The organism is Paracoccus marinaquae (assembly GCF_018860165.1).
Taxonomy (GTDB): domain Bacteria; phylum Pseudomonadota; class Alphaproteobacteria; order Rhodobacterales; family Rhodobacteraceae; genus Paracoccus; species Paracoccus marinaquae.
In genome coordinates, this window is record NZ_JAHKNG010000007.1 from 1 (window position 1) to 57414 (window position 57414).

Annotated in this window: 52 protein-coding genes and 3 pseudogenes (1 of these 55 only partly in view); 28 read left to right on the forward strand and 27 right to left on the reverse strand. The window is 62.7% G+C overall.

From position 1 onward, the window contains the following. The 5 genes from KNW02_RS05880 to KNW02_RS05900 form a co-directional block, all read right to left on the reverse strand. On the reverse strand, window positions 1-745 hold a 745-nt coding region (locus tag KNW02_RS05880), incomplete at its 3' end, for a DEAD/DEAH box helicase family protein (protein WP_489146120.1). A gap of 4 nt (window positions 746-749) precedes the next feature. Further along, window positions 750-5906, reverse strand: coding sequence for a DEAD/DEAH box helicase (locus KNW02_RS05885; RefSeq protein WP_216032348.1), 5157 nt, complete (start codon window positions 5904-5906; stop codon window positions 750-752). Between the two features lie 8 nt (window positions 5907-5914). Next, window positions 5915-6793 (reverse strand): BrxR family helix-turn-helix transcriptional regulator, encoded by an 879-nt coding sequence (locus KNW02_RS05890; RefSeq protein WP_348524685.1) that lies wholly within the window; start codon window positions 6791-6793, stop codon window positions 5915-5917. A 66-nt stretch (window positions 6794-6859) separates the two neighbouring features. Further along, window positions 6860-8263: an exonuclease domain-containing protein gene (locus KNW02_RS05895; protein WP_216032349.1), complete on the reverse strand. Its 1404-nt coding sequence runs from the start codon at window positions 8261-8263 to the stop codon at window positions 6860-6862. Between the two features lie 75 nt (window positions 8264-8338). Then, window positions 8339-9061, reverse strand: coding sequence for a hypothetical protein (locus KNW02_RS05900; protein ID WP_216032350.1), 723 nt, complete (start codon window positions 9059-9061; stop codon window positions 8339-8341). On the opposite strand from KNW02_RS05900, the gene KNW02_RS05905 reads away from it, so the two are divergent. Then, complete coding sequence (locus KNW02_RS05905; protein WP_216032462.1) at window positions 9014-9301, forward strand: hypothetical protein; 288 nt, start codon at window positions 9014-9016, stop codon at window positions 9299-9301. The genes KNW02_RS05900 and KNW02_RS05905 overlap by 48 nt on opposite strands. Window positions 9302-9730: 429 nt before the next feature. On the opposite strand, the gene KNW02_RS05910 is transcribed toward KNW02_RS05905, so the two are convergent. From KNW02_RS05910 to KNW02_RS05925, 4 genes are all read right to left on the reverse strand, one after another. Then, the gene (locus tag KNW02_RS05910; protein WP_216032351.1) at window positions 9731-10717 is read right to left on the reverse strand and encodes a hypothetical protein; all 987 of its coding nucleotides are present in this window, start codon (window positions 10715-10717) and stop codon (window positions 9731-9733) included. Continuing rightward, entirely contained in the window at window positions 10714-11421 is a 708-nt protein-coding gene (locus tag KNW02_RS05915) for a hypothetical protein (protein WP_216032352.1), read from the reverse strand. The genes KNW02_RS05910 and KNW02_RS05915 overlap by 4 nt, the downstream gene beginning before the upstream one ends. A gap of 80 nt (window positions 11422-11501) precedes the next feature. Next, window positions 11502-13103: a 3'-5' exonuclease gene (locus tag KNW02_RS05920; protein WP_252733480.1), complete on the reverse strand. Its 1602-nt coding sequence runs from the start codon at window positions 13101-13103 to the stop codon at window positions 11502-11504. Between the two features lie 11 nt (window positions 13104-13114). Next, the gene (locus KNW02_RS05925; RefSeq protein ID WP_252733482.1) at window positions 13115-14089 is read right to left on the reverse strand and encodes a hypothetical protein; all 975 of its coding nucleotides are present in this window, start codon (window positions 14087-14089) and stop codon (window positions 13115-13117) included. A 672-nt stretch (window positions 14090-14761) separates the two neighbouring features. On the opposite strand from KNW02_RS05925, the gene KNW02_RS05930 reads away from it, so the two are divergent. After that, a complete protein-coding gene (locus KNW02_RS05930; RefSeq protein ID WP_216032355.1) occupies window positions 14762-15361 on the forward strand; it encodes a hypothetical protein in 600 nt (199 codons plus the stop codon). 25 nt (window positions 15362-15386) lie between these two features. Here KNW02_RS05930 and KNW02_RS05935 read toward each other — a convergent pair whose 3' ends face one another. After that, a complete protein-coding gene (locus KNW02_RS05935) occupies window positions 15387-16652 on the reverse strand; it encodes a tyrosine-type recombinase/integrase (protein WP_216032356.1) in 1266 nt (421 codons plus the stop codon). 574 nt (window positions 16653-17226) lie between these two features. On the opposite strand from KNW02_RS05935, the gene KNW02_RS05940 reads away from it, so the two are divergent. From KNW02_RS05940 to KNW02_RS05960, 5 genes are read left to right on the forward strand one after another with little or no spacing between them, the layout of a single operon-like run. Beyond that, window positions 17227-17484, forward strand: coding sequence for a helix-turn-helix transcriptional regulator (locus KNW02_RS05940; RefSeq protein WP_216032357.1), 258 nt, complete (start codon window positions 17227-17229; stop codon window positions 17482-17484). Next, window positions 17484-17723, forward strand: a complete 240-nt coding sequence (locus KNW02_RS05945) for a hypothetical protein (RefSeq protein WP_216032358.1) — start codon at window positions 17484-17486, stop codon at window positions 17721-17723. Before KNW02_RS05940 ends, KNW02_RS05945 begins: the two co-directional genes overlap by 1 nt. Further along, complete coding sequence (locus KNW02_RS05950) at window positions 17720-18115, forward strand: VRR-NUC domain-containing protein (protein WP_216032359.1); 396 nt, start codon at window positions 17720-17722, stop codon at window positions 18113-18115. Before KNW02_RS05945 ends, KNW02_RS05950 begins: the two co-directional genes overlap by 4 nt. Continuing rightward, window positions 18112-19119: a helix-turn-helix domain-containing protein gene (locus KNW02_RS05955; RefSeq protein ID WP_216032360.1), complete on the forward strand. Its 1008-nt coding sequence runs from the start codon at window positions 18112-18114 to the stop codon at window positions 19117-19119. Before KNW02_RS05950 ends, KNW02_RS05955 begins: the two co-directional genes overlap by 4 nt. Then, complete coding sequence (locus tag KNW02_RS05960) at window positions 19116-19787, forward strand: hypothetical protein (protein WP_216032361.1); 672 nt, start codon at window positions 19116-19118, stop codon at window positions 19785-19787. Before KNW02_RS05955 ends, KNW02_RS05960 begins: the two co-directional genes overlap by 4 nt. Window positions 19788-19845: 58 nt before the next feature. Here KNW02_RS05960 and KNW02_RS05965 read toward each other — a convergent pair whose 3' ends face one another. After that, window positions 19846-20349: a very short patch repair endonuclease gene (locus KNW02_RS05965; RefSeq protein WP_216032362.1), complete on the reverse strand. Its 504-nt coding sequence runs from the start codon at window positions 20347-20349 to the stop codon at window positions 19846-19848. Between the two features lie 67 nt (window positions 20350-20416). On the opposite strand from KNW02_RS05965, the gene KNW02_RS05970 reads away from it, so the two are divergent. The 6 genes and pseudogenes from KNW02_RS05970 to KNW02_RS05995 all read left to right on the forward strand — a co-directional run. Continuing rightward, on the forward strand, window positions 20417-21970 hold the full coding sequence (locus KNW02_RS05970; protein WP_216032363.1) for a DNA cytosine methyltransferase: 1554 nt from the start codon (window positions 20417-20419) through the stop codon (window positions 21968-21970). A gap of 73 nt (window positions 21971-22043) precedes the next feature. Further along, window positions 22044-23537 (forward strand): ATP-binding protein, encoded by a 1494-nt coding sequence (locus tag KNW02_RS05975; RefSeq protein ID WP_216032364.1) that lies wholly within the window; start codon window positions 22044-22046, stop codon window positions 23535-23537. Beyond that, window positions 23534-26269 (forward strand): Z1 domain-containing protein, encoded by a 2736-nt coding sequence (locus KNW02_RS21200; protein ID WP_216032365.1) that lies wholly within the window; start codon window positions 23534-23536, stop codon window positions 26267-26269. The genes KNW02_RS05975 and KNW02_RS21200 overlap by 4 nt, the downstream gene beginning before the upstream one ends. After that, the gene (locus KNW02_RS05985) at window positions 26256-27230 is read left to right on the forward strand and encodes a PD-(D/E)XK motif protein (RefSeq protein ID WP_216032366.1); all 975 of its coding nucleotides are present in this window, start codon (window positions 26256-26258) and stop codon (window positions 27228-27230) included. The genes KNW02_RS21200 and KNW02_RS05985 overlap by 14 nt, the downstream gene beginning before the upstream one ends. After that, entirely contained in the window at window positions 27227-29296 is a 2070-nt protein-coding gene (locus tag KNW02_RS05990) for an AIPR family protein (RefSeq protein WP_216032367.1), read from the forward strand. Before KNW02_RS05985 ends, KNW02_RS05990 begins: the two co-directional genes overlap by 4 nt. A gap of 297 nt (window positions 29297-29593) precedes the next feature. Beyond that, window positions 29594-29917: pseudogene (locus KNW02_RS05995) on the forward strand (ParB/Srx family N-terminal domain-containing protein); the annotation flags it as partial. Window positions 29918-29965: 48 nt separating this feature from the next. On the opposite strand, the gene KNW02_RS06000 reads toward KNW02_RS05995, so the two are convergent. The 5 genes from KNW02_RS06000 to KNW02_RS06020 all read right to left on the reverse strand — a co-directional run bounded on the left by KNW02_RS06000 (window position 29966) and on the right by KNW02_RS06020 (window position 34043). Further along, window positions 29966-30496, reverse strand: coding sequence for a DUF3489 domain-containing protein (locus KNW02_RS06000; protein ID WP_216032368.1), 531 nt, complete (start codon window positions 30494-30496; stop codon window positions 29966-29968). Between the two features lie 95 nt (window positions 30497-30591). After that, window positions 30592-30819, reverse strand: a complete 228-nt coding sequence (locus KNW02_RS06005) for a hypothetical protein (RefSeq protein ID WP_216032369.1) — start codon at window positions 30817-30819, stop codon at window positions 30592-30594. A 35-nt stretch (window positions 30820-30854) separates the two neighbouring features. Further along, complete coding sequence (locus KNW02_RS06010) at window positions 30855-31004, reverse strand: DUF6900 domain-containing protein (RefSeq protein WP_216032370.1); 150 nt, start codon at window positions 31002-31004, stop codon at window positions 30855-30857. A gap of 196 nt (window positions 31005-31200) precedes the next feature. Then, entirely contained in the window at window positions 31201-32433 is a 1233-nt protein-coding gene (locus tag KNW02_RS06015; RefSeq protein WP_216032371.1) for a DUF2254 domain-containing protein, read from the reverse strand. Window positions 32434-32522: 89 nt separating this feature from the next. Next, window positions 32523-34043, reverse strand: a complete 1521-nt coding sequence (locus KNW02_RS06020) for a phospholipase D-like domain-containing protein (RefSeq protein WP_216032372.1) — start codon at window positions 34041-34043, stop codon at window positions 32523-32525. A 187-nt stretch (window positions 34044-34230) separates the two neighbouring features. On the opposite strand from KNW02_RS06020, the gene KNW02_RS06025 reads away from it, so the two are divergent. Then, window positions 34231-34629, forward strand: coding sequence for a DUF2177 family protein (locus tag KNW02_RS06025; RefSeq protein WP_216032373.1), 399 nt, complete (start codon window positions 34231-34233; stop codon window positions 34627-34629). Next, the gene (locus KNW02_RS06030; protein WP_216032374.1) at window positions 34626-35288 is read left to right on the forward strand and encodes an SDR family NAD(P)-dependent oxidoreductase; all 663 of its coding nucleotides are present in this window, start codon (window positions 34626-34628) and stop codon (window positions 35286-35288) included. Before KNW02_RS06025 ends, KNW02_RS06030 begins: the two co-directional genes overlap by 4 nt. 18 nt (window positions 35289-35306) lie before the next feature. Here the strand turns inward: KNW02_RS06030 and KNW02_RS06035 are convergent, their stop codons facing one another. The 7 genes from KNW02_RS06035 to KNW02_RS06065 all read right to left on the reverse strand — a co-directional run bounded on the left by KNW02_RS06035 (window position 35307) and on the right by KNW02_RS06065 (window position 41793). Next, entirely contained in the window at window positions 35307-36026 is a 720-nt protein-coding gene (locus KNW02_RS06035; RefSeq protein WP_216032375.1) for a tryptophan-rich sensory protein, read from the reverse strand. Beyond that, window positions 36023-36751, reverse strand: coding sequence for an SDR family NAD(P)-dependent oxidoreductase (locus tag KNW02_RS06040; protein ID WP_216032376.1), 729 nt, complete (start codon window positions 36749-36751; stop codon window positions 36023-36025). The genes KNW02_RS06035 and KNW02_RS06040 overlap by 4 nt, the downstream gene beginning before the upstream one ends. Beyond that, window positions 36748-37992: an MFS transporter gene (locus tag KNW02_RS06045; protein ID WP_216032377.1), complete on the reverse strand. Its 1245-nt coding sequence runs from the start codon at window positions 37990-37992 to the stop codon at window positions 36748-36750. The genes KNW02_RS06040 and KNW02_RS06045 overlap by 4 nt, the downstream gene beginning before the upstream one ends. Further along, window positions 37985-39142, reverse strand: a complete 1158-nt coding sequence (locus tag KNW02_RS06050) for an SAM-dependent methyltransferase (RefSeq protein WP_216032378.1) — start codon at window positions 39140-39142, stop codon at window positions 37985-37987. The genes KNW02_RS06045 and KNW02_RS06050 overlap by 8 nt, the downstream gene beginning before the upstream one ends. Beyond that, window positions 39135-39920 (reverse strand): DUF1365 domain-containing protein, encoded by a 786-nt coding sequence (locus tag KNW02_RS06055; RefSeq protein ID WP_216032379.1) that lies wholly within the window; start codon window positions 39918-39920, stop codon window positions 39135-39137. Before KNW02_RS06055 ends, KNW02_RS06050 begins: the two co-directional genes overlap by 8 nt. Next, window positions 39920-41212 (reverse strand): NAD(P)/FAD-dependent oxidoreductase, encoded by a 1293-nt coding sequence (locus KNW02_RS06060; RefSeq protein WP_216032380.1) that lies wholly within the window; start codon window positions 41210-41212, stop codon window positions 39920-39922. Before KNW02_RS06060 ends, KNW02_RS06055 begins: the two co-directional genes overlap by 1 nt. A 71-nt stretch (window positions 41213-41283) precedes the next feature. Then, on the reverse strand, window positions 41284-41793 hold the full coding sequence (locus KNW02_RS06065) for a fasciclin domain-containing protein (protein WP_216032381.1): 510 nt from the start codon (window positions 41791-41793) through the stop codon (window positions 41284-41286). Window positions 41794-41862: 69 nt separating this feature from the next. On the opposite strand from KNW02_RS06065, the gene KNW02_RS06070 reads away from it, so the two are divergent. From KNW02_RS06070 to KNW02_RS06090, 5 genes are all read left to right on the forward strand, one after another. Further along, window positions 41863-42480: a sigma-70 family RNA polymerase sigma factor gene (locus KNW02_RS06070; protein WP_348524686.1), complete on the forward strand. Its 618-nt coding sequence runs from the start codon at window positions 41863-41865 to the stop codon at window positions 42478-42480. Beyond that, window positions 42477-43169 carry an anti-sigma factor gene (locus KNW02_RS06075; RefSeq protein WP_216032382.1) on the forward strand — a complete coding sequence of 231 codons (693 nt, stop codon included), beginning with the start codon at window positions 42477-42479 and terminating at the stop codon, window positions 43167-43169. Before KNW02_RS06070 ends, KNW02_RS06075 begins: the two co-directional genes overlap by 4 nt. A gap of 75 nt (window positions 43170-43244) precedes the next feature. Continuing rightward, the gene (locus tag KNW02_RS06080; RefSeq protein WP_216032383.1) at window positions 43245-44474 is read left to right on the forward strand and encodes a putative DNA modification/repair radical SAM protein; all 1230 of its coding nucleotides are present in this window, start codon (window positions 43245-43247) and stop codon (window positions 44472-44474) included. Next, on the forward strand, window positions 44474-45907 hold the full coding sequence (locus KNW02_RS06085; protein WP_216032384.1) for a UdgX family uracil-DNA binding protein: 1434 nt from the start codon (window positions 44474-44476) through the stop codon (window positions 45905-45907). Before KNW02_RS06080 ends, KNW02_RS06085 begins: the two co-directional genes overlap by 1 nt. 346 nt (window positions 45908-46253) lie before the next feature. Next, window positions 46254-46589 (forward strand): hypothetical protein, encoded by a 336-nt coding sequence (locus tag KNW02_RS06090; protein ID WP_216032385.1) that lies wholly within the window; start codon window positions 46254-46256, stop codon window positions 46587-46589. A 54-nt stretch (window positions 46590-46643) separates the two neighbouring features. Here the strand turns inward: KNW02_RS06090 and istB are convergent, their stop codons facing one another. Together istB and istA are read right to left on the reverse strand one after the other, a co-directional pair. After that, complete coding sequence (gene istB / locus KNW02_RS06095; protein WP_114669629.1) at window positions 46644-47408, reverse strand: IS21-like element ISPve1 family helper ATPase IstB; 765 nt, start codon at window positions 47406-47408, stop codon at window positions 46644-46646. After that, window positions 47405-48796: pseudogene (gene istA, locus KNW02_RS06100) on the reverse strand (IS21 family transposase); the annotation flags it as partial. The gene istB and the pseudogene istA, both read right to left, overlap by 4 nt. Before the next feature lie 181 nt (window positions 48797-48977). On the opposite strand from istA, the gene KNW02_RS06105 reads away from it, so the two are divergent. Beyond that, complete coding sequence (locus KNW02_RS06105) at window positions 48978-49691, forward strand: hypothetical protein (protein WP_216032387.1); 714 nt, start codon at window positions 48978-48980, stop codon at window positions 49689-49691. A gap of 200 nt (window positions 49692-49891) precedes the next feature. Here KNW02_RS06105 and KNW02_RS06110 read toward each other — a convergent pair whose 3' ends face one another. Together KNW02_RS06110 and KNW02_RS06115 are read right to left on the reverse strand one after the other, a co-directional pair. Beyond that, the gene (locus tag KNW02_RS06110; protein ID WP_216032388.1) at window positions 49892-50143 is read right to left on the reverse strand and encodes a hypothetical protein; all 252 of its coding nucleotides are present in this window, start codon (window positions 50141-50143) and stop codon (window positions 49892-49894) included. Between the two features lie 148 nt (window positions 50144-50291). Continuing rightward, a pseudogene (locus KNW02_RS06115) lies at window positions 50292-51020 on the reverse strand (transposase); the annotation flags it as partial. An 81-nt stretch (window positions 51021-51101) separates the two neighbouring features. Between KNW02_RS06115 and tnpA the strand changes: the two are divergent. The 7 genes in view from tnpA to KNW02_RS06150 are tightly spaced (at most 11 nt apart) and all read left to right on the forward strand, a layout consistent with a single transcriptional unit that may run on beyond the window. Further along, a complete protein-coding gene (gene tnpA, locus KNW02_RS06120; RefSeq protein WP_216032389.1) occupies window positions 51102-51518 on the forward strand; it encodes an IS66-like element accessory protein TnpA in 417 nt (138 codons plus the stop codon). Then, window positions 51515-52093 (forward strand): IS66 family insertion sequence element accessory protein TnpB, encoded by a 579-nt coding sequence (gene tnpB, locus KNW02_RS06125; protein WP_216032390.1) that lies wholly within the window; start codon window positions 51515-51517, stop codon window positions 52091-52093. Before tnpA ends, tnpB begins: the two co-directional genes overlap by 4 nt. Beyond that, window positions 52080-52268 (forward strand): hypothetical protein, encoded by a 189-nt coding sequence (locus KNW02_RS06130; protein WP_170848961.1) that lies wholly within the window; start codon window positions 52080-52082, stop codon window positions 52266-52268. The genes tnpB and KNW02_RS06130 overlap by 14 nt, the downstream gene beginning before the upstream one ends. Next, the gene (locus tag KNW02_RS06135) at window positions 52255-54240 is read left to right on the forward strand and encodes a phage terminase large subunit family protein (protein WP_348524687.1); all 1986 of its coding nucleotides are present in this window, start codon (window positions 52255-52257) and stop codon (window positions 54238-54240) included. The genes KNW02_RS06130 and KNW02_RS06135 overlap by 14 nt, the downstream gene beginning before the upstream one ends. After that, window positions 54240-54443: a phage head-tail joining protein gene (locus KNW02_RS06140; protein ID WP_036707016.1), complete on the forward strand. Its 204-nt coding sequence runs from the start codon at window positions 54240-54242 to the stop codon at window positions 54441-54443. The genes KNW02_RS06135 and KNW02_RS06140 overlap by 1 nt, the downstream gene beginning before the upstream one ends. Before the next feature lie 2 nt (window positions 54444-54445). Then, on the forward strand, window positions 54446-55975 hold the full coding sequence (locus KNW02_RS06145; RefSeq protein WP_216032391.1) for a phage portal protein: 1530 nt from the start codon (window positions 54446-54448) through the stop codon (window positions 55973-55975). An 11-nt stretch (window positions 55976-55986) separates the two neighbouring features. Continuing rightward, a protein-coding gene (locus KNW02_RS06150) for a prohead protease/major capsid protein fusion protein (RefSeq protein WP_216032392.1) crosses the window boundary here: on the forward strand, window positions 55987-57414 show its 5' portion. 603 nt of this gene lie beyond the right edge of the window; the window shows 1428 of its 2031 coding nt (coding positions 1-1428); the start codon lies at window positions 55987-55989; its stop codon lies off the right edge, out of view.

The window sequence follows — 57414 nt, forward strand, 5'->3', positions numbered from 1 at the left end:
TGATCTCCTCTCCCGGATTTGAAGCCATACCGCCTCTGGCGGCTTCAAATCCGGGAGAGGAGATCATCGACAAAAACGCTGAAGCGGACCGGCTGAAAGCCGGTGGTTTGTATCCGATACATGGAAAATCAAGACTGACCACCGTATGCGCGAATGAATCGAACAGAGTTTGCGCGATAGGCAGCCCGCGCTCCAGACGCGCAGCACTTCCCGAGGTCACGGCCACGGCATCGATCCCGAACCGGGATTTCAGTTCAATTACCCATTGCTCCACCAGATGCGGCGGGCAGAGAACAGAAAATCGCTCGACCTCCCCTCGATCCATGAGTTCGCGCAGGATTAGTCCGGCCTCGATGGTCTTGCCGATACCGACATCGTCGGCAATGAGCAGGCGCGGAACCTGCAGGCGCAGTGCCATCAGCAGAGGAACAAGCTGATACGTCCTGGGCTCGAACGCCAGCTGCGCTGCGGACCGGAACGGTCCGGCGCCCCGCCGCAGGGTGAGCCGCAAGGCATCGGCCAGGAGTTCGGCCTTGGCCTGCACCGTGGGTGCAGCGTCAGGCGGCAAATCGAACCGAGCCGATTCCACCGGTGAAAGCTCGAAACGCGGATCGAGAACCACTGTGTCAGCTTCACCACCTGACAGCGGGCGAAGCGCGAGGAGATCATCCCTCGGCGCGGGCATCGCAACCCATTCACGGCCGCGGGCCCGCACAAGATCGCCTGGAGCAAAAGAGAGGGTCATGAAGTCACTCCTTGAGGCGTTCAATGAGATCAGAAGGCAATCCGTCTGCGGGATCGAGACTGAGTTCGAAGATGTCCCACCCTCGGTCGTCGGCCTCCTCGCGCGCAGCGGCAGAGACGGAGCCGATAAGCGCAGCTGTCCGTGCGTCGGACCAGACGAAGGAGACAGCCTGGCCACCAAGCGTCAGCGACTTCCCATCCGGCATGGGTATGCCAGCGGCCTTGAATACCGCATCCCAGACCGTTGGGCGCCCAGCCGCCTTCAGCACCGGAGCACCACGCGCCAAGTCGATCAGCATTTTTTTGGCTGCGGTATCTCCGCGATCGATCAACTCATGGTCGGGCTGGTTGAAATACGAGAGCAGGCAGCGATAGCAGGCCCGCGCGCACTCGGCCTTGGGATCATCGGTCAACAGCTCTGGATCACCCTCCGCAATCGCCTCGGAGACCCGCTCGAAATGCATCAGTGACAGCGCGGCCCGCGCAACAGCAGGAAGCGCCAAAGGATCCTCGACCAACCGACCAAGCACCCCAGCACCGCCCTCGGTTGCTTCATAGATGAGGATCGTGCGCCGGTTGTCCCGCGCGGGCAGCGGCTCACCCAGAACTTCCCCCTCTTCCAACTGGAACACGATCTCGATCCCGCGCAGGATCGCATGCTGAACAGTTGCGAGGGCCTCGGGCGACTGGTCTTCCGGCGAAGAAAACCGGATCAGGAGTGCGTTCTTGTGGTCTCGAACGATCGGAACGATCCGGACCGGCTTGATGACATCCGGGGGTGCGTCGCTCTCTTCACCCTCATCGTCAGCCTTCGACCAGAAGCCGCTGCGCGGATCGATCCAGAACCCGTTGATCGACTTCGCCTTGCGCCGTTTCAGGCCGAGGTTCAATCGGCTGATCTCTGCGCCGTTGGCATACTGAAGGGTGAGGATCGAGGTTTCGCCAACCCGGAAATCCGCCTCGGTGATCTGGACACGTCCGTCTCGTCGTGGCCATGAAAACACCGTCTGGACTTCGAACCCCTGACGGACACGCTCTTCATCATTGGCCGTAATGCGTTCAGCCGGTGCGGCCTCCACATTATCGATCCTAAGTGTCCGCTCGATCGGGATATGACCGGCCATCGGCTGGTTGCAGGCATGGCAGCGCTCGGTTTCCTCCTCGTGGCTGGCACCACAATTCGAACAGATGAAGACATCGCGAGTGGCCAGATCGGCACCATCACCTTCGCGCAATTCAGGCGGTAGCTTTGCTTTGGTGACCCGATAGGCGCGACCTTCGTGGTAGATCAGACTCCGAGGTCCAAATTCGGAAATCGCCAGGAAGCGGGCTCGCTGCAGATACGCCCCCGATTTGCCGTCCCCAGGAACAAAGGCGTACAGAGGAAGCCTCGGGAAGTTGTAGCCGGGCAAGAAGCCCTCAGTGGCGAGATATCGGTACGAATAGAAATCCGATCCGCTCGTCGCCTTTCCTTGTTCGAGAATGCCAATCTGATCGAGCGCCTGAGCCTGCGCTGCCTTGACTTTTCGACGCTCAACAGCTGGAAGCCCAGTGATCTCCGAACGCTTGTTGGCATCCATGAGCTGTGCGCGCGCAGACTGATACAGCTCGCGCCACCGCTTGAACGCCTTGTCGAACTCGACCGGCGCCTCGGTCGCAACAGTCAAAACGAAGTCGTCTGCTTCACCCATCCAACTCGGCGGGCCGCCGCCTACCGAAGCGAGTATCTGCTGAAGAAGCCACCCCATCGGCGCCCGAGCACGGGCGACGAGACCAGGCTTCCGCAGGACGTCCTGAACCTCCCGCTTCAAGGGGAAGCCGGCGACATCAAGATCCAACACATCAGGAATATCGGGCTTGAGCGCGAGCCCGGTCTCCGCAAGCCAGACCGCATGTAAGTGCGACCTGATCAGATCCTCATTCGTGATATCGAGAGCAGGTGGACGTACGACGCCCGCGACCATTTCGTTGCGTCGGTTGAAGAAGTACTGATCGTGCGGCGACTGGGCGGCACAGTAGGTCGTGATGACCGCGGGTTGGCCCGATCTCCCTGCGCGCCCTGCACGTTGTGCGTAATTCGCCGGTGTAGGGGGCACGTTCCGCAGATACACGGCGTTGAGCGCAGAAATGTCGACGCCCAGCTCCATGGTGGGCGAGCAGAAGAGAGCTGGCAGGAATTGCGTAGGCTCCCGTTCCTCGCGGAACTCTACCTTGTGGGCCTCGATCTGCTTTTGGTCTTCTTCCTCAAACCGGAACCGCCACTCTCGAAACTCTCGCTGCTTCTGCGTGACCTGCGCCGTATGCTCGCGGCTCTCGAGGCCCCACCACGCGCTCCCGCCAGATTTCAGGTCATCCGCGATACCCATGTAAAGATCGCGGAAGTACTGGTTGGCAGAGTCGTCATTTGCTTCAAGACCATGACCTGCCACGAGTCGGACAGCACCCGGAGCGAGCCTCCAACCATGCAGGTCGGCCTCGATCTCGACAGGCGCAAGTAGACCCTCATTACCGAGCAGCGACATCAATCCGTCCAGAAATGTCAGGTACTCGTCGCGCTTCAGCTTGACGCCCATGAGATCACGCGTGTTTACCAGACGCGCAATACGCGAGTTATGGCCGGCACGGATGATGGTGCGCTCTTCCTTTAAGGATACCTTGTCCTTGCCAGGTGCCTGCAAGAGCAACGTCGTTCGTCCGCGCAAGCCCTCCTTCTGATCAAAGGACCATGGCGACCGAAGGTGGTTTCGCGATAACAGGCTCACGCCGTCAAGAACGGAAAGATCGAGCGACTCGGTGTCGACAGCCTGACCCTCGACAAAGGCCTTAAGCAGTTCGTTCAAAAGCGTCCTGATCTTCACGCGTTCCAGGTAGATGCCGTCTGGGAGCAACGCGTTTATGGCGGCCTCATCTTCGACCAGATCATCAAGGCCGACGAACCTGATCGTTATCAGGTTGAGCGCGATCAGGTTGGGACTGGTGTATCGCCAGCCGCGCCGCAGGTCGGTCCAGACACGGTGTGCGATGACCCTCGCCAGGGCGCGCTGAGCTTCTTCCCTGGCAACTGCGCCTGCCTCGGGGTCCTGCATCCAGTGCACTCTGGCGGCCTTGTTGCCAGCTACAAATCCGAGCGCCCGCACCACCCTCAGACCGAATTCGTCTTCGGACAGCCCGAGATCCCCGGCATCGATCACGGCACGAAGCATCGCGCCCCGCAGAAGACCAACGAACAGGAAGTCATTGAAATGGCCGGCCTGGAGAGCAGCGTCCTGCCGGTTGTCGGTGAAGCCGAGGAGCTTCCGCTTCTCGAGCGGCACGCCGCTGTTATCGCCCTTCATCCACTGAAGGGCTGAGGAAACGAGCAGCGTCGTGGCTGAGCTCCTGCCTTCTCCGGACAACCCCGGCAGCTTGCTTCGCTCGCGTGCGTTCGGGGTTGGCTCATTCAGACAACGAGGACAGAAACCGAACTTGCCCCCCATGAACCAGAAGTCCCGACCCTGACCAATTCGTCCGTCAGCCTGTACGGATAGCCTTTGTGGAATGCGGCTCTTGCGGTTGGCCCTGACGCGCTCAACCCCGCCTTTCTCTTCTCGCCACTCTGCTGGCAGAGTTCCCGTCTCGCCATTGAATGCATAGTCGGGATCATCATCGCCCGTAGGCGTCAGATATCCGGCAGTGTCCCCCTCCGGATCCTCTCGCGGAATGTCGTCTATGTCGCGGGCAAGGAAAAGCGTACCCCTTTCGTCCTCGCTGCGTGTGACAACGTGAACTTCATGACCGCAGCTGCGGCAAAAGCGGGTGGGGTAGAGGCGCGTACCGCGATCAGCGGGGTCCTCAAGTTGCCCCTCAAAAAATACGCGCCGCGGCGCATCCCGCAATGTGGTGTAAACTTCGCCTGCACCCGAGATAAACCTGTGGAGCTTGAACGCAAGAAATGCGGAAGACCCCTCGCCGCCGCGCTGATACTCGGGCAAGCTCACACGCGTCAGAAATGCCTCGAGCGCAGGACGACACTGCGCCTGCGTGAGCTTGCTGTCTTCGGCCAACAACTCGACCGCCCTCTCGAACGGCATCGGCTTCTTGCGGCGCAAGAACTGGCCGTCATCAAGACCCAAGGCGAGCTCGCACCAGACCGCCAAGGGATGATGGCGCAACGCCTCATCGTGCAACATCTCTGGCAATGGTGCGGTGAGGACTTCCGCAAGGCGCGGCCGGACCTCTGAAAGCTTCAGGTCATGGTCGGTCGCACGAACGAGAGACTCGTCGATGATCGCGTCCGGTCCGATCGGCACGCCGAAAAGCCGCGAAGCCACGTCTGCGACGGCTCCGGCTCGACCCTCATCGGTCCCCTCGCTGGCCATGGTGGCAGACGTGCCGATACAGAGCGGGTCCGCCCCGCTCGAACACCGGTTGCGCAGTCTCCGGACAAGGACCGCGACATCCGCCCCTTGCCGCCCACGGTAGGTATGGAGTTCGTCGAGGACGATGAACGCCAGCCCGCGCGCATTGTCGATCACGCGCCTGTCGACATCATCCTGCCTCGTCAGCAGGAGTTCGGCCATCATGAAGTTCGTCAGCAGGATATCGGGCGGGTTCGACGCGATCTCTAGACGCTGCTGCTGCCCCTCCTGGCCCGTGTAGCGTCGAACGACAGGACGCAGTTCTTCTGGCAATCCGGCCTGCGAGATGAACTTCTCGATTTCCTTGATCTGACTGTTTGCAAGGGCGTTCATCGGATAGATGATGATCGCCCGTGTTGTTCGGGCCGCCCCTGCGCGGCGGGCACGAATGATGGCGTCGACAACAGGCACGAAGAAGCAAAGTGATTTTCCGGAGCCCGTGCCTGTCGTGACCACGAAGCTCTGACCGGCCTGACCCTTTGCAATCGCCTGCGCCTGATGCTTGTGGAATGTCAGCGGCGCACCATTGATCCAGAAAACCTGCCCCGTAGCTGGGTCCAGATCGCCTGAAGCAACCAGGTCATCGACTGACTTGCCGCGCTCGTATCGAGGGTTCAGCGAGAGCAGCGAATCCGGCCAGAACCGACCGCCGACGTATTGCAGATCAACTTCCGCGCGGATGTCCAAGGCACGGATCGAAGCAAATGAACGAGAAAACCGCTCGTAGGCTCTGACAAGATGCTGATCATACTCAAATGCGCGCATTGAAAATCCTATGTGACGGGCGCTGACGAGGGCGCGCCATCCACCCTGTCAGAGTTCAACAACACGATCTGCTGGTCTTGCGGCCGTCGCGCCGCAGGGTCGGTGTCGAGGCCAAGGCGCTTGAGCGCATAGAATAAGAGTGCTCGCCGCACCGGGATCTGTGCCCTGCCCTCCGCCATCCCGTAATCCATCTCGATCGCGCGGCACTGGGTTGGTGAGAGATCAGGATGCGGGCCGATCTCCACAACAGCCTCAGTGTGCCACTCTGTGTCAGCCTGGGGATCAGCCGTGACGGGACCCTGCTGTCCGATCTCAACGATCCTCGACAGCAGGAAGTCCTTGAACACCCGGTCGTTCTGGCAGAACGCGCGCGCGTGCCAGCGGAACCCGTCAAAGGCCAACGCATGCGGCTCGATCCAACGCGCGCTGGGCTCGGGTCTGGACATGGACTGGTACGTTATCTCAAGGGCAGCGGGCGCATGGATCGCGGCCAGAACGTCGCGCAAGGTCTCGGGAGCGACGCCGCGCGCAGGTGTTGGCGTTGCACCATAGCTCGGAAAGACGCTGATCCAGCTCTGATCACGCGAGACCAAGCCCTGATCGACGGCGCGCAGCTGAGCGAGGTAGTCCTCGGCGCTGGGCGTGATGAAGCGCGGCTTGAATGCCTTGCCACGAACATAGGCGCGCTGGCTCTTGTCGTAGACGAGGTTTCGCTTCCAGCGTTCCGAGTAGCGTGTCAGGTCGAGCGATGCCTGCTGCAGCGAGATACCAAAGGTGTCCATCAGGTCAGCGCGGTTGATCCGACCATGCCAGAACACCCGGAACTCGATGAACTCGTTGCGCCTCGACGCACTCCAATTCAGCTGCTTCGCCTTCTTGCCCGCCACCCGGTTCCTTTCCTGATCCTCCCACGCACTATAGAACTACAAAATAGTCCCTCGCAATAAAATGATTCATGCGAAGGACTTGGCGACGCGGATCAGCCGGGCTACATCAAAGCCTTGCAGGTAGGCCGCGACCTCGGACACCAGCCGCGGATCGACTTCCTCATCGCCCTGCATTTCTGTCAGTGCCGCAAGGGCGCGGTCCTTGGTGGTCCACTCGGTCTCCGGAACATCCGGCGCTGACCAGCGCTCCCGCAACCACGTCTGGTACTGCCCGCGCTCTTCAGCCGAGAGCAGCTCGGGCGCATGAAACGCCACCAGACGGCGCCCGAGCTGGCGCAGACGGGGATCGGCGAGGGTGGCTACGATCTCCTGGCGTCGGGGCCAGTTCGCGCCCTGGAACTCCGCGAGCAGCGCCTTGTCGGCATGGCTGTAGAAGCCGCCATAGATCTGCTTCTCGACCGGAGGGGTGGGCGCAGCGAGATCCTCGGGGAAGCGCGCGGCAAGGGCTCTCCCCACCCGCGCGCGGAACTCGGGCGCATGGGCGATCATCTCGGCGCGGCGCAGCTGCTCGGCGCTGGGCGCGGCGACGGAAAGCAATGCGGGCGTCTTGTTGACGGAGAACGCTCGGATGACCTTCGGCGTGGCATCGACGGCGGCGAAGACCGCCGCGTCATCGGCCGTGAGCAGATCAGTCGGATCGGCAGCGTCCAGATCGAAGAAGGCGACCTGATTGGGGTTGCTGGCTGAGGTTCCGCAGAAGCAGCCGATTGTCGCGCGCGGCAGGCCACCCCCAAACCGCTCGACCAGCGCCATGGGCTGGAAGGTCGCAAGGCTGGCCTGGACATGCGCCTTGTCGCGGTTGGCGAGCAGCTCTGCCCAGAGTCCCGGCGCGCGCTGGGCGATCTGGCGGGCGATGTGGATGGTCGCCTCGACATCGCAGAGCGCGTCATGGGCATTGTGCGCGGCAAAGCCATTCAGCGGTGCGATGCGGTCCAGCTTGAAGCGCACCCGGCCATCGGGATCCACAGGCCACTCGAACAGTTCGGGCTGGCGGTGCCAGACGGCATAGAGCGCGGTCAGAATATCGAAGCGGGTGTTGCCGTTGAATTGAGTGGCGAAGATGTCGGGTTGAAGGTTCTGGTAGAAGGCCTGGCGCAGCATCTCCTCGTCGAAGCGGATGCTGTTGAACCCCGTCCAGATCGCGGGCGACCAGCGTTCGATCAGCGCGCCGATCTCCTGCATGAACTCGAAGAGCGTCGGGAATGCGGGATCCACCAGTTGCGCCGGGCGCACGCCGGTAACCGCCAGCGCCCAAGGCGAGGGGATGATGTGCGGCGCGATACGGCAACGAAGATTGACCCGCTCGATCTCCCTGAATTCACCATCCGTCAGAATGGCGGCGAATTGCAGCGGTTGATCGAAGGCGGGCGATGTGCCGGTGGTTTCAAGATCGTAGAAAGCGAAATTCATCAGTGCAGCTTAGCGGGCACCCGGGATTCCGTCATCCAGCAAAGCGCTCGCACGTGGCCATTGAGGGCATGGCCCTCACTGCAAGGCTATGGGCCGCAGCATGTTGTCGGTGTCGAGCTTGAGCGCGCTGCGCCACAGCGGGGTCTTGAAGACATGGCACACATGCTTGCCGGGGCCGTCCTCGCGGGTTTCCATCAGCAATCCGGCCCATTCGAGCGGCCGCAGCACGCAGGACGAGAACGCGGCCATCTCTCTCCAGCCGGCCGTGTGCCAGTCCTTCGCCTCACCGTAGAATGCTTGGAACAAGGCGGCCTCGGTCGTGCCGTGGTCGGCCTCTACGTTGATGACGTTCATCCAGACATCCCACTTGCCGAAGGGGCGCTCGTCGAAGCGCGCATAGGAGGCGTGATCGATCCGGAGCACGAAATAGGGGATCAGCTCGGCAAACAGGCGCCCCGGGGCGCCCGCAAGCTCGGCGCCCCGCTTGGTCAGCCGGAACTCACTCTTGTAGTGCCGCCCGAGGCGCAGTGAGATCAGCAGGTAATGAAGGACCTCGAGCGGCGGGAATTCGTATTCGTTGATGACCTTGTTGTAGCGGAACATTTCTTGCGCGCCTTTGCCCGGCCAGCCGAAATGCTCGACCGCCCAATGGACGAAGACGCGCTTGAAGGCCTTGGTCTTCGTCAGCCCGATCGAGCCATGCTCCTGCGCGTATTGCAGGGTCAGGAGTGCTGCCCGCAGCATGGGCGAATGCGCGAGATCGGGATGGTCATCAGGGAGCGGGCGAAACTCGATCATGGCGCGACGTTGCCACAGGCTGCATCGTGTTTCCATGGCCCCGAAGCCGACGGCACCGCGCCAACGGCCGAGAGAGGTGAAGTCCTCCTGGCGTCAATTGAGTTTGATCGCAGGCAACTGGCAGCAACGACGCTTGACGGCAGAATAGGGCACTATTCTGTCATCAAGCGATCTTGCCGCGACATCGTTGGGGCGCCGTTCTGCGATCTACGCCTTCGATCCCGCTTCTTGATCTGCTGAAAGTCGGGCGCTCTGGGCGCGTCGGAGGGCGACTCCCAAAACGTTGACATGGCGTTGACATGAACTGAACGCCGAAACCCCGACTGGTTAGGTCAGGTTCTATCTATCTGATATATTTAAGGATTTTGGTTGCGGGGGTAGGATTTGAACCTACGACCTTCAGGTTATGAGCCTATGGCAGGGCAAAACCGAATAATCAGAAATTTCAGCCACTTACGAGGTATTCCTTTGTTATGGCGTGATTTTCACCCTCGCAAACATCAGCATTCGCACGGATTCACACCCAAAACCGGCACGAAGCCCGCAGTCGCAGGTTGATGTGGCGTTGATGTAGCCTGATGCGCTGCTAGGTTGATCATAGCTAAAGATGGCTCAGACCAAGGAACGGAGCAGATCACTAGGCCACAGATGACCTCCAACAAATGTCGATCATGGTTGGGTCTTGCCCACCTGCATGATCATCAATGGCGCGTCATCTTCGGCCTCGGCCGCCTCGATATAGCTTCGAGCAGAGATTCCTTGCAGACCTAGGTGGTCAACAAGGCTGGGAAGGCTAGCAACACGGTGGCGCGTTTCCGAGAGTGTGACTGCCACGTCGCGTGCGTTCTGTTCAGCTGCTTCCGTCCCGCCGAGGCGCCCAACCAGAAGGTCTGCGGGCATTTCCGTCGTCAACTGCGCGAGTTTCTGAAACTGACGAGTTGCCTGATACTTTGCCCCCATCGGATCGTCGAGAAGGAACAGAGCCTTGATTTGCGCGCCGCCAGTGACCGCCATTCCATCGAGCAGCAGTCTGAGGCTATCAATGGGGATTGCCTCCCGCGTGTAGAGCAGCTTCACCCTATTGTGCATGGCATCAAAGGTTTCGTGCAGAACCTGCTCGGCCTCGGTCAGGAGTGGCCTTGGATCGACGCGCACGGCGGCGCCGTCTACACGTTCAATCCGGTTGGTAGCCCTTTCGAGCAGTTGTTGAAGTTCATATGCGCGCCATTCGTCCCGGAAGGCGAGAACGCTATCGTGTGTGGACTGCACGTCGCGGCGCAGCTTCTCTAGCCGCTGACAGACTATCGCCGTTCCAGCGGCACTGACGCCGAGGCTCGCGATCGACCCTGCCAGAGTTGCCACCTGCAAACCCTGCATGGCACCCAGCATCGACTGCATCACATCGATACGACGCTTGATCTGTTCATTCTGGACGACGCTGATAGCGCCTGTGACCAAAGAACCTGCCGAGGTTACACCCGTCAAAGACGAGAGAACCGAGCCCAGCGGCTGAATGGCTGAGAACGCGCCCGTTTCCTGCAGATGGGCCACAATGCCACCACCGTTCGCATTGATCAGCAGCGCTCCTCGGCGGATCAGCTTTCCCGCCTCCCACATTGCTTGCAGTTCTGGCGGGACGACAAACGAATAGGTCATGATGCGTTCTCGATACGCTGCTTGTATGCTTCATCAAGGCGACGCAGATGGCGGCTAAGGACAGACCCTTCCTCGCTATCGGTTGCGACAAGCAACCGCGTCACCGCATTCTGAACCAACTGTAGATAGGCCTGCCGCTTTCCACCTACCACTGAGGCAGCTGACCAGGCGAATACGGCAGCACCCACAGTAACAGCCAATGGGGCCGCGACAGCCGAGGCGGCTCCAAGACCAAGCATCCCAAGGAGTCCTGGGGACGCACGTGCCGCAACTGTCGCCACAGCGGCTGTGCCGCTGCCGCCAAGGGCCAGTTTGCTGAGATCCCTTCCGCTCCAGCCGGAATACCCGGTCAGGTCATCGTTGCCGGACGGGTTCGCCGTAAGGACATGTTCCAACTCGCTTGCAAGGTGCACTTCGGCCTGTTGAATTCCCGCGAGGATTTCAAGCTCAAGTGCCTTTCTTTGCGAGGATGTTTCCCAAATCAGTTCCTGCAGGGGCAGAGCGTCTATGCGCGTCCGCGCCAATTCTCGCAGTTCAGCATCCCTGCACTGGCAGAATTCACGAGCAGACCAGCGTTGCTCCTGCCACCAGTCGATAGCAGCTGCCCGTCGCAATGGGTCAACATTGTCCCGAACCGATTTCCGCCCGCCCCCTTCGTGGCCGACAGTACCAGCAGATCCGGATATCTCTTCACGCTCGGCCATTGCTTATCATTCACCTGATCGCCCTGAAGAAGCCGTCGGATTCTGTAGTGGGTTGGGATCCGACGGCCTGCAATCCATTCCTAAGAAAAACGCCGCTGGAGCGCCACACGATAACTGTAGGGTGCCACTTCCTCGACCGTCACCATGTCCCCGGCGCGAACGCCATGCCGTTCGAAGAACTCCCGGATCCAGCCACGCTTGCGGAAGAACTTCTTCTCGCCATCGAGGTCTGTCATGACAACGGCCGCTCCACCCCAGTCCACAGCAATTTCGCGCTGGGCGGCCGAGGCACGGTTTGATCCGCCGATCGCATCTGCCGGGAACTTCTCGAAGAACCCCCTGAGATAGATATGGCTGTGGTTGATGTTGCCCTGCTTGATTTCGGTCGTGCCGATGTGGCGCCCGGCATGCTGGCGCGGGTTCGGGTCTGACGGCATCGATGCGGCCGCGGGCTCGTGGACAACCATCACGGTGTTGTGGTCGTCCTCGATCAGGTCGAAATCCTCGTCGTCCACAATCACAATCTGGCTCGTCGGAACCGAAGGCTGCATGCGAACGGGCTGAACGCCCTCGGCACGCAGGACCACTTCCGCCGCTGCGCGGGCATCCTCGCCTGCGTCATGATGCTCGAACACGAGGCCAAGATGCTGCTTGAGGCTTGCAAGGCCATGGCCGCCATTGCCCCGCAATTCGGGCCAGGCAGCGCGGGCAACGTGGACGCTGTCGCGCCAGTCCCACTGCGGGACCGGCAGGCCGCAGTTGCCACAGGCGGCGGCGACGGCGCTGCGGTCAAAGCCCGAGTGCTGATAGACCGTCGCGCTGTTCAGGGCATCCCGCAGGACCGGCAGCACTTCGGCAAAGGTCGGGGCGCCCTGCACCATGCGGGCACTGATTCCATGGAGGTAGGTGAACACCCAGCGATCCACCTGCGGATCAACATAGGTCACCCAGGTCTCGATGGAATTGTCGGGGCGCACGCAGGCGACACCGATCTGGCAAATGCTGCCACGGTCGTTGTTCGCCGTCTCGACGTCCAGCGCGAAGAAGCGGAACGGGCCCTCGGGAAAGGGCGTGACATTGGCCTGCCGCATGGATGCAGGCTTCGGCGCTGGCGCAGCGGCGGGACGAACCATCGCGGACATGAACCGCAGCCGCTGCCGTTCGATGGCAGCCTTTTCGCGGGCACCCCAGCCAAGGCGGCGCAGCGTAGCCTCGACCAGATCGACCGGCTCGTCATAAGCCTGCATCCGGCGCCGGTTCCAGGCGACGGCGTGGTTGGGCGCGAGGGAGAGAACCTCGGCCTCCAACCGGGCGATGTCTTCCGTGTCGGGCAAGGGAAGCCAGACCGCGCGGCAGTGATCGACGACGAACTCGTTCCGCAGCGCCTTGGCGATGTCGCCATCCGCCTTGGTCAGCGCATCCTTCCGGTCGCGCCACATCCGCCCCGTGTTGTACATGGCCGAGAAGTAATGGCTCATGCCTTCCGATCCGGTCCGATGGCGCTGGTGGATCCGTTCGTAGAAGGTCTGATCGGTGGACCTGGTCGAGCCGATGTAGCGAAGATCACCATGGTGATCCACGAGGCCGTAAAGGCCACGAGCATCGCGCGGTGCCTGAACGGTCGGGCGGGGCGCAGCTTCGAGCAGGGCGGACAGAAGGTCTTCGGCAGAGAAACGCATCATCAAACTCCGGATCACATCGACATCAGCTGGCGGCGTTCGATGCGCTTCCAGTCGCGCCCCGAGACAATGCCCCAATTGCCCGCCTCGTTCGGACGGCGCCAGCGCGGCGTAGCCATCTTCTGCAAGGCAGCAAGAGCCTCGCCGAAGGACGGATACTGAACCTCCTCGCCCTTGGCGCCGATCATGAACTTGCCGCCGCGCGCGAGACCGGGATGGAAGTGGCTACCGTCTGCGGCGACGGGGACGAAGACCACCTCGTCCGAGAAATCCGGGCTCGGCGCCTCGGGCGCCGCCTCATCGGGCTGCTGCCAGATCGAGGCAAAGAATTCCTTCCGACCCTTCAGCCACGCGGCTGCGCTGACGGCCGTCACCCGCTGACCGACCTTTTCCAGACCACCATCGCCGCTGGAGAGGATATTCCGGATCCGGCCCTCCGTGACGCCGCCGAACAGGGCGAGCGACTGCAGGTCGACCTCGCCCGCGCCGGTGTCGATGGCGTGGCGCGAGAGAGCAAGATTGATGATCCGGGCAATCACGCCCTGCGGCTCCGGGTTCGCAATCTGCCGGAACTGGTCAAGCTGCTGCGCCAGCGTATCAACCCAAGGCTTACGGGCATCGAACTGGACTTCCGCAGGAAGCACACCGTAGAGGCCGTAGATGCCCGCGTTGTCGATCAGCTTCGTGCCCGTCCAGTGCGGCGTCAGAACCGGGTCATAAGTCTCGAACGCCTCGCGCCAGGTCTCACCCTCGACATCGGGACCATGCAGCATGGCGAAAAGATGCGGCGCGACGTCCTCTGCGCCGAGGATCATCTCAATCACGCGGAAACGGGAGGCGAGAAGCTCGAGAAGTTCGGGTCCGTAGTCCCAGTTCTGCCGGTAGTCGATGTTATCGGCGCTGAAGTATCCGGCCAGTTCGCGGTGGAACCAGGTCTCGCGGCGCTGCTCGGCCGTCATGGTTTCGGGGGTCAGGGCGGGCATGTTCATGGTCTTGTCCTTCAAGCGTGCAGGCGGCGGATCATGGCGCGGAGGTTGTGGCGCGCACGGTGATCGGAGGGCGTAGATGCCGCGATTAGGAACCCTCTCTCGAAATGAAGAGCGTAGTGACGACCGCGCGGCTCGATGCCGAGCAAGTCAACACCTTCAGCACGACACAGCTGCTGATACTCTCTGACGACCTTGCGCATAAGGCAATCTCCGTGAAATCATATTTGTTGGCTCATATATATTCGCCGCTCCGCACCTTCGTCAACCACGTTATTTCACACTTCACACATTTTGCCTCGGCAACGCGATGGAGCCCAAGCGATGCCTCTGGCGAACTGTTTTTCCACGCATTTTCATGCACAAAGCCTTGCCGCCCTCAGCGGCAGAAAGCGGTGATGAGCGGCTTCACGCACCTGCCAGCCTTATCCACAGCTTCATTCGGACCACCCCCTTGCTCCGAATCGAAGCCCGCGGCACGGTGCCTCCTTGAGGAGAGCAGCCCTCAACCAAAAGCATAACAGGTCTATCGGAACGGCATTCTGGCAGGGTCGAGGCGCTTTGGCGCCCCCAACGACGTTGTCACCGATCATGTTTTCCCCCGCACCTTCGTGATGCGGGCTGCAGGTGGTTTGAGCAAAGCCGATCCTCTGTCTTGATGAGGATGTATTGATCATGGGCTTGCCGCCACGCGTCTATTTCACCGTTCACGAGGTCACCGCCCGTTGGGGCTGCAACATCGCCGATGTCTCTGGATGGGCCGATGCAGGCCGGTTCCGGATCCTGACCGGCATCCCCGCCGTTCGCTGCGGCGACGAGGTCGTCGCGGGCAAGGTGGTGCTGTCCCCGATGGAACTTCTGCCCCTGTTTCGCCGCTGCGGCACTGGCCCGACCGAAGGCGTCATGCGCCGCATCCAGTCCATGGGGCGCCAGGATTGGTTGCTGATCACCGATCCTGCGGGCGGCATTCCCGTCGCCGTGGCCGACATGCTGATCCTGGCCGAGGAGGTGCATGCCTTCGAGGAAGAAAACGAGATGGTCCGACGCATCACGAGCGGGCCGGGCGCCACTACGCCCTATGATTGGGAAGGGATGATGGTGGCACTGATCCATCGCATTCACGAACGGGGCCTCCCGGCCACGCAGGCCGAGCTGGTCGCGGAAATGCAGGACTGGTTCGCGGATCAGTCGGACGGCCGGAAGATCCCCGACAGCCGCAGCATCCGGCGCAGGGTGACGCCGGTCTGGAAGAAGCTGCGAGGAGAAGGACCGTGACGATGCGGCGGCGCGCCTTGCCGTGTCAGGCAGAATTTCGGCCGCCCTGATCGTCCGCTTCATGGACAAGCCGGGGCTTGGGCCGGAAGGCACTGGCCACGGCGTCGACCCCGGCGCGCAGGGGCGAGTCCATCAGGTGGGCATAGCGCAGGGTGGTCTGCATCTGGCTGTGGCCAAGGAGCTTGCCGATCATTTCCAGTGAGGCGCCACCGCTGACCAGCAAGGACGCAAAGGTGTGGCGCAGGTCATGGATCCGGACGTCCTGCAGCCCGCATTGCTTCTGGACCTGCGCCCAGAAGCGGCGCACCTCCTGCACCGGCTGGCCGGGCGTGTCACCGGGGAAGAGCCACGACGATCCTTTCGGCACCAGCAGCTGGCGCTGGCGCACGATGGCGGCGGTCTCGTCGGAAATCGGCACGCGGTGGGCGCGGCGCTGTTTCGTCATGGTGGGCGGCTTCGACCAGCTCATGTGTTCGAGGTTGAACTGTTCGAACCGCGCCTGCCGCACCTCGCCCAGCCGGGCGCCGGTCAGCATGCACATCCGGATGATATCGGCCGCGCGCCGGTCCTCGGCCGCATCCAGCGCGGCGGCAAGCTTGGCGATCTCCTCCTTCGACAGGAAGCGTTCGCGCGGCGTCTCGGTACGGCGGTGGAAGCGCTGGGCGGGGTTCTCCTCGCACCAGCCCCACTGGACCGCCAGCGTGAACATCTTGCGCAGCACCTCGCCGATCCGGTTGGCGCGCACCGGCGTGGGCTTCGCGCCCTGCAGCTTGCGCGCCCGGTTGTTGGGCTTTTCCTTATGCGGCCGCGCCCTGCCCTCGGCGATCTTGGTCAGCAGCTTGTCGACGTCGGTCGGCGTGATTTCCGTCACCAACTTCCGACCCCAGACCGGCTCCACCATCTTGGCCAGTGCCGACCGCTGATCGGCCGCGCTGCGCGCTGACAGTTTCGGCAGATGCTCGGCGCAGTAGCGTTCGATCAGATCGGTCACGCGCGGGGCTTCGCGCTTTGCCTCGCGCTGGCCCAAGGGATCGGCCCCGGCGTCGATCTCGCGGCGCAGTTCCTTGGCCCGCTCCCGTGCCGCCGACACCGACCATTCCGGCCAGCGCCCGAAGGTCATCCGGCGCTGGCGCCCGGCATGACGGTAATCCAGCGTGAAGGCCCGCCCGCCGCCGCGGTAAATGCAGGCGGCAAAGCCTCGAACGTCGGTGTCGAAGATCTGGTAGTCCCGCCCCGGCACCGGCTCGGCCTCGCGCAGCACTTTCTCGGTCAGCTTGATGCGTTCGGGCATGGCTTCGGTCCTTCTTGCATCCGACATGAGGCGTGGTTTCGCCTGGTTATCAAGGCAAGCATGGCGCCCCGGGTGGCGGGGAGGCGGAGGGTGGCGGAAAGGAAGCCACCTTCGCGCCACCCCTTGTTTTCATGGGATTTCGGCACTGGGCGGATCGATGCGCGACTGGCGACGGTAGGCGCAGTCGGACGTTTGAGGCCGTAGGCGCGGTCATCACGCCGCAAATCTGGCCTTTGAAGAGCCGCGCAGTGACAAATCCTCAAGGAATTCAATGGGTGGCACGGAGGCCGTGTCGGTTGCCACCCCCTCTTTGCCCTCCAATGCAGGTCAAAGCTGGTCAATCCGGGTGTTCGCCGGTGTTTGCAGCCTTGGCGTCCGTTTCGCCCATCTGGCAGGACCGACGGTAATCTTCCCTCGCCACCCGACCACCATCGCAAATCCCAACAAAACAAGGGGTGGCACAAGGGCGTCATCCTTTCCGCCACCCTCCGCCTCGCCGCCACCCCTCGGGCTCTGCGCTCACTGGTCCCTGCAAGACGTCCCCGATCTTCGGGGCCAGGACCAGGAGACCCCCATGCCGCATCTCGGATCGATGCCAGACCCAAAGGACAAACCCCGCACTCTGCTGGTCGGCTGGATCAGCCGTCTCGACCTCGCGCTGGAACTCGGCCTTTCGGTCGACACCCTGCGCCGCTGGGAGGCGATGCGGACAGGTCCGCCCTGCGTGCGCGCCGGGCGGAAGGTCTATTACCGCCGCGCCGCCGTCGAGGACTGGCTGGAAGAGCAGGAACAAGCCGCCCCGCGCCGCCGTCGCGCCGGAGGACGCCGGTGATGACCACCCCGTCGCACAGTTCCGCCTGGCCCGCCGACCGCGTAGCCGAGGCCCGTGCCGTGATCGCCGACGTCGCGCATCACAGCGATCTCCTCATCCGGCTCGCCTGTAACGTGCTTGCCCAGCATGGCGAGACCCCTGGCGAGCGAGCTGATGCCCAGCGCCTGCTGGTCGTCGTTGATGCGCGGCGGCCCATCGCCCGCGCCCAGCGCGAAGACCAGGGGAGGGCCGCGCGATGATGCGCCGTGGCACCCCCGAGGCCGATCTGCAGCGCGCCGTCGTGCAGGCGCTGCGCATCGCCCTGCCCCGCTCGGCGATCATCCATCACTGCGCCAACGAAGTCACCGAGGCCGGGCCCCGCGGGGCCAAACGCCAGGCCATCCTCGTCGGCATGGGCGTCCATGCCGGGTTCGCCGATCTGATGGTGCTCTGCGAAGGCCGCGTCCTGTTTCTCGAACTGAAGGCGCCGAAGGGACGGCTGCGGCCGGAGCAGGAGGCGTTTCGCGATGCGGTGCAGGCGCAGGGCTTTGGCTGGGCGCTTGTGCGCAGTCTCGATGACGCGCTGGGCTCGCTGGCCGATCACGGCTTCACCACGCGTATCGCTCCTGCCCCACGGAGGCCCGCGCCATGAGCCACGAGGCCACCAACTGGGCCATCAAGCAGCGCGGGTTGAAGCCGACGACGAAGATCGTGCTCTGGCATCTGTGCGACCGGTTCAACCCGGACTACGGCTGCTTTCCTTCGCAGGACCGGCTGGCGCATGACTGCGAAATCAGCCGGTCCACGCTGAACGATCACCTTGGCCAGCTCGAGGCCGTGGGCCTGCTGCGGCGGGTGCCGCGGCTCGATCCCGTGACCAAGCGCCAGCTGCCGACCCGCTACATCCTGGGGTTCGAGCCGAGCTTCACACCTGTGGCTGTGGTGCTGTGTCCGGAAATCGGACACGGAGAGGACGAGAGCGCAGAAAGCCCAGACAGTGCCGCGGGTTGTGACGCCGACAGCATGGCCGATGCCCTGCCGTGTCCGGAATTCGGACACGGGGAGGACGCGGAAGCCGTGTCCGATTTTCCGGCAGAGCCGTGTCCGGAAAATGCCAAAAGCCGTGTCCGGATTTCGGACACTAACCCTGTAAGGGAACCTCTAAGTAAACCTGTAAAGGAGGAGGAGGGCGCGCAGGCGCGCGCGGCGATCTCCGATGAGGTTTTCGGGGAACTGCTGGCAGCGCTGGGCCTCACCCCCGCCGCCCTGCCCGGCTGGTGGCAAGGCTGGCCGCCCCGGCTGCACGTCCAGCGCTGGCGCGACGAACTCGGTCTGACCGAGGCGGAGATCATCGCTGCGGCCGAGGCCTCCCGCAAGGAACATCCGGAACCGCCAGACGGGCCGAAGGCACTGGACCGGGCGATGCAACGGGCGGCCCAGCGTAAAGCCGAAGATGCCGGTCGCAAACGCCGGAAGCCCAAAGCGTCCCCTGCCCCGGCAACCAAACCAATAACCGACCTGCCTGCCTTCTACGCCGATCTGGTCAACTCCGACCGCTACCTGCCTGTCAGCGCGATCAGCAACACGATGCGCGACGCGATGCTGGCCCGCGGGCTGGTCACGGCCCAGCGCCTGCGCGAGCGCGGGGTGCGATGACCCTGCATCGACCGATCAGCCGGGCGGGCGCGCGATCCGCGAAGCGTGCGCTGGGCGTGCAGGCAGCTCTGGAATGGGCGTTCCGGATCGAAAAGGCGCAACTGGAACTGCCGATGCCCCCAGACGTCACTGAGGAAGGCTTCGGCCTCGAGTACGTCCTGCTGCAACGGGCCGTACTTGGCTGCAAGATCGACGGCGGCCAGCACAAGATCGGTGGCTACACCCACGAGGATGCCGAGGTGATCGCAGCCACCGTCGCCGGGATCCCCGACAGCCTCGGCGGCAAGCGCATGGCGATCCGGGTCGCCGAATTGGCAAGGGCCGGGCTGACCCCGGACTGGATGCCGGGCGCCGTGCCGCGCTGTGTGCCGACCATCGTCAAGCAGAACCAGCACGGCACGCATGCGGGCACCGTCGTTGTCGGAACCGAGCGAATCCGCGTGCGCGGCCCGGGCGCGCGGGGCACCTGGAAGACCATCGACATCCTGGCATGTCCGGTCACCTTCTCCCCTCACCCTCAGCAGATCGAGGCCGCCCGGCGCGGCTATGACGACTGGTGGCAGGCGCTGGGCTGGGTCCGCGAGGGGCTGATCGTGGGCGGGATGCTGCGGGCGGTTGAGGTGACAATGGCGATGCCGAAGGCGAGGCCGTGGGAAGGGAGCCGGTGACATGTCAGACGGATCGTCATATCGCAGCTCCGGACTGTCCGACCCACGCTCGGACCTTTCATGTCAGTTCAGACCCTACCGGGCCGCTTCTCCGGTCTTTGGGCGCCCCAATATCCGCCTCTCCGACTTCAAGCTCTCGACCATCACCTTGAAGCCATCCCGAAACGACGTCCCGGACGGCTGCAACACCAGCCTCGGTTCGCAAGGCGCATTCCCAGATTGTCGCAACCCTCCAACCGGCCAGCAACAGCACCGATCTAACGGCACTGTCCCGCGCCACATTCGAGCTGAACTTCGACGCCCAGAATTCCGGGCGTGTTGCCGGAGCGCTTGCATAACGGCAGCCCGGGTGCCGGTGCCAGAAGCACCCGTGCACGAAGATGACGGCCTTGTATTTCGGCAGCACAAGATCCGGCTTGCCGGGTATCCCTTTTTCATGGAGGCGGTAGCGGAAGCCCAGCGCATGCAAGGAGCGCCGGAGGGTCAGTTCCGGCTTCGTGTCCTTTCCGCGGATGCCCGCCATCATCCGGGAACGGGTCTGGCTGTCGACGATGTCGGTCATTTGCCTCCTGGCCTCGGCCGATGGACCTAGTATACAGCGAATGATCCGAATTCGAGAGGTCTCTGATTTGCCAGCCACTTTCGGCATTGTCGATCTGTTTGCAGGTCCGGGCGGCCTTGGAGAGGGATTCGCCTCGCTTGATGTTGGCGGGCAGCACCCATTCCACATCGGGATTTCGGTAGAGAAAGAGGTATCGGCACATCGGACGCTGCGGCTGCGCGCCTTTCTGCGTGACCATGTTTCGCGACACGGCGCCCTTCCGGAATCCTTCGTGAAGTTCCATGCCGGTGTGACGGACGAACCGGACTGGTCAGAGGTAGACGCCGCAGCATGGACAGAGGCGACGACAGAAGCTTGCTGTCTTGAGCTTGGCAGTAATGCAGCCGCAACAGCCATCGACGAGGCTATCGGTCGGCTGCGACAGCGCTTCGACGACACGATCCTGATCGGGGGCCCGCCCTGCCAGGCCTATTCGCTGGTCGGACGGGCCCGTTCGCGTGGCAAGGCGGACTATGTTCCCGAGGAAGACCACCGGCATTACCTGTTCCGCGAATACATCCGTGTGCTGGATCGGCTGCGACCGGCCGCCTTCGTCATGGAAAACGTCAAGGGCATGCTGTCCTCGACCGTCGAAAGCCGCCTTGTATTCGAGATGCTGATGGAAGACCTTGCTTCCCTCGGCACGGGTCACGGCCATCACTACGAGCTTCGGGCTATCCTCCTTGCGGATGGTAAGGCCACCCTGCAAGAGGCGGCACAGCCATCCGACTTCATCGTACGTGCCGAACAATTCGGTGTTCCGCAGCGCCGCCATCGCGTCATCATCGTCGGCATCAGGTCCGATCTGGCGGCCCGGGCAGTCGGCGCAAGCATTTCGGTATCGGGCCCAACCCGCACGGTCGATGAGACCATCGGCAACATGCCGCCTCTGCGCAGCGGCATCAGCCGCGCGTCAGACACCGCCGAGGCATGGAAAAAGGAGGTCGCAGGGTTCGCCAAACTGCTCGCGAAGATTTCCAAGGGCGACGAAGACGGTACCCTCGCGTCGGAATTCCGCGAGCTCACGGAAGTCCTGAAGCACGGCGCCGAAACCCGCCGCTCCTCCTCCATGCTTCCTGCCGCCTATGGAACTTCGAATGACGACCTGATGCGCTGGCTGGAGCGTCCCGGCTTGCACGCACTGGCCCAGCACGAAACCAGGGGTCACATGGCCACTGACCTCGGCCGCTACCTGTTTGCCGCAGTCTTCGGCAAGGTGCGCGGTTACAGCCCGAAGGCGGCCGACTTCCCGCTAGTCTTGAGCCCGGATCACCGGAACTGGCACAGCGGTGTCTTCAACGACCGCTTCCGTGTCCAGCTTGCACACGAGCCTTCGACAACCGTAACCAGCCACATCTCGAAGGACGGTCACTACTTCATCCACCCGGACCCGCTCCAGTGCCGCAGCCTGACGGTGCGCGAAGCTGCCCGGTTGCAGACCTTCCCGGACGACTATCTCTTCCTCGGCAACCGGACGCAGCAGTATGTTCAGGTTGGAAATGCGGTCCCGCCATTCCTAGCAAGACAGATTGCAGCGCTCATCCATGCATCCCTGACAAAACCGGACACCCTCAAGCACTGAGGAACTTCCCGCACCTTGTAACGACGATCCGTTCGCGCCAAAGTAGATCGTGATCGTACTGCCAAGGGTTCGCATGCAGGAAATTGTTGTTTCAAGACGGGCAGATGCCACTCCTCACGCCGCGGCATTGATCGAGGGCCTGAGGGATATCGGTTATTCTCTCGAAACGGCCATTTCAGACATTATCGACAACTCGATCACCGCGGGCGCCCATCGGATCGAGATTGTCACGGAGCCCTATTCGGACGAGCCCTATATCGCGATCATCGACGATGGCCTGGGCATGACCGAAGACGAACTTGTCGCAGCAATGCGACCCGGCAGCAGAAACCCGCTGGCCACACGTGATGAACCGGACCTCGGTCGGTTCGGCCTCGGCCTGAAGAGCGCCAGCTTCTCCCAGTGCCGTCGGCTCACGGTCGTGTCCCGGCGTTCCGGACAAACCAGCGCAGCAATCTGGGATCTTGATGATGTCGCCGAACGGAACGAATGGGCGGTGCAATTACCCGATCATTTCGATCTCATCCCCGGCATCGAGAAGCTGGGGCAGCAGGGTACGCTTGTGCTCTGGCAGAAACTTGACCGACTGACCGGCGGTTATTCGCACAATGCGGCCAAGCGCGCGGAGGTCATCAACCAGAGGATCGCTGAAACAGAGCGCCACCTGCGCCTCGTGTTTCATCGGTTCATGGAGGATGCCAAACCGCTGCGCATTCTCCTGAACGGGCGACTGCTTCGTCCCCTTGATCCGTTTGCCCGAAAGAACCCCGCGACCATTTCAGACCCGGAAGAAAAGCTGACCCTTATCAGGGGCGATGTGGAGATCCAGAGCTTCACGCTTCCCCATCACAAGCAGATGGGAAAGACGGAATGGGAGGATATCGGCGGGCCGGAGGGTCACCTGAAATCGCAGGGCTTCTATCTCTATCGCGGCAAGCGCCTGATCCTGCATGGCACATGGTTCGGTCTGTGCCGCCAGTCGGAACTGACTAAACTGTCCCGGGTCAGGATCGACATTCCCAACAGCATGGACGCGGACTGGAAGATCGACGTCAAGAAATCCTCGGCACAGCTTCCGCCGGTCGTGCGCGATCGACTGAAAAAGGTCATCGAACGCATTCTTGCCGGTTCGAAGCGCACCTACAGCAAGCGGGGACAGAAGCTCGTCGATCATGAACGGCTGCCCATGTGGCACCGGATTCAGGCAGATGGGCAGATACGCTACCGACCGAACATCGAACACCCGGCGTTTGCCGATTTCGCCGAAAGCCTGCCCCCGGACCTCCGGCGCGGCTTCTTCAACTGCATTGCTCTGGTAGGGGCGTCATTGCCCATCGAAACGTTGCACGCAGACATGGCAGGCACGGCCGAACAGATCGTCCCGGATCGGTTGGACGAAGACACGCTTGCCCAAGCCGTGCAGGCAACCCTCTCGGTCCTTCTGGGCGCGCGCAAGGACATCAAGGAAATCAAGTCGCTGATGAAGGACGTCGATCCGTTCAGATCGGCCTGGGAAGATACGGAACGCATCATCGCGGCGACGATCGAGACGAAGGAAGACAAGTGAAGCAGATCCTGAGCAGCCTCGAGGGCATGACGTCCATGTACATGGCGTCGCAGCCCGGCCCCCACACAGCCCAGTCGATCCGGGAGATCATCGCCCAGTTGCGTGTCATGCCGATGTTCGCTGGCCAGGTCGAAGACGACGATGCAGAGGAACTCGCACGCCTGATCGAGGAGAAATACGGCATCAGCATGGGACTCGGCGCCATCGTCGATGCCGAGGACTTCCGTCCCTGGCTGCATGACGCCCGGATCAACGGCGAGATCGGGGATTTCTACTGGGGCAGGTACCGCAAGCTCCTGAACCTGAAAGGACAGCCGAAATCGGTAATAGACGCGACGGACGAGGTGACGGATCGAGTGCTGGATCGTCTGGGCGACCCCCGCAACCTCAGCCCCTGGAGCCGCCGCGGCATGGTGGTGGGCCATGTGCAAAGCGGCAAGACCGCCAACTACACGGGGTTGATCTGCAAGGCGGCGGATGCGGGCTATCGTCTGATCGTGGTGATCGCGGGCATCCACAACAACCTGCGCAACCAGACCCAGGCCCGCATCGACGAGGGTTTCATCGGCCGCGATACCGGGCGGTTGGCCCATGCCAACAGGGCGCAACGCCAGAAGATCATCGGCGTCGGCCAGTTCGACCAGCGCGAGTTTCCGGTCTCTCTCACCAACACTCTGCGCGACTTCAACAAGGCTACGGCGACCACCAACACCAGCCAGATCGGCCAATACAACGTGCCCGTCGTGCTGGTGATCAAGAAGAACTCCAGCACACTGAAGAACCTTCTGGAATGGCTGAAGGAACATTCCGTCCACCAGGGCACGCAGATGGTCAGCCAGCCCATGCTGCTGATCGACGACGAAGCGGACAACGCCTCGATCAACACGGCCTATGCGCGTGACGAGGTGACCCGCATCAACGGCCAGATCCGTGAACTGCTCTCGCTATTTCACCGGAGTTGCTATGTCGGCTACACGGCAACACCTTTCGCCAACATCTTCATCGACCCGGATACCGACGACGAGACGCTGAAGCAGGACCTGTTCCCGCGGCATTTCATCATCGGGCTCGACGCGCCGTCGAACTATTTCGGGGCGCAGAAAGTGTTCCTCGATGCCCGCGAACGGCATGTCCGCCTTATCGATGACAACGAGGACATCCTTCCGATGAAGCACAAGATCGACCATCCGGTCGATGTGCTGCCGGAAAGCCTCATCCGAGCCGTGCGCGCATTCATCGTCGCGCGGGCGATCCGGAATGCCCGGGGCCAGCAGGCATCGCATGCCTCGATGCTGGTCAACGCTTCGCGCTTTACCGATGTCCAAGGGCGGTTGCGGTCTCGCGTGGCCGATGTGGTCGACAGGATGCGAGCCGCGGTCGCGGTGGATGGGGCCAAGGGCAAGGCGGCGCTGCGCAACCCCGAGATTGCGGCTCTGCATGCGGTCTGGGAGTCCGAGTTTGCCGAGGCAGAGGGCGCGGAGTGGCCCACCGTCCAGGCTCGCCTGCATGAGGTTCTGGTTGCCGCGCGTGTTGTCGAGGTCAACGCTTCGAAGCGGTCGCAGCCGCTCGACTATGACCAGGCCGGTGAACATGGTGTGACAGTGATTGCCGTCGGCGGCTTCTCCCTCTCCCGCGGCCTGACGCTGGAAGGGCTGACCATCAGCTACTTCCTGCGGAACTCCATGATGTATGACACCCTCATGCAGATGGGCCGGTGGTTTGGATACCGGCCAGGATACGAGGATCTGTGCCGGATCTGGATCCCTGCCGATGGCGTTGGCTGGTATGCCCATATCCACGAAGCGATGGACGACCTGCAGACCCAACTGAAGCGCATGGAGCTTGCCAAGGCCACGCCAGAGCAGTTCGGCCTAGCCGTGCGCAGCCATCCGGAATCGCTGATCGTGACGGCGCGGAACAAGATGGGCACGGGGCGCGAGTTCCCGATGAAGGTCGGCTTGGCAGGAAAGCTGGTCGAAACGACACGCATCCGCACGGATCGCGATCAGCTGGACCGAAACCGACAGGCCGGGCAGGCACTGGCGGCGGCAATCAAGGCCAGCGCGCTGGCACCGCAACACCCTTCCCGCGGAACCCTCTTCAGCGGCGTCTCGGTCGATCTGATCCGTGATTTCCTGCGTGCATTCCGCGCCGATGCGTCTGATCCTCTCACCGATCCGAGGCTGATGTCGGATTACATAGACGCGCGCGCCGACACCGAGCTCAGGGAATGGGATGTCCTCTTCGCCAGCGCACAGAAGGCGGATGCGACATCCGCCGACCTGTCCGGGATCGACATGCGGGCCTTCGGCCGATCGGTCGGTGAGCCGGATCTGCGCCAAGGCGTCCTTGCAATCAGCGGCACCAGCAGACGCGTCGGTTCGCCCGGTGACGAGCGTGTCGGGCTGACCAAGGAACAGATCGACGCAGCCACCAATGCCTTTCGCGAAGAACGGATTAGGGACGGAAAGCCCGTTCCGGAAACGCTTCCGCCCCGCATCTTCTGCGAGGTCAACGGGCGCCGCCCGTTGATCATCCTCCGGTTCGTCGAACCTGTGGTTCCAGAAGAGCTAAAGGCAAAATCGCCAGATCTGGTCTTGGCATGGAGCATCTGCTTCCCGCCATCCGAGGTTCAGGGTGGCACCGTGGAATACATCGTCAACACCATCCGGATGCGCGAGATGTTCGGCGAGGAAGAGATCGAGGAGGAGGCGCTCGGTGATACCGACTGACACGCCGTGGTCCGGGCTCGAGGCCGGGAAAGTGGACACGCGCCGAGTTTCGGCGTCGGCACGTTGGAACTGGTTCTGGGCGGTCATGCCGCGCGCCGATGTGGCCCTTGTCCTGCAACTGGCTGACCTGCCGAAACCCGCCCCGGACCTGCCCAAGCTCCGGAACCTCGAAATACGGTTCCAGACTTTGCCCGGTGGACCGATCCTGTACATCCGGCTCAAGGACAGCGCGCAACTCGAACTGTTCGAGACCCTCTGCCGCGATGTGATGGCGGCTGGCGAGCTTGCCGAGACGGAGGCCGAGGCCCTCGAACGCGCCATCGGCCGCACTTTCCGCTGGCACTATCTGCTGCGTGGCGGAAAGCTCGAGGTCTTGTCGGAAGAAGCCCAGAAGGGCCTGATCGGCGAGATCGAAGTGCTGAAGCTGCTGATTTCCACGCTCGGTGCCAAACCGGCGCTGACCGCCTGGACGGGGCCTTCTGGCGCACCAAAGGATTTCGAGCTGAAGGCCGACTGCATCGAGGTCAAGGCGCGGCGCGGAGCCTCGCAGCCCTTCGTGAAGATCACGAACGAGTTCCAGCTGGCAGATGTGCCGGATCGTCGCCTGTGGCTGGCGGTACTGGCCGTCGACAAGGTGCAGCCGCCGCACGGCCGGACGCTGACCGAGCATGTCTCGGAAGTCACCGAGCTTCTTGAACGGACCGAACCTTCGGCCATCATGGATTGGGATCTGCACCTGGCTGACGCCGGATTTGACATCCTGCACGACTATTCGGCCTGGCGCTGGATCGTCTCGGCCCCCGATTTCCATGCCGTGACCGAGGACTTCCCGCGGATTGCCGCCCCCGTGCCACTCGGGTTGTCTGCGGTTTCCTACGCCATTGCCCTTTCTGCCTGCACGCCATTCCGAACGGAGTGGGTCACGGTGCAGGAAAAGCTGAACGAAGCAGAGCAGCCATGAGCGAACTCGACGAATATCACCAGAACCTGATCGCCGATATCCGCCGCGAAGCGGATGCCAGCGGAGTCTTTCCCGTGGAAGCTTTCTTCGACCGGATGACCGAGCGGTTGACCGAGGCCGGTGAACTGGAAGTCGCTGATCGCGCCTATTTCCAGAGTGGAGAGGGTGCACAGAGACTGAGGATCGACGGCTATGCGGGTGATCCGCGGGACAGCGAAGGCGTGTTGGGACTGATCGTCTGCGACTTTGCAGACAGCGACACCGTTCAGACCTTTGACAAAGGGGATGTGCCCCCGATCCTGAACCCCCTGATCCGTTTTCTGAAGAAGGCAAAGACCGAGGAATTTCGCGACTCGCTGAACGAGGCCAACCCCGCCTTCCAGGTCTCGGACCTGATCATCACGACCTGGTCGCAGGTCACGAAGGTCAAGTTGATCCTCATTTCCAACCGCCAGTACATTAGCCGAGATGATACGGTGAAACTGGCGGATATCGGCGACGTGCCGATTACGTGGTCGGTCTGGGATCTGACGCGCTTCGAACGGTTCGACCGCTCGGGACAGGCCCGCGAGGACATGGTCATCGACTTTGCCAAGGATTTCGGGGCACCCCTTCCGGCACTCCAGGCGTCGCAATCTGGCGCTGCCCTTGAAAGCTACCTGCTGATCGTCCCGGGCGAGCAATTGGCCGCGATCTATGACAAGTGGGGCGCCCGGCTTCTTGAAGCCAACGTCCGGTCTTTCCTTCAGGCGAGGGCCAAGACCAACAAGGGCATCCAGAAGACCATAAAGGAGGAACCCGAGCTTTTCTTCCCGTACAATAACGGCCTGTCAGCCACTGCCGATGCCGTGTCCTGTGTACGGACGGATGACGGGTTGGCTGTCGCCTCGATCAGCAACCTGCAGATCGTCAACGGCGCCCAGACAACCGGGTCAATTCACGCCGGGCTGAAGTCCGCGAAGGAACAGCTCCCGCAAGTGTTCGTACAGATGAAACTGACCGTCGTTCCTCCCGACAGGTCCGAGGACATCGTGCCGAAGATCTCGGAATATGCGAACACCCAGAACAAGGTGAACGCTGCCGACTTCTTCTCGAACCATCCCTTCCATATCCGGATGGAACAGTTCTCGCGCAGTGTCCTCTTCCCGGCGCGTGCTGGCGAGCGTCATGACACCAAGTGGTTCTACGAGCGTTCGCGCGGGCAGTTCATCAATGCCCGCGCCAAGCTGACACCAGCCCAGCTGAAGAAGTTCGATCTTGAGTTCCCGAAAACGCAGCTCTTCAGCAAGACCGATCTCGCCAAGTTCGAGTTTTCGGCAGTCGGCCAGCCGCACATCGTTTCGCGAGGCGCCCAGAAGAACTTCGCGGAATTCGCCAAGGACATCGGCGAAGCATGGTCCAGGAGCGACGCCCGGTATGACGAGCTCTGGTACAAGCGGCTGATCTCGAAGGCGATCGTGTTTCGGTGGCTCGAGGCCGAGGTTCCGAAGCAGCCCTGGTACGAGGGTGGCTATCGCGCCAATATCGTCACCTACTCCATGGCCAAGGTGTTCCACGATGCCAATGGCGAGAAGCAGGTCCTCGACCTTGACACGATCTGGAGGCGGCAGTCTGTTCCCGATGCCCTCCAGCGTGCGCTGCTTCTGGCAGCCGCAGAGGCACACGACGTCATCACACACCCTCCCGCAGGTGTCCGCAACATGTCGGAATGGGCGAAGCAGCAGGCTTGCTGGAACGGGATGAAGGGTCGAAAGCTGAACTATGACGATGACTTCGAGACCTGCCTGACCCTCGTGGATACCGCCAAGGCGGCAAAGCGCGACGAGAAGGCAAAGAAGGCGATGACCGAGGGCATCAATGCCCAATCAGAGGTGGTGACCTTGGGCGCTGAGTTCTGGAAGGAGGTCTTGGCTTGGGGCCGCGAGCGGAAACGCCTCACCCCCAAAGACATGCAGATCCTCGAAGTCTGCGCGTCCATGCCGCGCCGGATCCCCTCAGACCTGCAGGCACGCCATGCCCTCGATGCGCTCGGGCGCATGAGAGATCAGGGGTTCGGCGAGTCCTAGGCTCACCCCGCCCCCTCCTCTGGTTCCTCCCCGGCCCTGAACGTATGCGGGGGGGCGCAGCGCGGAATTTTGCCAGCGTCAGGCGTTTTCACCGGGGAATCCAGGCGGAATCCACTTGGCCAGCTTGAGGCCATTTTCGACCAATAATACAAGGCTTTAAGCAACCAACAAGGGTGGATTCTTGCTGGATTCCGGCGGAATCCAGGAAGCCACTTTTGGGATCCACTTCGCGGAAGCCAGGGCCAACGGAATCCAGCCCGCCCGAAGCCACACAAAACCACAGGACGACCCTGCCCCATGGACCTCACCTTCGCGCCGCGCCAGATCGAGTTCTGGCCGATCGAGCGCCTGCGCCCCTATGCCCGCAACGCGAAGATGCACGGGGCAGATCAGGTGGCCCGCATCGCCGCCAGCATGGCCCGCTTCGGCTGGACGGTGCCCTGTATGGTCGGCGACGATGGCGAGCTGATCGCGGGCCACGGTCGGGTGCTGGCCGCGACGGAGTTGGGGCTTGACGAGGTGCCGGTGATCCGGCTCGGCCATCTCGACGAGGCCGAACGCCGGGCCTACCGGATCGCCGACAACAAGCTGACCGAGCCCGGTGACTGGGACGAGGCGCTCCGAATCCCGGCGCATCAGTTGCTGGACGTCGGATGAAGCGATACCTCGTCAGGACGAGCTCAGCTTATAGACCTGGCCCCTTTCGGCGAGTTTCTCGGATAACACCCGCAGCCCCAGCTTCTTCTTCAGCGAACCGGAAATGGCACCGCGAATCGAGTGGTGCTGCCACGAGGTCGCCTCGGCGATCTCGGCAATACTCGCGCCCTCCGGCGCCTGCAGCATGGCGATCAGCTGCGCCTGTTTCGTACCGGGGCGCTGGGCGGCGGCGATGGCTTCGGGCTTGGCGTCCCGCAGCGCCGCCATGGCCCTGACCACCACCGGATCGATGCCGACGGCGTCAAGCCCGGCCTCGGTGGCGATCAGCGTGGTGCCATGTCCATCGCCCGTCTCGCGCCAGAGCGGCTCGCCTCTCCGGACGTTGGCCTCGACCTCCTCGATGAAGCCGAGTTTGGTCATCCGGCCGATAGCCATCTTCGCAGCTGCGCCGTGCAGCCCCTCGGGCAGCGGCAGGGCGAGATTGCCCGGCCGGGCGCTGGCCCGGGTCAGGATCAGGGTCTGTGTGTCGGTGAGTTCGGTCATCGTCGGCTCCGTGCATCGCCACCGCAGGTCGCGGTCGGCTTCTACGGAGCCGGGCTCCGCTATCCGGGGCACAGCGGTCGGCGCAGGCCAGCCCGTCAAGCTGCGTGTTCGCCCTCGCCGAAGGCAAAATCGCCGATCTGCTTCAGTAGATGGGCCTGATACTCGAGGCTACCAACGTCGGCCCAGTTCAGCCGCTCGGGATCGGCGCCGAAATGGTCGTCGCTGAAGGCCTGCAACCGGGCCAGCATCGCGTCGATTTCGGCCTGTTTCGCAATGAAGGCGGCGAGGGCGGCGTCATTGGTGCGGGCGGGCTTGCCGGTCATTTCGTGGCGGCGGCAAGGCCAGCGGCGTAGGCCTCTTACAGCGCGTGCCGGATCGCCCAGACTGCGAGATCGTGGAAATCCAGCGCGTCGCGGCTGCGTGTTTCCAGCGTCTCCAGCCCGTGGAAATGGCGCTGGGCGATATCGGTCAGCAGGGTGTCAGTGGCGGGTTGGTTCGGCTGGGTCATGATCTGGCCTTCGGTGGTGAGTTGCGTCTCTGTCACACCATCAGAATCGCTCTGATCCGCAACCACATCAAGTAAATCACTAGCAATTTCATTGCTTTATAATCATGTGACGCAGCGCCGATTCAGGGCATTCGAGAATACTACGAACAACCATATGACAGGCAGACCTTTATCCTTGGGGCGCTGCGTCCCTGCGTCACGCGCCGGACAGGACCTGATGTTCCCAAACCGCCTCTAGCGCGGCTTCCGCACGTTTTCGGGCTCGCTTCGCTTCTTCCCGCGCGGCCGCGCCACCACCGAAATCCGCAAGGGCACCTAGACAATCCTGAAGTGCTTCTTGCACCTCGATTACAGCAGCCCCGTCACGGGCGATCGGCGAGAAGAAGACCGAGTAAAGGTTCACTATGTCCAGCGGCGGCGCATAGACCGAACCATAGGTCACTTCGGCCTCTGGATCAGGGTCCTCGTGCAGCACCTCAAGCACACGCGTCCCGGCGCGCAAGACTTCGATGGCAGTGCCGGGGTCGTTGATGCTAGGCGACAGCGCCTTGCTGGCCACTTCGCCAAGAACGATCAGACCATAGCCCAGATCCTGATCGAAACTGCGTGCCTCGCCAAGCGAGAAAGCCTCGCGGAATGTCGCAAGAGCCTCATCCTCCACTGGTTCGCCAAGGCGTAACAATGTCTCGCCGCGGTGGACATATTTGCCGGGCATACGACGTATTTCGACCTTCATCTTCAGATGATCCGCAAGAGTTTGCAGTTTCTCGATATCGATATACTGAACATAGCCAGAATGATCTGCCACGACCACCGGCGCATCCTCAGACAGAATATCGCACCGGGGGACGGCGCCAAGCGCAGGATAATCGCGATACAGGCGCGCGGCGGGTTTCGCCGCTGTTTCTATCCGGGCGATGATGTCGCTCATCCTGCCGAAATCGTTCAGGTGGTTCACCCAGCGCACCAAAGCCCAAGCGATCAGGGCAATATCGCCAAGCGTTGCTACGAACAGAAGGACCCGCGCATTGTCGCTGTAAAGCCCGGCCGACAAGCCGATGATCCCGACAATGCTGAACAGGAAAGAACCGATGAAGATTGAAACCGCCGTCTGCGCGGTGCGATCTTCCTCCAGCAGCCTGGTCGCACGGGGCGTCGCGTTTGAGGTGGCCGAACCGTACGCACCGACCAGAATCGACATCGAAAAGGTTGTGACCGCCAGCATCGAGGACGCGATGATATTGAGCAGCGCGTCAACCGAACCAGAGGCGAGATCGATTTTCGGGATATAAGGCAGAATGGGCCCGACAAGCGGAGCGAGGATCGCCAGCATAACGCCGGCGAGGCTGTAAAGGACAACCCGCACCCACATCTTGCGCAGTTGCACGCGCAGTCGCTGCACCCATCCCCTGTTGAACCTGCCTGTCATCGAGCGTCCGTTCCGTCGTCAGCTTCGCTTCCCGGTCTTGGTCTGGCCAACCGCGCGGAATTGCAACCCTTTACGACCGAATGCGGCTATCACTTGCCACGACATCTGGTCCTGCGATAGCGTCGCCACAGCAGCACGCCAGCAACCACAGAGGCAGAGCCGTACATCACATGCCGTGATGTGATGCCGATCCGGGCCTGCGCGCTTTGACGATAGCGGGGATCGAACAGCCGGGTGTCGGACAGGAACTTGCCCAGCAGGGTTTCCTTGCGCGGCTTAATCGGTCGCAACCCGCGCCTTTCGCTGTCGTTCAGCGCGTCGATAGCCGCGATGATACTGCCTGTCCTGTCGATCGCCTCACCGACCTGATCTGCCTCGACCCCAAGATGTTCTGCCAAAAGGTCATTGCGGATCTCGATGATACGCCGCCGATCCGTGTCTTTTTCCGCGATCAGCGCCACATCGCTTTCGGTATCGAACCCCATCGAGCGGCGGTCGATATTGCTTGAGCCAATGCGCAGGAACACATCGTCGATGATGCTGGTCTTGGAATGGACATAGATATCCTCACCCGCGTCATTGACCGGCGACAGGATCAGAAAGCGATGATGGGGATCGTTCTGCGTCAGGTCGCGGATCATGCGGCTGCGGGTGACATGCATCGCCTCATCCTCGACTTTCCCCTGCGCTGCGTGTGGATTGATGACGACGATCTCGGGTCCGTCTGGCTCTCGCAGGCGCGCCATAATTGCCTCGGTTATGCTGTCGGCAGCGAAATATTGCGACTCGAGGTAAATGCAGTCACGCGCGGCCCTGATGCTGTCGAGGTAGAGCGTCTCGATTTCAGTCACCGCCGAGCGATCGGCTTCAGGCGGCGCTGTGCGGGCAATTGCGACCTCCATATTCTCGAAATCTGGTGCGATTTCGGATGGCCAGATATCCTGTCCTCTCGCGAACTCCTCGCCAATGGGCTCGCCTGTCGCGCGTTCCCATCGGTTCCGGCACAACTCGCTGAAGGCAGCCGCGGCTTCTCCTGACATCAGCGTCGTTGTGTCATGCCATGGCTGAGCGATCTCGCCGTTCTTCAAGCGACGCAGCGGATCAAATGATGCATGCTCTCGATTGTCCCAGCGACCTTCGGTAACGTCGATACCGCCACAGAATGCCAGCGCGTCATCGACAACAACGATTTTCTGATGATGGCAGGCGCCGATGGGATGGTGGCCGTCAAAGGCCAGATGGAGCTGCTTCGGCGAAAGCAGCTTGATTTGGAATGCCGGAAGGATGCGCCCGGGCGCAATCAGCGCGCCCCCGCTCCATTTCAGCAGATAGATATCCAGTCCCTCGCGTCGCGCCGCCAACGCATCGAGGAACGGTCCGATGGCGTTCGGAAATCCGTCAGGCGCATCGCCGTTTTCATCAGATTGACCGGGCAGCATCTCGATCTCGAAATCGAAATCCCAACCGACGAGAATGACCATGCGCTCGGCCTTCAGCAGTACCTCGCGAAGGATGCGGAAATAGTCCTGCCCGTCCATGATGACAGACAGCCGATCGGCCGTCGCAACACGCCAGCAGTTTCGACCCGGTTCGAAGGCAAGTTGCCGCATATCCGTTGCCCCAAGATTGATTCAGGTGATGCAGTCCGAATAACTCATTTCGGTCGCCCAAAGTTGCCGGCAGCATCGAACCGCGCATTCACGATCATCTTCAGCCTGCTGATCGCCCGGCTTTCCTGCAACTTTGAGAGCGCAAAGCGCGTCATATCTCAAGAAGCCCCAATACGGAGAATGCCCGGTGCAGATTGCCATCCTCTATGCCTCGACGCTGATCATCTTTCTGGCCATCGACATCGTCGGCATCACGCAGATCATCCGGCCGATTTTCGAACGTCACGTCGGTGATCTTCTTGCCGATCCGTTCCGTATGATGCCCGCGGCCGCATTCTATGCGGCCTATATTGTCGGCGTTCTGTATTTCGTCTCGGCTCCTGCACTGGCCGAGGGAAGACCGGGCAAAGCGCTGATAGGTGGGGCGCTGATCGGGCTGATGTGCTATGGCACATATGAGTTCACCAATTACGCGACACTGCGCGATTGGTCGATGCAGCAGGTCGTGACCGATACGATCTGGGGCGGGTTCCTGACCGGATTCTCGGCCTGGGCCGGGGTGATGGTCACACGCTGGCTGACATGAAGGCGCTTGTCATTGGTGACAGTGGCGGGATCGGCGCGGCCATCGCGGACGCTTTGCGGCGTCGCGGTGCCGAAGTCACCGGGCTGTCGCGGCGCGACGGGCTGGACCTGACCGATCAGGCCAGCGTGGCGCGGGTCGCCGATGCAATGGTCGATAAGCGCTTTGAGTTGATCTTCAACGCGACCGGCGCATTGGTGATCCACGGGCATCAGCCGGAAAAGACCATCCGCGCCATCGACGCAGACGCCATGGCCGCGCAATTCGGGCTGAACGCCATCGGGGTCGCGCTGATGCTGCGCTATTTCAGCCCGCTTCTGCACGAGGATACCCGCGCGGTTTTTGCCTCGCTGTCGGCGCGAGTCGGATCCATCGGCGATAACAGACTTGGCGGCTGGATCAGCTATCGCGCGGCAAAGGCTGCGCAGAACCAGATCATCCGCACCGCGTCGATCGAGATCGCGCAGAAGCAAAAGCAGCATATCGTCGTCGCCCTGCATCCCGGCACGGTCGAGACACCGCTGACGCAAGACTATGCCGCGCGCCATCCGACGATCAAACCGACTGAATCCGCGATGTCCTTGCTGGCCGTGATCGACAGGCTGACACCGGCGGATAATGGCACCTTCTGGGACTGGAAGGGCGCGCGCGTCGAGTGGTAGCTCCGCGCCCCTGCCCCTTCAGCCGCCACGCGACCATCGCCCGCGCAAGAGATAGCGTGCGGCCAGCGCCGCGATCCCCAGAGCGGCCAGCAGCGCGACATGGCGATATTCGGCGCTCCAATTGACGGCGACGATGCCGATCAGCGCCCAGCCGACAGCGATGGAATAGGTGAGCGCGGCAGGGCGGCGCGACTGCACCCACAGCGCGACCGCCAGAACGGCAAGGATCAGCAGGATCGCGGCCGGACCCGCCGACATGATGCCATAGCCGCTGAGCAGAACGGCAATCGCCACACCCGTCGCCGCTGTCAGCCAACCGGCATAAAGACCGACCGGACCGACCTGCCAGAACGGCTGCCCCTGGCCCGCGCGCAAAAAGGAGATGATTGCAGCAACGGCCATCACGATGATCATCACCGTCGCCAGAATGGGCGAGGCATTCGCGGCAGCGATCCAGAACGTGCCAACGAACAGGCTGATCAGCAACGGCCTGCGCATCGCTTGCCAGTCAGGATTATCAGATGCCTTCCGCAGACCCCACGCGCTGCCTGCGATAAGCCACAGATAGATCAGCCCCCAGATCGAAAAAGCCCATCCGGCTGGCTGCACCGGCCAGCGATCCTGCACCACGGGAAACTGGTCCGGTGTAAAGCCGTTGAAGCCGTCACTGGCCAGCGGTGACAGCGCAAAAAGCACCGCGAAAAGCAGCGTAAAGTGCGGCAGAAATCGGTTTTTCATCTTATAAGTCTCTTGGTCAGGCGCAGTGCCAACCCATAGGGCAGCGCGCGTAGAAGTTTCAAGGGCAGCGTCAGACGGCGCGGGAAATGCACCTCGAATCCGCCTTTATCCAGGCCGCTGAGAATGGCCTCAGCGGCGGCGGCGGGTTGCATCAGCGCGGGCATATCGAAATCGTTCTTCTGGGTCAGCCGCGTATCGACAAAGCCCGGACTGATCAGGCGCACATCGACATTCTGGGCCAGTTCGGCGCGCAGGCTTTCCGCCAGATTGATGACACCCGCCTTGGTTGCGGAATAAATCTGGCCCTGCGGGAGGCCTACATAGCCTGCAACCGATCCGGTCAGGGCAAGCTGCCCGCCCGGCCGCAACAGGGGCACGGCGGCGCGGGCAAAGTTGAAGCTGCCGGTAAGGTTGACGGCAACAATCCGGGCCGCAACATCCGCCTCCAGTTCCATCACCTTGCCGGGGTCATAAAGCGCGGCCAGGGTGATCGCCCGGTCCAGCTTGCCGCCCTCGATGATCGCTTTCGCGACCGTATTGAGGCTGTCGCGGTCGGTCACGTCGCAAGGCAGGACCTCTGCCCCGCTAAGTTCCTGTGCCAGATCGGCCAATTTGTCTGCGGACCGCGCCGAAAGGATCACATCCGCGCCCCGCGCCGCCCAAATACGGGCGAGTGCCGCGCCGATCCCATCCGACGCACCCATGATCCAGATCCGTTCGCTCATATCTCGCCCTTTCTGTGCAGGAGGATCAAAGCCGTGACTGCGACCCCACGCAGAACCAGCGGCAGCGCGGCGTAAAGAAGCAGTAGCGCCTGTAGTGAATTGGTGTCATTCGCGTCTGCCGGACGAAAGCCCGCCAGTTGCAGAAGCGGCAAGGCGACCGCCACGGCCAATGCCAATGCAAGCTTGGCCAGCAAGCCGAGCACGGCATAGGCGCGGGTCGCGGCGGATTGCGCCGATGTGGTCTCGATCCGGTCGGAAAGGATGGCGGGCGGCAGCACCAGATCGGCACCGAAGCAGACACCGGTGGCAAGGCAGATGGCGAAAAAGGCGGCGCTGTCGCCCGACCCAAGGGTCAGCGCGAATGCGAAACCGGCCATCGACAGGATCAGCGCCCCCGACCAGACCGGCACCGCACCGATACGACCGGCCAACCAACCCGCTATAGCCGCGCCGGGCAAGGCGGCGGCGAAATAGGTCAGCAGAAAGGCACCCGCCAAAGCCTCGACCCCCAGCAGGTCGCGCACCAGCATCAGGATCAGCGCAGCCGGAAAGGCCGCCGACAACAGCACCAGCGCCGCCACGGCATAAAAGGGCATCAGAGCGCGCCAGTGCGGCCGCGCATCGGGCGGAACGGCAATCTGCAAGCGGACCGATGCCAGCCATCCGCGAAAGATCGGCAGCGCGATCAGCAGCGCGACGGCCAGCACCGCAGCCAGCGCCAGCAACGCCGTCTGCCGCCCGATCAGCGGCTGCAAGGCCGAGGGCAGCACCCCCGCAAGGATCAGGCCGGCCAGCCCGAAGCCCTCTCGCGCGGCGCTGATCCGCGATTTCTGCCCCGGCTCTCGTCGCCACAGGCCGCCAAGCGTCATCAGATTGACCGAAATCAGACTATGCCCAAGACTGGCCAGAGCCATCGCCAGCGCGGACCAGATCAGCACGGGCAGCGCAGGCGACGCGAACAGCGCAGTGCATCCGCAGGCCAGCAAAACCGCGCCCGCAACGATCAGCCGGCCCCTTGCCGAAGGCCAGCGATCGCCTGCCCAGCCCGCCACCGGGTCCAGCACCGCATCGAACAGCCGCAGCCAGAACAGCGCCAGCCCAAGTGCGGCCAGCGAAACGCCCCGTTCGGTCGCGAAAAAGTCGGGCGCATGGATGTAAAGCGGCAGACCGCCAAAGGCCAGGGGCAAGGTCAGCACGCCATAAGCCGCCAGATTGCGACGGCTTGGGGCGGTCTCAGGCATGGGCCAGCCGGTATTGCATCACATCGGTGCGCCCGACCGCGAAGGAGGCAATGCAGGCAGCCAGATAAAAGCGCCAGACGCGGATGAAAGCCTCGTCAAAGCCCATTGCCTGCACCTCGGCCCGCTTCGCGTCGAACTGATCCAGCCAATGCCGCAGCGTGCGGGCATAGTCGCCGCCAAAGCCGAAACTGTCATCGACCCGCAGCCCGGCGCGCTCGGCCTCGGCCCGGAACCGCGTGGGTGAGGGCAACATGCCGCCGGGAAAGATGAAACTGCGGATCATGTCGCCGCCCTTGCGATAGCGGTCGAAATAGCGGTCGGCGACGGTGATCGTCTGGATCATTGCACGGCCCTGCCGAGTCAGCGCCTCGGCCAGCTTGCCGAAATAGACGGGCCAGAACCTCTCGCCCACGGCCTCGAACATCTCGATGGACACGATATGGTCAAAGCGGTCCTTTTCGTCGCGGTAATCCTGAAGCGCGATCTCGGCCCCCGGACCCAGACGGGCGCGGGCAAAGGCGGCCTGTTCGGCAGACAGCGTCAGCCCCTTGGGCGCGAAATCGCCACGCTGAAGCGCGCGTTCGGCAAAGCCGCCCCAGCCGCAGCCTATCTCAAGCAGACGACCCGATCCGCCTGATAGCCCTTCGATGATGCGGTCGTACTTCCGGCGCTGCGCTACCGCCAGATCGTCGCCCTCGGCAAAGATGGCCGAGGAATAGGTCATCGTTTCATCCAGCCACAGCGCATAGAAGCCATTCCCCAGATCGTAATGGGCCGCGATATTCCGCCGAGAGCCCGTCCGCGTATTGCGGTTCAGCAGATACAGCAGCCGCATCGCTAAAGCCTGCAGGGGCTTGCCATAGATGTAGCGGTCAAGCGCATCCTCGTTCATCAGCCCCAAGGTCAGCAGCGCCGTCAGATCGGGCGTATCGCACCAGCCGTCGCGATAGGTCTCGGTCAGGCCGATATCGCCCTTTGCCGCAAGCGCGGGCACCATGCGCCAGTCGTGGATCGTCAGCGCCGCATCCGGCCCCGGCTGGTCGCCTGCGAAAACGCGGGTCGCGCCGTCGGGCGTTATAAGGCGCAACTGGCCAAAGCGAATGCCGTCCAGGCTGCGAAGGAACTCTGACCTGATGCGATCTTCAAACATCCGATCTCTCCGCCGTCGCCTCTGATCGGCGTATCTCAAGCTGTGGGGGCTTTTTGCGATAGCGGACGCCGCGCAACAAAAGCTTCACCGCCTGCCAATGGATCAGCCCGGTCACGCGCAGCGGCTGAAATGCATGGCGCAACGCGGCGCGGCGCAGGGCCGAGGCGGTCAGCGCGCGCGCCTTGCCAATCATCGAGGTCTGCAGCCGCAGATCGCCATCCTTGCCGAACCAATCCACCCATGCACCGAACCGCCCCGGACCTGGATCAAAGCGAAAGACATAGTACCCCTCGCGCGGCAGAAAGGGCGAGACATGGAACAGCTTTTCGCCAGACAGCCGGTCCCCCGGCGCAATCACGCGCTTGTCGGGATGGCGGCAAAGATACAGATGGCTTTCGCCGAATGTGTTCGACACCTCGGCCAGCACGGCGCGCAGCCCCGCATCGTCCCGCGCCAGCCAGAAGCTGACCGGGTTGAATCCATGCAGCAGCCCGCACGGCATCGTGACCAGCGTTATCTGGCAATGTGACAGCCCGACCGGCGCAAGCTGCGACCGGATGAAATCCGTCAAAGAGCTGCCGTCGCGGGCACCGTAATCCTGCCGCCGCAATCGCCAGAGCCCCGGCCTGTCAGGGCGCAGCGGCAGGTGGGCCGCCTCCAGCGCATCGACCGGCAGCGCCGCGTAAAGCGCACGATATCGGAACTGCCGCGCGACATCGCCCGTCCTCGCGTGCCAGATCGCAGCGTCGATCAGCGCGCCATCCCACAGGTCGGCCATCACGCAGCCACCTGCTTCGGCGTGGCCCAAGGGTCGGGGCCGAGCGGCCATTCGATCCCCATCGACTGCGCGACGCGCAGGGCCGACAGCAAGCCATCTTCGTGAAAGCCGTAACGCGTCCATGCACCGGCATAGTGAACACCGCCGCGTCCCTGTATCTCGCACAGCCGGGCCTGCGCGGTAATCGCGGCCGCGTCGAATTGCGGATGGGCGAAGCTGGCCTCGTCATGGACGTGATCCGGCTCGATTTCGGGGTTCAGTGTCACGATCAGCGGGCGGGGCGTGTCGAGGTTCTGTAGCCGGTTCATCCAGTAGGACAGGCTGATCGGCTGGTCCGTGGCGGGGGTCGCCCCCCGCCTGACATAGTTCCACGACGCCCAGACCGCACGCCGTCGCGGCATCAGCCGGGGATCGGAATGCAGCACCATCCCGTTCGCCTGCGTTCGCAGGGCACCAAGTATCGCGGTTTCATCCCTGTCGGCATCTTCCAACATTGCCAAAGCCTGCGGCGCATGGGTTGCGAAAACGACCCTGTCGAAACGCTCTTCCCCGCGCGGGCTGGCGATGCTGATGCCACCGCCATCGCGCCGCACGGCGTGGACCGGGCTGGACAGCCGGACATCGCCTGAAACCCGTTCAAGGATCCTGTCGACATAGACCTGCGATCCACCCTTCACCGTCAGCCATTCCGGCTGGCCATTAACCGACAAAAGCCCGTGATTGTCGAAAAACCGCACGAAGGCGCTTGCCGGGAAATGCATCATTCCGGCAGTTGGCGTCGACCAGATCGCGCCCGAGATGGGCAGCAGGAAACGGTCGCGGAACTCATCACCCAAACGCAACGCGCTTATCAGATCCCCGATGCTGCCCTCATGCGCAGAATGGGCAGGTGCCTGGCGAAAAAAGCGCAGGATATCGCGGATCAGCCGCCAATGCCCGACATCCATCAGACAGGCCGGCTGCGCGAACATCGCGCGGGTCGAAAACGTGCCGTATTCGTATCGCCCACCTGCGAAGCTGACCGAGAATGACATGTCGCTTGGCCCCAGCGGAACACCAAGCTTTTCCATCAGCGGCACGAACAGCGGATAAGTTCGGCGATTGCAGACGATAAACCCGGTATCGACATCCACACCTTCCGCCCGAACGGTGCGCGCATGGCCACCGGGACGCGGCTCTTTCTCGAACAAGGTGATGTCGTGATGCGGATCAAGCAGCCATGCGGCCCCCAGACCCGAGATTCCGCTGCCAATGATCGCGATCCGCAAGCGCTTCAGTTGGTTCACCATCATCCCGTGACATCTCGTGTAAAATCCGGGCGCAGCATCGCTGTCGCCCGGATAAGTCGAACGCCTTGCGACGATCACATCGCAGGCAGAAGCACGCCGTCGATAACATGCACCACGCCGTTGCCGGCCTGCAGGTCCGCAGCCGTGACGGTCACGCTGTCGTTGATCTTCACCATATTACCGTCCAGCGTCAGGTTCAGGCTGCAGTTGCCCATGGTCGTGACGGGATGGGTGCCGCCATCATCGGCAATCATCTGGGCCACATCGGCAGCCAGCGCCTTCGCCTCGACCACGTGGCAGCCGAGGATCTGGACCAGCTTGTCCTTGTTTTCAGGCATCAGCGCTTCTTCCAGCGCGCCCTCCGGCAGGGCCGCAAAGGCCGCATCGGTGGGCGCAAAGACGGTAAACGGCCCTTCGCCCATCAGAGCCTCGCCCATTTCGGCAGCGACAACGGCCTGTTCCAGGGTGGTGTGGTCCTCGGACGCCATCACGATATCTGCGACGGTTGCCGGCATATCCTGAGCAACGGCGGCCGTCGCCGACAGAGCAAACGCGGTGGTCACAGCAAAATTCAAGACATTCATTCCATCCTCCTGTGTCTGATTACGAAGGGACGAAACGGCAGCGGGCTTTGTTGCACCGCTCACGCTTTCGTGAAAATCGACACCCGCTTGCGGTGCTCTTGCTCCCGTTGCATCCTCACCCGGACGAAACCGGACCTGCTGATGACCTCAGAAACGGAAAAGCTTGCAGATCTCCTCGCACGGGTCGCGTTGCGGGACCGGGCGGCGTTCCAGCAGCTTTACCGCCGCGCCTCGCCGCAACTTTTCGGTATCGGCCTGCGTATCCTGAAGGATCGGGCAGAGGCGGAAGATGTCTTGCAGGAGGTGTTCGTAAAAATCTGGCACAATGCCGACCGATATGCCCCGCAGGTGGCAAGTCCGCTGGCATGGATGAATGCCATGATGCGCAACCTTGCCATCGACACCTTGCGGCGGCGAAAGCCGGGCGGCGGTGATCTTGATGTGGCAGAGCGTCTGGCCGATGACAGTCCCGGCCCCGAGGATCAAGCCTTGATGCGGTCAGAAGGACGGCGGATCGAGGCCTGTCTGACCGAGCTTGAACCTGCCCGCGCCGAAGCTGTGCGCCTCGCCTATGTTGAAGGCGAAAGCTATCTGGAACTGGCCGAACGCTTCGGTGCGCCCTTGAACACCATCAGAAGCTGGCTCCGGCGCAGCCTGATCAAGCTGAGGGAGTGTCTGACCAGATGACCGATGACGCCCCGGAACCTGATCCCCACGACATGGCAACGGCAGGCGAATACGTCCTTGGCACCCTGCCACTTGCCGAGCGCGAAGCGTTTCAGCGCCGCCTGCTAAGCGAACCGGCCCTTGCCGCCGAGGTCGCCAGATGGCAGGCGCATTTCGACCCGATCGCGGACGAAGTTAGGCCGGTCAGCCCGCCCGCCAAGGTTTGGCATGATGTCGAACGGCGTCTGTTCCCCGACCCAGCCCCGCATGCAGGCTCTGTCAGGTTCTGGCAATGGCTTTCCCTTGGTTCTGTCTGTGCTTCCATTGCGCTGCTTGCCCTTCTGTGGCTTGGGCAGCCAGGTCCTGAAACCGAACGGAAACTCTGGGTTTCGGATATGGTATCAGCCGACAGCACCGTTCGACTGACCGCGCTTTATGATGAAACCGATGGCGAGATGCGGATCTCCGTCGCAGGCCAGCCGCCCGCTGCAGGTCGCGATTTCGAGCTTTGGCTGATTCAGGGCGACCGCGCACCCATCTCGCTGGGTGTCATGCCACATCAGGGGCAGGCCGCGATGCCGATCCCGGAAGATCTGAGAATACTTGTCGCGAACGCAACACTGGCCATCACCGACGAACCCACCGGAGGCGCGCCGGGTGGCGTTGCGACCGGACCCGTCATTGCTCAGGCCGAAATGCGAAGGATCTAGCGCCTTTCAGCTGCCCTGCTCGGCCATAAAGATAAATCAACTTGCCCACTGCGTCGTTTGTTCTATTTTTGTTCCATGCGCAAAACCATTCAGGAAAAGCTGGCCATCCTTGCCGATGCGGCGAAATACGATGCCTCATGCGCGTCCAGCGGCACCACACGCCGGGACGCACGCAGTGGCGGTATCGGCAGCGCTGGTGGGACGGGCATCTGCCACGCCTATACGCCGGATGGGCGCTGTATCAGCCTGCTAAAAATCCTGATGACGAATTTCTGTATCTACGATTGCGCCTATTGCATCAATCGCGTCTCCAGTCGGGTCGAACGCGCGCGCTTCTCACCGGAAGAGGTCGTCACGCTGACGCTGGAATTCTATCGCCGGAACTATATCGAGGGGCTTTTTCTCAGTTCCGGCATCATCCGCAGCCCGGACGATACCATGGCCGACATGGTGCGCATCGCCCGGATGCTGCGGCAGGATCACGGCTTCAAGGGATATATCCATCTTAAGACCATACCCGAGGCCAGCAAGGAACTGATCGACCAAGCCGGACTTTATGCCGACCGCCTGTCGATCAATATCGAACTGCCGAAAGACAGCAGCACCCGCCAGCTTGCGCCACAAAAGAAGCCGGAAACGATCCGGGCCGCGATGGCGGGCGTGCGTCTGTCGCAAGAGGCCAGCCGTGAGCGCAGCCATACCGGAAAGCGCCCGGCGAAGTTCGCCCCTGCCGGTCAGTCCACGCAGATGATCGTCGGCGCTGATGCGACGCCCGACCGGGATATTCTGGGTACCGCGTCGCGCCTTTATACCGGCTATCGGTTGCGGCGTGTCTATTATTCCGCCTTCAGTCCGATCCCCGACAGTTCCGCTTCGCTGCCGCTGATCCGGCCGCCTTTGATGCGTGAACACCGGCTATATCAGGCCGATTGGCTGATGCGCTTCTATGGGTTCGAGGCGGATGAAATCACGGCAGGCGGCACGGATGGCAATCTTGATCTGACCATTGACCCCAAATTGGCCTGGGCCTTGGCCAATCGCGCCAGCTTTCCCGTCGATGTGAATCGCGCCGGGCGCGAGATGCTGCTGCGCGTCCCCGGTTTCGGAACGCGAACCGTTGACCGGATCATCGCCGCCCGCCGATCCGGCCCGGTGCGCTACGGCGATCTGTTGCGGATCGGTGCGGTGATGAAGAAGGTCCGGCCCTTCGTCGCCCTGCCCGACTGGTCGCCAGGCGGTTTGACGGACAGCGATAATTTGCGGGCGCGATTTGCCGCCGCGCCTCGGCAATTGTCGCTTTTCTGATGTATCGCGTCCATCTTCCCGGTCGGTCGACGAACACGACTTGGCGCGAGGCAGCGCGGCTATTGGCAAGCCACCGCATCGCCGCCGAAGAAGTAGAGTGGATGCGAGAACCGACCGAGACCGGGCTTTTCGGTTTCGATCCGCTGCCGGTAAATGACGGCGCTTACACCGTGACCGCAAGCAAGGCGTTGATCGACCTGATAGGCGCAGTCCTGTGCCATTCCGAGCCAGAGGCCCCCGCACTTGCGTACCGGCTGCTGCTGCGTCATCAGGATGACCGACGCGCCTTGTCGAACCCCGCCGATCCACTGACGCAACGGCTGCGGCGGATGGAAAAATCGGTCCGCCGCGACATTCACAAGATGCACGCCTTCGTTCGGTTTCGGGAATTGCCGACCGAAGGCCCGCGCCGCAGCTTTGCCGCCTGGTTCGAGCCGCAACATTTCATCACCGAACGTGCCGCAGGCTTCTTCGCGCGACGTTTCACAGACATGGACTGGCTGATCGCAACGCCGGAAATGACCGTCACCTTTCGCGACGGCGCGCTTGATTTCGGCCCCGCCCCGCAGCAGCGTCCCGATTTTCCCGACGATGCCAGCGAGGCGCTGTGGGCGACTTATTTCAGCAATATCTTCAATCCGGCGCGGGTCAAGATTTCCGCGATGAAATCGGAAATGCCGGTCAAATACTGGAAAAACCTGCCCGAAACGCGCCTGATCCCGCAGATGCTTGCCGAGGCCGATGCCCGCGTCGCGGCCATGCACGCCGCCATGCCGACAGATCCACCACAGCGCGCAACGCGCATTCTGGACAGGCTGCCCGCCACGCCGGTGGCCAATAGGCCCGAAACGCTGGATCAGGCGCGAGATGCGGCAATGTCCTGCACCCGCTGTGATCTATGTCAGGCCGCGACACAAACGGTCTGGGGCGAAGGCGATCCGAATGCCACGCTGATGATTGTCGGCGAACAACCGGGCGATCAGGAAGACCTGCAGGGTCGTCCCTTCGTCGGCCCCGCAGGCACGCTGCTGCGCGAATTAATGGAAGAGGCAGAGATTGGCGCTGTTTGGCTTACGAATGCAGTCAAGCATTTCAAGTTCAGACCGCGCGGAAAGCTTCGTCTGCATCAGAACCCCAATCGCGGCGAGGTTCAGCATTGTCGATGGTGGCTTGATCTGGAGCGTCGGTTTGTCGCCCCACGCCTGACGCTCGCACTTGGCGCGACAGCCGCATATGCCCTGACTGGCAAATCCGGCTCACTTCAAAATCGTCGCGGACAGACAGAGCAGGCAATGGACGGCGGTCCTGTGCTGATCAGCTGGCATCCAAGCTATATTCTCAGACTATCCGGCAAAGACGCACGATCAGCAAGATTAATGCTGCTGGAAGATCTGCAACATGCGGTGCGCCTTGTAAGGCAAATTTCAGCATAGCCCACCATAAGGATCAGCTCCACTTGAGTGGTACTGCTTGATTGTTCGTTCATGACCGACCTTTAGGCCATTGCGACGATGGTTTGCGGGACTGTTCCTTCCTCAATGAAGTTATCTGCCGTAAAATCTACCCAATCGACACCATCTTCGTCGAAACTCTGACCGCTGAATCGGGCGGTGACGGGTGGGTCAGGTAGGCAATTTCATCTTTCGCTGCAGAGCTGACGCAATCCTTCGATACCTTAATCTGATCATGATATATATTTAATTCTATTTTCATTATCGCTCTGCTGGCAAGATGGAAGCTGCGAAAACAAGCAACCGAACACGCCAACAGGAACGCGCCATGAAACATGCCAGATGGGTGGCCCTTGCTGCCGCTCTCACCAGCACTGCACTGCCCGCCCTTGCCGAATACCCGGAAAAGCCCATTGAGGTGATCATGCCATGGCCCGCGGGCGTCGCCACCGATGTCGCCTCGCGCATCGTGGTCGAGCAGATGGCCGAGGAACTGGGCGTGCCGATGCAGGTCATCGCCAAGCCCGGCGGCAGCGGTGTTCTGGGGACGATGGAGCTGACCAATGCCCGCTGTCAACGGCGGTGCAATATCCGGCCACGCGGCGGAGTAAAATCCGGCCACGCGGCGGTGACCGGCGCCATGGCGCGCGCGCTTACCAGATAGCTGGCGCGTGCCATGGCGCATTGGCCCCTTGGGCCAAAACAGCACCATCTGATTTCAGGACTTTTGTTGCTGCTTTCGGGCAGTGCTGTTGGCGAGACGATAACTCTCGCCGTTCATCTCGAGGATGCTGACGTGATGGGTCAGCCTGTCGAGCAGTGCGCCGGTGAGGCGCTCGGAGCCGAAGGTCTCGGTCCATTCATCGAAGGGCAGATTGCTGGTAATCAAGGTCGCGCCGCGCTCGTAACGTTGCGAGATCAGCTCGAACAACAATTCGGCGCCGGTCTTGGACAGCGGCACAAAGCCCAGTTCGTCGATGATCAGCAACTTGTAACCGGCCATTTGCTTCTGAAAGCGAAGCAGACGGCGCTCGTCGCGGGCCTCCATCATCTCACTGACCAGGCTCGCGGCGGTGGTGAAGCCCACGGAGAGCCCCTTCTGACAAGCCGCCAGTCCGAGGCCAAGGGCGATATGCGTCTTGCCCGTGCCACTTGGGCCGAGGGCAATGACGTTCTCGCGACGGTCGATCCATTCGCAGCGGGCCAGTTCCAGCACCTGCATCTTGTTGAGCTTCGGAATGGCGCTGAAGTCGAAGCTGTCGAGGCTTTTGACCGCGGGGAATTTGGCGGCCTTGATGCGGCGCTCGACCATCCGCCGCTCCCGGTCAATCAGCTCCAGTTCGACGAGGCGGGCAAGGTAGCGGACATGGTCCATGCCTTCGGCCGCGCATTGCCGGGCCAGCTTCTGATGTTCGCGCAGGAATGTTGGCAGCTTCAGGGCCTTGAGGTGATGGGTGAGCAGGATTTCCGGGGCGTCGTTCATGCCGCGTCCTCTGCATCGCTCGACAGCAGCCGCATATAGGACCCGGGCCTGGTCTTATCGACTGTCGTCCGCGGCAGATAGGGATAGCAGTCCAGGTCCAGCCGGGGCGGACGGTGTTCAACACGGCAAAGCAGCAGGTGCTTTACGGCGTCAAAGCCGATCGCGCCCATCTGAAGCGCCTGCTTTACCGCGGCATGCAGGTCAGCCAGATCGAAGGTCTCGAGCAACCGCAGGACCTGGACGTATTCGCGTCGGCCATGCCGGTTCATGCGAGCTTCCATCAGCCGGCGCAACGTTGCGAACTCCTCGGGAAGCTCCCAACCTTGCAACGGCGCGGCCTGATCAAATGCGTTGAGCTTCTGCTCCAGCAGCGGCAGGTAGTGGATCGGGTTGAAGATGAGTTCATCGCGATCCCAGCACCGGGGATGGCGGGCAATGACTTCGCCCCGACAGCCAATCACCACGTCATGGACATAAGCCCGGATCCAGACATCCTGATGGGCAAAGGCGACCGGCACCGAGTAGTCATTGGTCTTGTAGCGCACGAGCGATTGCGACGAGACGCGGCCGGTGTCCTGATCGCAGGCGTCAAAGGGTGAAGCAGGCAAGGATCGCATCTCTGCCAGATCGCGCTGCAGCCGCTCGCCGATCGTTTCGCCCTCACCGCGCAGGACATCCTGCTGGCGCTTGCGGCATTGCTCCTCCAGCCAGAGGTTGAACGCCTCCCAGGTCGCGAACTCGGGGAGCGGCACCATGAAGTTGCGGCGGCAATAGCCCACCAGGCCCTCGACATTCCCCTTGTCGTTGCCTTTGCCGGGGCGGCCATAGCGATCCCGGATCAGGTAATGGGATAGAAACCCGCTGAACAGGGCGGCCCGCTTGCGGGTGCCATCGGGCAGGATCTTCGCCACCAGGCACCGGTCGTTGTCATAGACAATCGACTGGGGGACCGCCCCAAAGAAGGCAAAGGCGTGGATATGGCCGTCCACCCAGGCCTCGGCCACAGCCGCCGGATAGGCGCGGACGTAACAGGCGTCGCTGTGCGGCAGATCCAGAACAAAGAAGTGGGCCTTCTGCTCGACACCGCCGATCCTGACCATCGCCTCGCCGAAGTCAGCCTGCGCATGGCCCGGGGGATGCGCCAGCGGCACGAACACTTCCTGGCCCCGCCGTTCCCGCTCCCGAATGTAGTCCTTGATGATCGTGTAGCCGCCGGTGAACCCGCATTCGTCACGCAGCCGGTCGAACACCCGCTTCGCGGTGTGCCGCTGCTTCCGCGGCATGGAGCGATCCGCCTCAAGCCAGCCCTCAATGATCGGGATAAAGGGATCAAGCTTCGGCCGCCTGACCTCGGCCGTCCGCCGGTAGCCCGGTGGCACCGAGAACGTCCTCAGCAGCGGGACCACTGCGCTGACTGCACAGTTCCTTGGCATTCGCCCCACAACCGTAGAGGTAAACCCTTTCCTCGCCGATCTGATCGAAGCCAAGCTCCAATCTTACAGTGCGGAGGCCCTACTCGCTTCATTCCGTCAGGTCGTCGACCATGCGGCTTCCAACAAGGCCGATCCGTTGCAGGAACTTGCCAATGCACCTAAGACGCTTGTAGCGCCTGGGGTCAATGGCAGATGGATCTATTCGCTCGCCGTCGCCGAGCGTATTATTGCATATCGCAAGAGCATTGAGAGACTAGAGAACGCGGACCATGCGCGCTTGCTGCGTGTGTTGCTCGGCTCCGCACTTGTTACTTTGAGCAATGTCGTTATCAGCGGCAAGGGACGGCGCTACAGGTCCGGTTGGCAGAACAGAACGGTGCCGCCGACTTCGGTCCATCAGATGTTTGAAGCCGCATTTCTCAATGCCATTGAAGACATCGTCCGCTTCGGCAAGCGGCCGTGCAACGAATATACGCTACTCCGGGGTGACTCTCGCGTCGCTCTGGCGCAGGCGCAGTCCGCGGACTTCTCAATCTTCTCCCCACCATATCCGAACTCATTCGACTACACTGACATTTACAATCTCGAGCTTTGGATGCTCGGCTATCTGAAGATGCCAGAGGACAACAGGAGACTGCGCGAAGCAACGCTGCGTTCCCATGTTCAGATCAAGCGATCCTTTGAGGCGACTTCGTCGTCGCCGACGCTAGATGCAACCATGATGGCTCTAAATGAACAACGCTCAGACATGTGGAACAACAACATACCAGACATGGTCCGAGCATACTTTGACGATCTCGTCGCCATACTAATTCAACTCATCGAATTATTGTGCCGGGCGGTTCAGTGATGATGGTGGTAGGAGATAGCCGATATGCGGGGGTCGTCATCGACGTCGGTACCATCTTGGTAGAGCTGGGGCGCGGCATAGGTTTTGAGCTATCAAATCTGTCCTCCATGCGCTCCATGCGATCAAGCGCTCAACAGGGCGGCACCTACGATCTCGATGAGACCTTGGTTCACATGATCAGGAGCTGACTGACCTCCCCGTCACGCAACGGCTCCTGATAACAACTTGCCCGCTGCTTTTGCAGCGGCTTCGGCAGCTCGGTGAGCTGAAGGCGACGAGAACATGTAGTACCTGCGCAGTATGACATCGTTCGCCGCTGCCAAGGTCATGATTTCGGGCTGATCTTCATCCTTGTCGCGTGCATCGAAACAACAAAGATAAGCGAGCTTTCCCTTAATATCCTTACGGTATTGCACGGCCTGCTGCACACCGTCACTGGCGTGCTTGACCATATCTTCAGGAGAAACTTTTCGAATTTTCGTGCCTGCAGCGACATTAGCAGGCCGCTGAAAAACGCTGCATTGCGGAACGTCTTCCCGGTGCGGTGGGCATTACGGGTTCGTGCGCGTGGGCAAGTGGGCCGTGGGCGGTTCTTCGACCTCAAGCCGCGAGCAGTTTCGGCAGCCTCGCCAGATTGCAGGCTGCCATCGTCAGCGTGAAGCGGGCGCGCACCCGCTCGATTCCCCGATACATGGTTTGGGTCATGCCGCCGACGGTCTTGGCCCAGCCGAAAGGCTCCTCGATCTTCTTCCTGCGCCGCTGGGATTTGGCATAGCCGGGGTGTCTGGTGGTCCGGCCATCGATGGCTGAATGCCGGGATTTCTGGGCGACGTGCGGTGTGACGACCATCTGGCGCAGCTCGGCGACGAAATCGGCGCTGTCATAGCCACGATCCGCTGCCAGGGTCAGGCGCCGCGTCGATCCGGGTGAGTGGCGGTGGAGCATGTCGATGGCGGCACGGCGCTCGGCGTGACCGTCAGCTTGTGTGAGGTCGGTCTGCACGATCAGCCCGGAGCGGTTTTCCATCAAACTATGCCCCATGAAGCACAGCATGGCCCCGGCGCCAGGCGACTTCTTGAACAGCCGGGCCTCCGGATCGGTCACTGAGGCATGGGTGGCGTTGGACCGCCGTTCGCCACGGAAATCGACTTCGGCATTGCGGCTGCGGCGTGTGAGGCGGGTCATAGGTTCGGGCTCGGCGGTGAATCGGTCAGGAACAGATGCGGGCGGCACGCTGCCATCTGGCGGGTCGCCGGGACCATCGTCCGGGTCGGGCACCGCATTGTCCTTCGGCTGGAAGCTCTTCATCGATGCCCAGGCCTTCAGTAAGCGCTGTCTGGCGGTCACCTTCTGCTGAGGTCTGAGATTTGCGACTCGGCTTCTGCGGAATTGCAGGAGGTGAGTTTCTCCATGGATGATACGAGAGAGTTTCTCCCCGAGTTTGGAGGGGAGATATCGGCATCGGGGCGGCGTCGTTGGCCGGATGCTGTGAAGGCCCGGATTGTGGCGGAGACGCTGTTGCCGGGCGCGAGCGTGAACAGCGTTGCCCGGCATTACGGCCTGCGGCCGAACCATCTGTCGACATGGCGGCGTCTGGCGAAGGATGGCCGGCTGGTCCTTCCGGCGCTGCGGGACGAGGCGGAGTTCGCGCCGCTGGTGCTGTGCGATGCGGCAACGGGATCGCCACCCGATCTGCCGGAGCCGCAGGGCGAATGGGTCGAGATTGTCACGGGGTCGGTGATCATCCGTCTCGACGGTGCGACGCCTGCCGGGCGGATTGCCGGGATCGTACGCGCCCTCGAATGCACTTCCGGGGCCGGTTCATGATCTTCCCGTCGAACCGGCTTCGTATTCTGGTGGCGACGCGGCCGGTGGATTTCCGGAAGGGACACGATGGTCTGGCCGCTCTGGTGCAGTCGGTCCTGCGCAAGGATCCGTTCACCGGCACGGTCTTTGTGTTCCGGTCCAGGCGCGCGGACCGGCTGAAGCTTCTGTATTGGGATGGCAGCGGGCTGGTGTTGACCTACAAGCGGCTGGAGGACACGAGCTTCACCTGGCCGGCGATCAAGGACGGGATGATGGCGCTGAACCATGCGCAGTTCGAGGCGCTGTTTGCCGGTCTGGACTGGCGCCGGGTGGCCAATGAGGTGCTGAAGGCGCAGACCGCCAAGGTCAAGCTCGCCAGGATGAAGGGCGAGCTGGTGGACCGGGCGCGCACCACCACCATGGTCTTCGATCTGGCCCGGCGCGAACGCGACGCCTGGCAGAACTGGCCGGCCCGTGTGGCCGCCAACATGGCCGCCGATCTGGGCGTCGATGCCCATCGGATGGAGCAGGTTCTGGACAATTACCTGCGCCAGCACCTGGCCGATCTTGCGGAGGTGAAGATTGACTTACGATGAATGGCGCGCCGAGGCGCGGCGCCGGCAGGCGTTCGGCCTGCTGATCGACAGGACAATGATGCGGCTCAGGGCGAGGAAGGCCCGCGAGCAACGCGATGCGGATGAGGAAGGGGCCGGGGCGGTTCTCTGCGCGATCCGGCAGGCGCGAGGGGAGACGATCCGTGGCGCTGGCTGATTTCGAGGGCGCCGAGGATATCCGCAATGCCTGGCTGGCCGGTCTGGCGCCGGACCCGGCGCTGACGGTCAGCCAATGGGCGGATCGGCACCGGATCCTGTCCTCGCGCGCGGCAAGCGAGGCCGGTCCCTATCGCACCGCGCGCACGCCCTTCATGCGCGGGATCATGGATGCGCTGTCGCCGGCCAGTCCGGCGCGACGGGTGGTGTTCCAGAAGGCCGCGCAGGTGGGCGCGACCGAAGGCGGCAACAACTGGGTCGGCTTCTGCATCCACCGGGCGCCGGGGCCGTTTCTGGCGGTCCAGCCGACCGTCGATCTGGCCAAGCGCCTGTCGCAGCAGCGGATCGACCCGCTGATCGAGGAAAGCCCGGAACTGCGGGCGCTGGTGATGCCGTCGCGGTCCAAGGACAGCGGCAATACCATTCTCGGCAAGCGGTTTCCGGGTGGGCAGTTGATCCTGACCGGCGCGAACAGCGCCGTCGGCCTGCGCTCGATGCCGGCGCGCTGGGTGTTTCTCGATGAGGTGGATGCCTATCCGGGCGATCTCGATGGCGAGGGCGACCCCATCGCGCTGGCCGAGGCGCGCACGATCAGCTTCGGGCATCGGAGCAAGTTGTTTCTGGCCTCCACGCCCACCGTGAAGGGCCTCTCGCGGATCGAGCGGGAATACGAGCTGTCCGATCAGCAGCGATACCATGTCCCCTGCCCCCATTGCGGCGCCCTGCAATGGCTGAAGTTCGAACGCCTGCGCTGGGAGCCGGGCCGCCCGGAAACCGCGCGTTATGTCTGCGAACACTGTGATGAACCGATCTCGGAGCGCCACAAAACCGAGATGATGGCCGAGGCGAATGGCGCGACATGGCTGCCGACCGCCGAGCCGGAGATGCTGGAGCGGGCGCGGGCGGCGGGGATCGTCGGGTTTCATATCAGCGGCCTTTATTCGCCGCTGGGCTGGCTGAGCTGGTCCAAGATCGCGCAGGATTGGGAGCAGGCGGTCGGCAACGAGGCCGCGCTGAAGACCCTGAAGAACACCGTGCTGGGCGAGACCTGGCAGGAACGCGGCGAGGCCCCGGACTGGCAGCGCCTCTACGAGCGGCGCGAGGATTGGCATCTGGGGGAGGTGCCGCAGCGCGCGTTGATCCTGACGGCCGGCGCGGATGTGCAGCGCGACCGGATCGAGATCGACGTCTGGGGCTGGGGCGAGAACCTCGAGTCCTGGCTGGTCGATCATGTGGTGCTGGAAGGCGACACGGCGCGCGAGGAGGTCTGGGACGATCTGACCGGGTTTCTGGCCGAGACCTGGCCCCACGCCGGCGGCGCGCGCATGGCGTTGGCGCGGCTGGCGATCGACACCGGCGACGGCGCGACCACCGATGCGGTCTATGGCTGGTGCCGCAAGATGGGCCACGGCCAGGTAATCGCGATCAAGGGCGTCGGCGGCTTTGACCGCTCCACCCCGGTGGACGGCCCGAGCTATGTCGATGTGACCGAGGGCGGGCGCAAGTTCCGGCGCGGGGTGCGGCTGTGGAAGGTCGCAGGCGCAGTGTTCAAATCCGAGACCTATCGTCTTCTGCGGCTTGTCGCGCCGACAGACGAGGACATCGCCAACGGCAGCGGCTGGCCGGCCGGTTTCGTGCATATCCCGAAGGGCACTACCGCGGAATGGACCAAGCAACTGACCGCCGAGCAGCTGATGACCATCAAGACCCGGCAGGGGTTCCAGAAGCTGGAATGGCAGCAGACCCGCGACCGCAACGAGGCGCTGGACTGCCGGGTCTATGCCCGCGCCTGCGCCTGGCTGATGGGCATGGACCGCTGGGACGGCGCCAAATGGGACGATCTGCGCGCGCAGCTCATGCCCGGCACGAGTGATGCGCGCCCGGCCGGGCAGCCGCATCGCCAACCGTTGAAACCGCCGCCGCCCCGCCCGTCGGGCTGGCTGGGCAAGAGACAAAGAGGAAGCTGGTTCTGATGGCCTGGACCGAGAGTGAACTTGACGCGCTGCGCCGGGCCTATGCCTCGGGCACCCTGCGGGTCAGCTATGATGGAAAGACCCTTGAATACGGCTCGGCCGCCGATCTGCTGAGCCGCATCCGCACCATCGAGGGCGAAATGGCAGCCGGATCGGGCCGTCCCTTGCCCGTGGCGGGCTTTGCCGGTTTCCATAGGGGCTGACCATGGCAGGACCGAAGGAGATCACCCCGGACGTGCGCTGGGGGCTGATGGATGCTGCCTTGTCGGTGGTTTCGCCACGCTCTGCCGCCCGGCGCTATGCCGCGCGGGTGGCGATTTCAAACCTGCGGCGTGGCTATGAGGCCGCCTCAAGGGGGCGTGGAACGGCAGGCTGGAAAGTCGGTGGAACGGCGGCGGATGCGGAAATCGCTGCGGCCGGGGCCACGCTGCGCGACCGCATGCGCGATCTGGTGCGCAACAACCCCATCGCCGCGCAGGCGGTGCAGGTGCTGGTCAACAATATCGTCGGCACCGGCATCCGGCCCCGCGCCGCGACCGCCGATCCGGCGCTGAACAGACAGGTCGACGATCTGTGGCGGCGCTGGGCCGCCCGTTGCGACGATCATGGGCACACGGATTTCCATGGGGTTCTCTGCCTCGCCGTGCGCGAGATGATCGAGGGCGGCGAGGTCTTCGCGGTGGCCCGCTATCGTCGTGGCGCACACGCGCGTGATCTGCGTTTGCGCATCGAGCTGCGCGAGGCCGATCACCTCGACAGCGCACGCTTTGACAACCGCGCCGATGGGACCCGGATCAGCCAGGGGATCGAGACCGACCGGGATGGCCGGCGCGTCGCCTACTGGATGTTTCCGGATCATCCCGGTCACAACGACCCCATTGTCAACCACCGCCTGGAATCGGTGCGCCTCAGGGCGCAGGACGTGGCGCATCTGTTTGAACGCCAGCGGGTCCAGAGCCGGGGCGTGCCCTGGGGCACCCCGGCCATGCGGGCGATCCGCGATGTCGACGACTGGCAGACCGCGGAACTGGTGCGCAAGAAAACCGAAGCCTGTCTGGTCGGCATCGTTTTCGGCGCGGATGAGGATCAGCAATCCATCGCCCCGGTGATCGAGGACGGGATGGGCAACCGGGTCGAGCAGTTCGAGCCGGGCCTGATCGCCTATGCCCGCGGCGGCAAGGACATCAAGTTCAACCAACCGGCCTCGACGGCTGGCGTCTATGAATGGCACCGGACCCAGCTTCACATCATCGCCGCCGGCTTCCGGGTACCCTATGCGATGATGACCGGTGATCTGTCGCAGGCCAACTTCTCGTCCACCCGTGCGGGCCTGAACGAATTCCGCCGCATGGTCGAGCAGATCCAGTGGCAGACCGTGATCCCGATGTTCTGCGAGCCGATCTGGCGCTGGTTCATCAAGGAGGCACAGTCGCAGGGCCTGCTGCCGGATGGCATCGAGATCCTCGCCGAATGGGGGCCGCCGAAGTTCGAAAGCGTCAACCCACTGCAGGATGTGCAGGCCGATCTGCTGGAGGTCCGCGCAGGCTTCTCGACCCTGCCGCAACAGATCGCGCGGCGGGGATACGACCCGGAGGAAATCCTCACCGAATGGGCCGATTTCGCCAGGAAGGCCGATGCAGCTGGCCTCGTTTTCGACAGCGACCCGCGCAAGGTCAGCAAGGCTGGCCTCGTGCAGACCACAGACCCGACCGCGCCGCCGAGCGGCGATAACTGACGGAGACCACCATGGAAAACGAGGAAATCCTCGACCTGCCCGTGATCGGGCGGGCCGGCACAATGCAATCCGTCGATGACGCCTCGCGCACATTCGAGGTTCTCTGGACCACCGGCGCGCAGGTGCGGCGCTATTCCTGGGCGCGCGACGAGGAGTTCGACGAGGAACTGGTCGTGTCTCCCAACGCGATGCGGCTGGATCGCCTGAACGCCGGTGCGCCGTTCCTGAACTCGCATGCGTCCCACCGCCTGACCGACATTCTCGGCGTGGTCGAGAATGGCTCGATCCGCATCGAGGGCGGCAGCGGTTTCGCCCGCATCCGCCTGTCAGAGCGCGATGAGGTCGAGCCGATCTGGCGCGACATCAAATCCGGGATCATCCGCAATGTCTCGGTCGGATACCGGGTCCATCGCTTCGAGCGGGTGGCAAAAGCCGACCGCACCGATGGCGGCCAGCGCGCGCTCTATCGCGCGGTCGATTGGGAGCCGCTTGAAATCTCTGCCGTCGCCATCGGCGCCGATCCCGGTGCCGGCATGCGCGCCGGGACCGGGCCGAGTGACGCCCGGCGCTATCCCTGCACGATCACCGGTAGGGCCGTTGCCGCGGCACCCGCCGCAGAATCCAGCACGAAAGGACGAAACATGCCTGAAGACACCATTGCGGCGGGTGGCGATGAAACCCGCGCCGCCCCTGCCCCCGCGCAAACCCCTGCCATCCCGCAAGCGGCCCCGGCCGTGCCCGCGCCCGACGCGGAAAGCATCCGCGCGGAAGAACGCAGCCGCGTCAGCACCATCATGACGCTCTGCGCCCGGCATGATCTGGGCTCTGACCTTGCCAACGACCTGATCGCACGCGGCGTCTCGATCGATGCCGCCCGCGAGGCGGTCCTCGACGCGCTGGGCGATGCAAACCCGCTGGGCCGCACGATTGAGCTGGCCCCGGCGCAGGCCCGCGGCACCGGCGATGCCGCCTATCGCGATGCGGTTGCCGACGCGATCATGCACAGGGCGGCACCATCGCTGCATGCGGTATCGCCGCAATCGCGGGAATTCGCGTTCCGCAGCCTGATGGACCTGGCCCGCCATGCCGTCGAGCGCGCCGGCGTCAACACCGCCGCCATGCCCGATATGGAGATCGCGGGTTTCGCCATGGGCATGCGTTCGGCGGGCTACCACAGCACCGGAGACTTCCCGGCGATCCTCGGCAGCGTGGTCAACCGGACGTTGCGCGCGGCCTATGACGCCACCCCGCGCACCTTCGGGGCCTGGTCCACGCGGGTGACGGTTCGGGATTTCCGGCCCGTTGACCGCCTTCAGATCGGCAACGCTCCCGATCTGGTCAAGGTGCCGGAAGGCGGCGAATTCACCTATGGCACCGCGACCGAGGGCAAGGAAAGCTATGCGATCGCCACCTATGGCCGCATTATCGGGTTTAGCCGG

Excerpts from the sequence above, each read along its gene's own strand:
- KNW02_RS06110 (WP_216032388.1), bottom strand. The coding sequence starts at position 50,143 with ATGGTCAAGCACGCCAGTGACGGTGTGCAGCAGGCCGTGCAATACCGT.
- KNW02_RS05915 (WP_216032352.1), bottom strand. The coding sequence starts at position 11,421 with ATGGCCGAGCGTGAAGAGATATCCGGATCTGCTGGTACTGTCGGCCAC.
- tnpA (WP_216032389.1), top strand. The coding sequence starts at position 51,102 with ATGGATGATACGAGAGAGTTTCTCCCCGAGTTTGGAGGGGAGATATCG.
- KNW02_RS05920 (WP_252733480.1), bottom strand. The coding sequence starts at position 13,103 with ATGATGCGTTTCTCTGCCGAAGACCTTCTGTCCGCCCTGCTCGAAGCT.
- KNW02_RS05895 (WP_216032349.1), bottom strand. The coding sequence starts at position 8,263 with ATGAATTTCGCTTTCTACGATCTTGAAACCACCGGCACATCGCCCGCC.
- KNW02_RS06035 (WP_216032375.1), bottom strand. The coding sequence starts at position 36,026 with ATGAAAAACCGATTTCTGCCGCACTTTACGCTGCTTTTCGCGGTGCTT.
- KNW02_RS06140 (WP_036707016.1), top strand. The coding sequence starts at position 54,240 with ATGGCCTGGACCGAGAGTGAACTTGACGCGCTGCGCCGGGCCTATGCC.
- KNW02_RS06015 (WP_216032371.1), bottom strand. The coding sequence starts at position 32,433 with ATGACAGGCAGGTTCAACAGGGGATGGGTGCAGCGACTGCGCGTGCAA.
- KNW02_RS06005 (WP_216032369.1), bottom strand. The coding sequence starts at position 30,819 with ATGACCGGCAAGCCCGCCCGCACCAATGACGCCGCCCTCGCCGCCTTC.
- KNW02_RS06085 (WP_216032384.1), top strand. The coding sequence starts at position 44,474 with ATGTATCGCGTCCATCTTCCCGGTCGGTCGACGAACACGACTTGGCGC.
- KNW02_RS06045 (WP_216032377.1), bottom strand. The coding sequence starts at position 37,992 with ATGCCTGAGACCGCCCCAAGCCGTCGCAATCTGGCGGCTTATGGCGTG.
- KNW02_RS06010 (WP_216032370.1), bottom strand. The coding sequence starts at position 31,004 with ATGACCCAGCCGAACCAACCCGCCACTGACACCCTGCTGACCGATATC.
- KNW02_RS05950 (WP_216032359.1), top strand. The coding sequence starts at position 17,720 with ATGATGCGCCGTGGCACCCCCGAGGCCGATCTGCAGCGCGCCGTCGTG.
- KNW02_RS06050 (WP_216032378.1), bottom strand. The coding sequence starts at position 39,142 with ATGTTTGAAGATCGCATCAGGTCAGAGTTCCTTCGCAGCCTGGACGGC.
- KNW02_RS05885 (WP_216032348.1), bottom strand. The coding sequence starts at position 5,906 with ATGCGCGCATTTGAGTATGATCAGCATCTTGTCAGAGCCTACGAGCGG.
- istB (WP_114669629.1), bottom strand. The coding sequence starts at position 47,408 with ATGAACGACGCCCCGGAAATCCTGCTCACCCATCACCTCAAGGCCCTG.
- KNW02_RS05965 (WP_216032362.1), bottom strand. The coding sequence starts at position 20,349 with ATGACCGACATCGTCGACAGCCAGACCCGTTCCCGGATGATGGCGGGC.
- KNW02_RS06080 (WP_216032383.1), top strand. The coding sequence starts at position 43,245 with ATGCGCAAAACCATTCAGGAAAAGCTGGCCATCCTTGCCGATGCGGCG.
- KNW02_RS06020 (WP_216032372.1), bottom strand. The coding sequence starts at position 34,043 with ATGCGGCAACTTGCCTTCGAACCGGGTCGAAACTGCTGGCGTGTTGCG.
- tnpB (WP_216032390.1), top strand. The coding sequence starts at position 51,515 with ATGATCTTCCCGTCGAACCGGCTTCGTATTCTGGTGGCGACGCGGCCG.
- KNW02_RS05910 (WP_216032351.1), bottom strand. The coding sequence starts at position 10,717 with ATGACCTATTCGTTTGTCGTCCCGCCAGAACTGCAAGCAATGTGGGAG.
- KNW02_RS05900 (WP_216032350.1), bottom strand. The coding sequence starts at position 9,061 with ATGATCGAGTTTCGCCCGCTCCCTGATGACCATCCCGATCTCGCGCAT.
- KNW02_RS06040 (WP_216032376.1), bottom strand. The coding sequence starts at position 36,751 with ATGAGCGAACGGATCTGGATCATGGGTGCGTCGGATGGGATCGGCGCG.
- KNW02_RS06075 (WP_216032382.1), top strand. The coding sequence starts at position 42,477 with ATGACCGATGACGCCCCGGAACCTGATCCCCACGACATGGCAACGGCA.
- KNW02_RS05925 (WP_252733482.1), bottom strand. The coding sequence starts at position 14,089 with ATGAACATGCCCGCCCTGACCCCCGAAACCATGACGGCCGAGCAGCGC.
- KNW02_RS05905 (WP_216032462.1), top strand. The coding sequence starts at position 9,014 with ATGCGCGAGATCGGGATGGTCATCAGGGAGCGGGCGAAACTCGATCAT.
- KNW02_RS05975 (WP_216032364.1), top strand. The coding sequence starts at position 22,044 with ATGCAGGAAATTGTTGTTTCAAGACGGGCAGATGCCACTCCTCACGCC.
- KNW02_RS06145 (WP_216032391.1), top strand. The coding sequence starts at position 54,446 with ATGGCAGGACCGAAGGAGATCACCCCGGACGTGCGCTGGGGGCTGATG.
- KNW02_RS05945 (WP_216032358.1), top strand. The coding sequence starts at position 17,484 with ATGACCACCCCGTCGCACAGTTCCGCCTGGCCCGCCGACCGCGTAGCC.
- KNW02_RS06000 (WP_216032368.1), bottom strand. The coding sequence starts at position 30,496 with ATGACCGAACTCACCGACACACAGACCCTGATCCTGACCCGGGCCAGC.
- KNW02_RS05940 (WP_216032357.1), top strand. The coding sequence starts at position 17,227 with ATGCCGCATCTCGGATCGATGCCAGACCCAAAGGACAAACCCCGCACT.
- KNW02_RS05930 (WP_216032355.1), top strand. The coding sequence starts at position 14,762 with ATGGGCTTGCCGCCACGCGTCTATTTCACCGTTCACGAGGTCACCGCC.
- KNW02_RS06060 (WP_216032380.1), bottom strand. The coding sequence starts at position 41,212 with ATGATGGTGAACCAACTGAAGCGCTTGCGGATCGCGATCATTGGCAGC.
- KNW02_RS06055 (WP_216032379.1), bottom strand. The coding sequence starts at position 39,920 with ATGGCCGACCTGTGGGATGGCGCGCTGATCGACGCTGCGATCTGGCAC.
- KNW02_RS06065 (WP_216032381.1), bottom strand. The coding sequence starts at position 41,793 with ATGAATGTCTTGAATTTTGCTGTGACCACCGCGTTTGCTCTGTCGGCG.
- KNW02_RS05960 (WP_216032361.1), top strand. The coding sequence starts at position 19,116 with ATGACCCTGCATCGACCGATCAGCCGGGCGGGCGCGCGATCCGCGAAG.
- KNW02_RS05990 (WP_216032367.1), top strand. The coding sequence starts at position 27,227 with ATGAGCGAACTCGACGAATATCACCAGAACCTGATCGCCGATATCCGC.
- KNW02_RS05935 (WP_216032356.1), bottom strand. The coding sequence starts at position 16,652 with ATGCCCGAACGCATCAAGCTGACCGAGAAAGTGCTGCGCGAGGCCGAG.
- KNW02_RS06030 (WP_216032374.1), top strand. The coding sequence starts at position 34,626 with ATGAAGGCGCTTGTCATTGGTGACAGTGGCGGGATCGGCGCGGCCATC.
- KNW02_RS06090 (WP_216032385.1), top strand. The coding sequence starts at position 46,254 with ATGAAACATGCCAGATGGGTGGCCCTTGCTGCCGCTCTCACCAGCACT.
- KNW02_RS05955 (WP_216032360.1), top strand. The coding sequence starts at position 18,112 with ATGAGCCACGAGGCCACCAACTGGGCCATCAAGCAGCGCGGGTTGAAG.